Source organism: Paractinoplanes hotanensis (assembly GCF_023717965.1).
Classification (GTDB): Bacteria; Actinomycetota; Actinomycetes; order Mycobacteriales; family Micromonosporaceae; genus Actinoplanes; species Actinoplanes polyasparticus.
Map to the genome: position 1 here is coordinate 1 of NZ_JAMQOL010000054.1, position 57,671 is coordinate 57,671.

General features: G+C 69.5%; 46 protein-coding genes and 4 pseudogenes (1 of these 50 running past the window's edge). 22 read left to right on the plus strand and 28 right to left on the minus strand.

Annotated elements, in window-relative coordinates; genetic code table 11:
* Window positions 1-329: 329 nt before the first annotated feature.
* The 6 genes from LXN57_RS36405 to LXN57_RS36430 all read right to left on the minus strand — a co-directional run bounded on the left by LXN57_RS36405 (window position 330) and on the right by LXN57_RS36430 (window position 5,238).
* On the minus strand, window positions 330-698 hold the full coding sequence (locus LXN57_RS36405) for an ArsR/SmtB family transcription factor (protein ID WP_251802769.1): 369 nt from the start codon (window positions 696-698) through the stop codon (window positions 330-332).
* A 66-nt stretch (window positions 699-764) separates the two neighbouring features.
* Window positions 765-1,499 (minus strand): winged helix-turn-helix transcriptional regulator, encoded by a 735-nt coding sequence (locus LXN57_RS36410; protein ID WP_251802770.1) that lies wholly within the window; start codon window positions 1,497-1,499, stop codon window positions 765-767.
* 31 nt (window positions 1,500-1,530) lie between these two features.
* Window positions 1,531-2,406 carry a phosphate ABC transporter ATP-binding protein PstB gene (gene pstB / locus LXN57_RS36415; RefSeq protein WP_251802771.1) on the minus strand — a complete coding sequence of 292 codons (876 nt, stop codon included), beginning with the start codon at window positions 2,404-2,406 and terminating at the stop codon, window positions 1,531-1,533.
* Between the two features lie 7 nt (window positions 2,407-2,413).
* A complete protein-coding gene (pstA, locus tag LXN57_RS36420) occupies window positions 2,414-3,325 on the minus strand; it encodes a phosphate ABC transporter permease PstA (protein ID WP_251802772.1) in 912 nt (303 codons plus the stop codon).
* Entirely contained in the window at window positions 3,322-4,266 is a 945-nt protein-coding gene (pstC, locus tag LXN57_RS36425) for a phosphate ABC transporter permease subunit PstC (RefSeq protein WP_251802773.1), read from the minus strand. Before pstC ends, pstA begins: the two co-directional genes overlap by 4 nt.
* A gap of 6 nt (window positions 4,267-4,272) precedes the next feature.
* A complete protein-coding gene (locus tag LXN57_RS36430; protein WP_438872962.1) occupies window positions 4,273-5,238 on the minus strand; it encodes a PstS family phosphate ABC transporter substrate-binding protein in 966 nt (321 codons plus the stop codon).
* Between the two features lie 497 nt (window positions 5,239-5,735).
* On the opposite strand from LXN57_RS36430, the gene LXN57_RS36435 reads away from it, so the two are divergent.
* Both LXN57_RS36435 and LXN57_RS36440 read left to right on the plus strand, forming a co-directional pair.
* Window positions 5,736-6,404, plus strand: coding sequence for an arsenate reductase ArsC (locus LXN57_RS36435; RefSeq protein WP_251802775.1), 669 nt, complete (start codon window positions 5,736-5,738; stop codon window positions 6,402-6,404).
* 2 nt (window positions 6,405-6,406) lie between these two features.
* Window positions 6,407-7,753: an FAD-dependent oxidoreductase gene (locus tag LXN57_RS36440; RefSeq protein ID WP_251802776.1), complete on the plus strand. Its 1,347-nt coding sequence runs from the start codon at window positions 6,407-6,409 to the stop codon at window positions 7,751-7,753.
* 364 nt (window positions 7,754-8,117) lie between these two features.
* Here LXN57_RS36440 and LXN57_RS36445 read toward each other — a convergent pair whose 3' ends face one another.
* The gene (locus tag LXN57_RS36445; RefSeq protein ID WP_251802777.1) at window positions 8,118-8,996 is read right to left on the minus strand and encodes a helix-turn-helix domain-containing protein; all 879 of its coding nucleotides are present in this window, start codon (window positions 8,994-8,996) and stop codon (window positions 8,118-8,120) included.
* 122 nt (window positions 8,997-9,118) lie between these two features.
* Here LXN57_RS36445 and LXN57_RS36450 point away from each other — a divergent pair, with 122 nt between their 5' ends.
* Window positions 9,119-10,225 carry a cytochrome P450 family protein gene (locus LXN57_RS36450; RefSeq protein WP_251802778.1) on the plus strand — a complete coding sequence of 369 codons (1,107 nt, stop codon included), beginning with the start codon at window positions 9,119-9,121 and terminating at the stop codon, window positions 10,223-10,225.
* A gap of 418 nt (window positions 10,226-10,643) precedes the next feature.
* On the opposite strand, the gene LXN57_RS36455 is transcribed toward LXN57_RS36450, so the two are convergent.
* The gene (locus LXN57_RS36455) at window positions 10,644-11,432 is read right to left on the minus strand and encodes a helix-turn-helix domain-containing protein (protein WP_251802779.1); all 789 of its coding nucleotides are present in this window, start codon (window positions 11,430-11,432) and stop codon (window positions 10,644-10,646) included.
* A gap of 80 nt (window positions 11,433-11,512) precedes the next feature.
* Between LXN57_RS36455 and LXN57_RS36460 the strand changes: the two genes are divergently transcribed.
* Window positions 11,513-11,902, plus strand: a complete 390-nt coding sequence (locus tag LXN57_RS36460) for a nuclear transport factor 2 family protein (protein ID WP_251802780.1) — start codon at window positions 11,513-11,515, stop codon at window positions 11,900-11,902.
* A gap of 25 nt (window positions 11,903-11,927) precedes the next feature.
* Here LXN57_RS36460 and LXN57_RS36465 read toward each other — a convergent pair whose 3' ends face one another.
* The 4 genes from LXN57_RS36465 to LXN57_RS36480 form a co-directional block, all read right to left on the minus strand.
* The gene (locus tag LXN57_RS36465; protein WP_251802781.1) at window positions 11,928-16,769 is read right to left on the minus strand and encodes a DNA repair ATPase; all 4,842 of its coding nucleotides are present in this window, start codon (window positions 16,767-16,769) and stop codon (window positions 11,928-11,930) included.
* Complete coding sequence (locus tag LXN57_RS36470; RefSeq protein WP_251802782.1) at window positions 16,766-18,763, minus strand: SPFH domain-containing protein; 1,998 nt, start codon at window positions 18,761-18,763, stop codon at window positions 16,766-16,768. The genes LXN57_RS36465 and LXN57_RS36470 overlap by 4 nt, the downstream gene beginning before the upstream one ends.
* Window positions 18,763-19,323, minus strand: a complete 561-nt coding sequence (locus LXN57_RS36475) for a YqiJ family protein (RefSeq protein ID WP_251802783.1) — start codon at window positions 19,321-19,323, stop codon at window positions 18,763-18,765. Before LXN57_RS36475 ends, LXN57_RS36470 begins: the two co-directional genes overlap by 1 nt.
* A 196-nt stretch (window positions 19,324-19,519) precedes the next feature.
* A complete protein-coding gene (locus LXN57_RS36480) occupies window positions 19,520-19,681 on the minus strand; it encodes a DUF4240 domain-containing protein (RefSeq protein ID WP_251802866.1) in 162 nt (53 codons plus the stop codon).
* A 413-nt stretch (window positions 19,682-20,094) separates the two neighbouring features.
* On the opposite strand from LXN57_RS36480, the gene LXN57_RS36490 reads away from it, so the two are divergent.
* Both LXN57_RS36490 and LXN57_RS36495 read left to right on the plus strand, forming a co-directional pair.
* The gene (locus LXN57_RS36490; protein ID WP_251802784.1) at window positions 20,095-21,153 is read left to right on the plus strand and encodes a mannosyltransferase family protein; all 1,059 of its coding nucleotides are present in this window, start codon (window positions 20,095-20,097) and stop codon (window positions 21,151-21,153) included.
* A gap of 5 nt (window positions 21,154-21,158) precedes the next feature.
* Window positions 21,159-21,606 (plus strand): annotated as a pseudogene (locus LXN57_RS36495) (MMPL family transporter); the annotation flags it as partial.
* Window positions 21,607-21,641: 35 nt separating this feature from the next.
* Here LXN57_RS36495 and LXN57_RS36500 read toward each other — a convergent pair.
* The 8 genes and pseudogenes from LXN57_RS36500 to LXN57_RS36535 all read right to left on the minus strand — a co-directional run.
* The gene (locus LXN57_RS36500; protein ID WP_251802785.1) at window positions 21,642-21,872 is read right to left on the minus strand and encodes a hypothetical protein; all 231 of its coding nucleotides are present in this window, start codon (window positions 21,870-21,872) and stop codon (window positions 21,642-21,644) included.
* A 98-nt stretch (window positions 21,873-21,970) separates the two neighbouring features.
* Window positions 21,971-22,114, minus strand: coding sequence for a hypothetical protein (locus LXN57_RS36505; RefSeq protein ID WP_251802786.1), 144 nt, complete (start codon window positions 22,112-22,114; stop codon window positions 21,971-21,973).
* Window positions 22,115-22,344: 230 nt separating this feature from the next.
* A pseudogene (locus tag LXN57_RS48405) lies at window positions 22,345-22,458 on the minus strand (hypothetical protein); the annotation flags it as partial.
* A gap of 32 nt (window positions 22,459-22,490) precedes the next feature.
* Window positions 22,491-22,799: a winged helix-turn-helix domain-containing protein gene (locus LXN57_RS36515; RefSeq protein ID WP_251802788.1), complete on the minus strand. Its 309-nt coding sequence runs from the start codon at window positions 22,797-22,799 to the stop codon at window positions 22,491-22,493.
* Window positions 22,796-23,260: a hypothetical protein gene (locus tag LXN57_RS36520; protein WP_251802789.1), complete on the minus strand. Its 465-nt coding sequence runs from the start codon at window positions 23,258-23,260 to the stop codon at window positions 22,796-22,798. Before LXN57_RS36520 ends, LXN57_RS36515 begins: the two co-directional genes overlap by 4 nt.
* A gap of 652 nt (window positions 23,261-23,912) precedes the next feature.
* Complete coding sequence (locus LXN57_RS36525) at window positions 23,913-25,220, minus strand: hypothetical protein (protein ID WP_251802790.1); 1,308 nt, start codon at window positions 25,218-25,220, stop codon at window positions 23,913-23,915.
* Window positions 25,221-25,254: 34 nt separating this feature from the next.
* Window positions 25,255-30,378, minus strand: coding sequence for a PDDEXK-like endonuclease domain-containing protein (locus LXN57_RS36530; protein ID WP_251802791.1), 5,124 nt, complete (start codon window positions 30,376-30,378; stop codon window positions 25,255-25,257).
* A gap of 260 nt (window positions 30,379-30,638) precedes the next feature.
* Window positions 30,639-31,937, minus strand: a pseudogene (locus LXN57_RS36535) (UvrD-helicase domain-containing protein); the annotation flags it as partial.
* 150 nt (window positions 31,938-32,087) lie between these two features.
* Here LXN57_RS36535 and LXN57_RS36540 point away from each other — a divergent pair.
* The 6 genes from LXN57_RS36540 (at window position 32,088) to LXN57_RS36565 (ending at window position 36,694) form a co-directional block, all read left to right on the plus strand.
* Window positions 32,088-32,408: an effector-associated constant component EACC1 gene (locus LXN57_RS36540; protein ID WP_251802793.1), complete on the plus strand. Its 321-nt coding sequence runs from the start codon at window positions 32,088-32,090 to the stop codon at window positions 32,406-32,408.
* Window positions 32,409-32,443: 35 nt separating this feature from the next.
* Window positions 32,444-33,565, plus strand: coding sequence for a caspase family protein (locus LXN57_RS36545; RefSeq protein WP_251802794.1), 1,122 nt, complete (start codon window positions 32,444-32,446; stop codon window positions 33,563-33,565).
* A 271-nt stretch (window positions 33,566-33,836) separates the two neighbouring features.
* A complete protein-coding gene (locus LXN57_RS36550; RefSeq protein ID WP_251802795.1) occupies window positions 33,837-34,364 on the plus strand; it encodes a hypothetical protein in 528 nt (175 codons plus the stop codon).
* Window positions 34,365-34,372: 8 nt separating this feature from the next.
* A complete protein-coding gene (locus LXN57_RS36555; protein WP_251802796.1) occupies window positions 34,373-35,167 on the plus strand; it encodes a hypothetical protein in 795 nt (264 codons plus the stop codon).
* 22 nt (window positions 35,168-35,189) lie between these two features.
* The gene (locus tag LXN57_RS36560) at window positions 35,190-35,615 is read left to right on the plus strand and encodes a hypothetical protein (protein WP_251802797.1); all 426 of its coding nucleotides are present in this window, start codon (window positions 35,190-35,192) and stop codon (window positions 35,613-35,615) included.
* On the plus strand, window positions 35,615-36,694 hold the full coding sequence (locus LXN57_RS36565) for a hypothetical protein (RefSeq protein ID WP_251802798.1): 1,080 nt from the start codon (window positions 35,615-35,617) through the stop codon (window positions 36,692-36,694). Before LXN57_RS36560 ends, LXN57_RS36565 begins: the two co-directional genes overlap by 1 nt.
* A 30-nt stretch (window positions 36,695-36,724) precedes the next feature.
* Here the strand turns inward: LXN57_RS36565 and LXN57_RS48410 are convergent.
* The 3 genes and pseudogenes from LXN57_RS48410 to LXN57_RS36575 form a co-directional block, all read right to left on the minus strand.
* Window positions 36,725-36,961, minus strand: a pseudogene (locus tag LXN57_RS48410) (lantibiotic dehydratase); the annotation flags it as partial.
* Between the two features lie 289 nt (window positions 36,962-37,250).
* Window positions 37,251-38,453, minus strand: coding sequence for an FAD-dependent monooxygenase (locus LXN57_RS36570; RefSeq protein WP_251802799.1), 1,203 nt, complete (start codon window positions 38,451-38,453; stop codon window positions 37,251-37,253).
* On the minus strand, window positions 38,450-39,844 hold the full coding sequence (locus tag LXN57_RS36575; RefSeq protein ID WP_251802800.1) for an MFS transporter: 1,395 nt from the start codon (window positions 39,842-39,844) through the stop codon (window positions 38,450-38,452). Before LXN57_RS36575 ends, LXN57_RS36570 begins: the two co-directional genes overlap by 4 nt.
* A gap of 264 nt (window positions 39,845-40,108) precedes the next feature.
* Here LXN57_RS36575 and LXN57_RS48235 point away from each other — a divergent pair, with 264 nt between their 5' ends.
* The 4 genes from LXN57_RS48235 to LXN57_RS48665 all read left to right on the plus strand — a co-directional run bounded on the left by LXN57_RS48235 (window position 40,109) and on the right by LXN57_RS48665 (window position 44,595).
* Window positions 40,109-42,055 (plus strand): response regulator, encoded by a 1,947-nt coding sequence (locus tag LXN57_RS48235; RefSeq protein WP_308206680.1) that lies wholly within the window; start codon window positions 40,109-40,111, stop codon window positions 42,053-42,055.
* Between the two features lie 481 nt (window positions 42,056-42,536).
* Window positions 42,537-42,845 (plus strand): hypothetical protein, encoded by a 309-nt coding sequence (locus tag LXN57_RS36595; protein ID WP_251802867.1) that lies wholly within the window; start codon window positions 42,537-42,539, stop codon window positions 42,843-42,845.
* An 83-nt stretch (window positions 42,846-42,928) separates the two neighbouring features.
* A complete protein-coding gene (locus LXN57_RS36600; RefSeq protein ID WP_251802863.1) occupies window positions 42,929-43,912 on the plus strand; it encodes an aldo/keto reductase in 984 nt (327 codons plus the stop codon).
* 503 nt (window positions 43,913-44,415) lie between these two features.
* Window positions 44,416-44,595, plus strand: a complete 180-nt coding sequence (locus tag LXN57_RS48665) for a hypothetical protein (RefSeq protein ID WP_438872961.1) — start codon at window positions 44,416-44,418, stop codon at window positions 44,593-44,595.
* A gap of 144 nt (window positions 44,596-44,739) precedes the next feature.
* Here the strand turns inward: LXN57_RS48665 and LXN57_RS36610 are convergent, their stop codons facing one another.
* Complete coding sequence (locus LXN57_RS36610) at window positions 44,740-45,708, minus strand: helix-turn-helix domain-containing protein (protein WP_251802801.1); 969 nt, start codon at window positions 45,706-45,708, stop codon at window positions 44,740-44,742.
* 70 nt (window positions 45,709-45,778) lie between these two features.
* On the opposite strand from LXN57_RS36610, the gene LXN57_RS36615 reads away from it, so the two are divergent.
* The 3 genes from LXN57_RS36615 to LXN57_RS36625 all read left to right on the plus strand — a co-directional run bounded on the left by LXN57_RS36615 (window position 45,779) and on the right by LXN57_RS36625 (window position 49,972).
* Window positions 45,779-47,089, plus strand: coding sequence for an APC family permease (locus tag LXN57_RS36615; RefSeq protein ID WP_251802802.1), 1,311 nt, complete (start codon window positions 45,779-45,781; stop codon window positions 47,087-47,089).
* A gap of 100 nt (window positions 47,090-47,189) precedes the next feature.
* Entirely contained in the window at window positions 47,190-47,666 is a 477-nt protein-coding gene (locus LXN57_RS36620; protein WP_251802803.1) for a glycine-rich domain-containing protein, read from the plus strand.
* Window positions 47,667-47,740: 74 nt separating this feature from the next.
* Window positions 47,741-49,972 carry an ATP-binding protein gene (locus LXN57_RS36625; RefSeq protein ID WP_251802804.1) on the plus strand — a complete coding sequence of 744 codons (2,232 nt, stop codon included), beginning with the start codon at window positions 47,741-47,743 and terminating at the stop codon, window positions 49,970-49,972.
* On the opposite strand, the gene LXN57_RS36630 is transcribed toward LXN57_RS36625, so the two are convergent.
* The 4 genes from LXN57_RS36630 to LXN57_RS36645 all read right to left on the minus strand — a co-directional run bounded on the left by LXN57_RS36630 (window position 49,969) and on the right by LXN57_RS36645 (window position 56,570).
* On the minus strand, window positions 49,969-51,774 hold the full coding sequence (locus tag LXN57_RS36630; RefSeq protein WP_251802805.1) for a condensation domain-containing protein: 1,806 nt from the start codon (window positions 51,772-51,774) through the stop codon (window positions 49,969-49,971). The genes LXN57_RS36625 and LXN57_RS36630 overlap by 4 nt on opposite strands.
* Before the next feature lie 25 nt (window positions 51,775-51,799).
* Window positions 51,800-53,104 carry a helix-turn-helix domain-containing protein gene (locus LXN57_RS36635; protein ID WP_251802806.1) on the minus strand — a complete coding sequence of 435 codons (1,305 nt, stop codon included), beginning with the start codon at window positions 53,102-53,104 and terminating at the stop codon, window positions 51,800-51,802.
* Window positions 53,105-53,222: 118 nt separating this feature from the next.
* On the minus strand, window positions 53,223-54,293 hold the full coding sequence (locus tag LXN57_RS36640) for a hypothetical protein (RefSeq protein ID WP_251802807.1): 1,071 nt from the start codon (window positions 54,291-54,293) through the stop codon (window positions 53,223-53,225).
* A gap of 6 nt (window positions 54,294-54,299) precedes the next feature.
* Complete coding sequence (locus LXN57_RS36645) at window positions 54,300-56,570, minus strand: AMP-binding protein (RefSeq protein ID WP_251802808.1); 2,271 nt, start codon at window positions 56,568-56,570, stop codon at window positions 54,300-54,302.
* 125 nt (window positions 56,571-56,695) lie between these two features.
* Here LXN57_RS36645 and LXN57_RS36650 point away from each other — a divergent pair, with 125 nt between their 5' ends.
* The 3 genes in view from LXN57_RS36650 to pyrF are tightly spaced (at most 1 nt apart) and all read left to right on the plus strand, a layout consistent with a single transcriptional unit that may run on beyond the window.
* On the plus strand, window positions 56,696-56,920 hold the full coding sequence (locus LXN57_RS36650) for an MbtH family protein (protein ID WP_251802809.1): 225 nt from the start codon (window positions 56,696-56,698) through the stop codon (window positions 56,918-56,920).
* A 1-nt stretch (window position 56,921) separates the two neighbouring features.
* Window positions 56,922-57,650 (plus strand): HAD family hydrolase, encoded by a 729-nt coding sequence (locus tag LXN57_RS36655; protein WP_251802810.1) that lies wholly within the window; start codon window positions 56,922-56,924, stop codon window positions 57,648-57,650.
* Window positions 57,647-57,671, plus strand: the beginning of a protein-coding gene (pyrF, locus tag LXN57_RS36660) for an orotidine-5'-phosphate decarboxylase (protein ID WP_251802811.1). Its footprint extends 827 nt past the window's final position; the window shows 25 of its 852 coding nt (coding positions 1-25); it begins with the start codon at window positions 57,647-57,649; its stop codon lies off the right edge, out of view. Before LXN57_RS36655 ends, pyrF begins: the two co-directional genes overlap by 4 nt.

Below are 57,671 nucleotides of genomic sequence, written 5' to 3' on the forward strand. Positions count from 1 at the left end.
GCCAAGCCATCACCGCCGCCGGCACCGGCACCGCCGCGGCCCTGGACGCCGAGCGTTTCATCGCCTCATTCGTCGAGATCTGACGAATACATCCCGCACGTGCAGGGAGCCGGCTGAGGTGCGCCGCGGCCATCGGTGCCGTGCCGACGGCTCGTGACCACGACCCGGCGCCCTCGCTGGTGCACAGCGGAGTCGCTCAGCAACAACAAGCCCGATGCTGAGTACGTTCGCCGAATGTCATTCGCGGTGTCCGACCAGCACGGCATTCCATTGCGTCTGCCGCCGCCGGGTCCGGGTTCGCGCGCGGACTATCGAGGGGAACCGGATCCTCAGGCCGCGGCACGCTGCGAAGCCGAACCGGGGAGAAGATCCCGTACGAAGGCGACCCGGTCGGGCACGAGGGAGTACCAGGCCCAGCTGCCACGCTTGTCGCGGTTGAGCAGCCCGGCGTCGACGAGGGTGCGCAAGTGGTGGCTGATGGCCGGCTGCGTCATGCTGAACGGCTCGGTCAGGTCGCACACACATGCCTCACCCGTGGTGGAGGCCTCGATCACCGACAGGATCTGCAGACGGGTCGGGTCGGAGAGGGCCTTGAAGAGCCGGGCGAGCTGTTCAGCGTCGACGCGGGCCAGCGGCGGCCCAGCCGGATCGGCGGCACAATCGGCCGGATTCACCGGGCGGGTTCGGGCGGCAGGCATGATCCAAGCTTAGGAAGCGCTCAGGGACCGTCGAATGACGGGAAAGTGAACAACGCGTTGGCCTGGTCACGGCGGATCGAGGCGGTAGCCGAGGCCGCGCACCGACACCAGGATGCTGGGATGCTTGGGGTCGTCGCCGAGGCGGGCGCGAATGCGGCGGACGTGCACGTTGAGGGTGTTCGAGGACTCCTCACCCCGGTGCCAGATGAGCTGATGGATCTGCTGGCGGGTCAGTACACGCCCGGCGTTCTGCATCATCAATTGCAGGAGCTGGAACTCGCGTAACGGCATGGTGATCAAAGCATCGCCCAGACGCACCTCGAAGCGGGACGGATCGAGACGCAGCGCCCCCACCTCGAGCACAGCCTGGAACTCCGTTGCCGTCTCCGGGGAGATCGCCTGCAGTAGCTGCAGAATGTCGAAAGTTCGGTAGGGACGTGAGACGCAGGCCCGTGCGCCGGCGGCCAGGGCCTGAGCGACCTGGTCGCCGTCATTCGGGCCGACGGCGACCAGCGTCGGAATGCAGGCCTTGGTGTAGAGGGCACGGGCGATCGCCGATCCGGTCATCGGGGGGACGTGGGCGGCGGTCAGCACGGCGTCCGGCTGCAATACACCGACTTCCAGGAGCGCTTCGGCGGGATCGGTGATGACGATCGCGTCGATCTGGCGTTCATGCAGGGAGTCGGCGAGTTGCTCGGCACTCTCCCGGTCGGGGTCGAGGATGATCAGCAGGAAGCGGGTGCGGTTGATGCGGGCAGCCGTCGGCCGGCACTCGGGAGGATTGATCGGCTCGGTCGGCATCGTGGCCTTCACCGCGTACGAGGCTTGCATCTCAGCCGAAACGGCCGGTGATGTAGTCCTCGGTCTGCTTGTGGTTGGGGTTGGTGAACAGCTTGTTGGTGGCCTCGTACTCGACCAGCCGGCCATGGCGGACACCGGCCTCGTCGACCTCGGCGGTGAAGAAGGCCGTGCGGTGCGACACCCGGGCCGCCTGTTGCATGTTGTGGGTGACGATCACGATCGTGTAGTCGGCGGCGAGGTTGATCATGAGGTCTTCGATCTTGCCGGTGGCGATCGGGTCGAGCGCTGAGCAGGGCTCGTCCATGAGGATCACCTCGGGGCGCACGGCAATGGTCCGGGCGATGCACAGCCGTTGCTGCTGGCCGCCGGACAGCGCGAGCGCGGACTGTTTGAGTTTGTCCTTGACCTCGTCCCACAGGGCGGCGTCGCGCAGCGCCTGCTCGACGAGGTCGTTCATGTTCGTCACCTTCATGCCGGTGACTCGGGGCCCGTACGCGATGTTGTCGTAGATGGATTTGGGGAACGGATTGGGTTTCTGAAAGACCATGCCGATGCGGCGGCGCAGTTCGATCGGGTCGACCTCGCGGGCGTAGAGGCTCTGGCCGTGGTAGGCGATGGTTCCGGCGACGCGGGCGCCGGGGATGAGGTCGTTCATCCGGTTGAGTGAGCGCAGCACGGTCGACTTGCCGCAGCCGGACGGGCCGATGAGCGCGGTGATCTGGTTGCCGGCCATGGCCATGTCGACGCCGCGGACCGCTTCGTAGTCGCCGTAGAAGACAGAGATGTCCTTGAGCGTCAGCACCGGTTCGTGGGCGACGCCGTCGTCGGCTGACAAACGCACAGCGGTGGTGATCAAGGGCGGGGCCGGGTGGGTCATGGCGGCGTCCTTCGGGTCGGGGGTGGTCATGGCGTGCTCACCAGCGCTTCTGGAACTTGTTGCGGATGACGATGGCGGCGGAGTTCATCAGCAGCAGGATGCCCAGCAGCAGCACGATGGCGGCCGCGGCCAACTCCTGGAACTCGGCCTGTGGTTCCTTGATCAGGTTGTAGATCTGGATCGGCAGGGTGGTGTAGGTCGACAACAGACTGTCGGGGTTGAAGCGGATGAAGGTGACCGCCCCAAGCAGGATCAGCGGCGCGGCCTCGCCGAGCGCCCGTGACAGCGCGAGGATCGCACCGGTGGCCATACCAGGGATCGCGGCCGGGAGCACCTGCCGGGCGGTGGTCTGCCAGCGGGTGGCGCCCAGGGCGTACGAGGCCTGACGGATCGATTGCGGCACGGCGCGCAGGGCTTCGCGGCTGGCGATGATGACGGTCGGCAGCACCAGCAGGGACAGCACGATCGCGGCGGTGATGACCGTGAAACCGAGCCCGATCACCCGGGCGATGAGGCCGAGGCCGAGGATGCCGAACACGATCGACGGCACGCCGGCCAGGTTCTGGATGTTCAGTTCCAGCAGCCGGTTGTACCAGCGGGTGTTGTCGGCGTACTCCTCCATGTAGATCGCCGAGGCGATGCCGGTGGGCAGGCTGATCAGCGCGGTCAGCGCGATGACCCACAGCGTGCCGGTGATGGCGGATTGCACGCCGGCGCTCTCGACGCGCGAGGCCCGGCCGGTAGGCATCTGCTGCCACAACCGGGCGTCGAGCCGATTCCAGCCCTTGTAGACGGCGAAGACGACCAACGCCACGAGAAACGCGAACGCGATCAGCAGGCAGAGCTGCAGGGCGAGCCGGAACAGGATCTCGCCGGGCCGGATCCGTCGCTGGGTGAGCGGTGGCGATGGAGCGGCGACGGCTTCGCGGGCGGCGGCAGCGGCGGTCATTCGTACACCTCGCGGAACTTGCGCACCAGGCGGATGGACAGGACGTTGAGCCCGAACGTGAAGACGAACAGGGTCGCGCCGACCGCGAAGATCGTCAGGTACTCCAGGGAGTCGACCGGCAGGTCGCCCTGGCCGGCGCCGGCGATGTAGCTGGTCATCGTGGCCGCGCCCTGGATGGGTGAGGTCGGCACGTCCGCGGTCTTGAGGCCGGCGGCGATGGTGACGATCAGCGTCTCGCCCAGTGCACGGGAGAAGCCGAGCACGATCGCGGCGACGATGCCGGACAGTGCGGCCGGGACGACGACGCGGGTGGAGACCTGCATCTTCGTCGACGCCAAGGCGTAGGCGCCCTCACGCAGCGATCGTGGGACGGCGCTCATCGCGTCCTCGGACAGGCTGGCCACGGTCGGCACGATCATGATGCCCATGGCGATCCCGGCGACGAGCAGGTTCTGGAACTCCGGCTTGTCCGCGGTCGGCCACCAGTCGATCAGGATCGGGTTGAGGAAGGTCAGGGCGAAGAAGCCGTACACCACCGTCGGGATGCCGGCGAGGATCTCCAGGACGGGCTTGAGGACCTTGCGGGTACCGGTGCGGGCGTACTCCGACAGGTAGATGGCGGCGCCGATGCCCAGCGGCACCGCGATGACGATGGCGATCGCCGTGACCCACAGCGTGGCGACCAGCAGCGGCAGCACGCCGTAGTGCTTGTCGGCGAACAGCGGCGTCCACATCGTCTTGGTGAAGAACTCGACGATGCTCACCTGGCCGAAGAACTCCACGGTGGGGATGAACAGCGACGCCACGATGCCGATCGTGGTCGCGACCGAGACCACTGCCGCCACGATGAGCAGGGTTTCGATGAGGCGCTCGCCCGGGCGGGACCGTCCCCGCCGCACACCGGCGGCGGGGACGTCACTGCGGGAGGTATCCGCAACCACAGCTGATCAGCTCTTCTGCAGCTCGGCGAACTCGGCGGCCAACGTGGTCTTCTGCTCGGCGGTCAGCGGAACATACTTGGCTTCCTTGACGACCTCGTCGATGTTCTGGATGTAGAAGTCGACGAAGTCCTTCACCTGCGGCTTGGCCAGGGATGCACCGGAGACGTAGACGAACAACGGCCGCGACAGCGGCTTGTAGCTGCCGTCCTGGGCGGTGGCGACGCTCGGCTCGACGCAGCCGCCGCCACCGTCGACCTTGACCAGCTTGAGCTTGTCGGCGTTCTCCTCGTAGTAGGTGAAGCCGAAGTAGCCGAGGCCGCCTTTGGAACCGGTGACGCCCTGCACGGTGACGTTGTCGTCCTCGGTCGGGGTGTAGTCGGTGCGGCTGGCGCCCTCTTCACCGTTGATCTCGTCGGTGAAGTAGTCGAACGTGCCCGAGTCGGTGCCCGCACCGAACAGCTTCATCGGCTCGTTGGGGAACGACGGGTCGACCTGGTTCCAGTTCGCGACCTTGGATTTCGGTTCCCAGATCTTCTTGAGCTGGGCGACCGTGAGGCAGTCCGTCCAGGTGTTCTCCTTGTTGACCACCACGGACAGGGCGTCGTTGGCTACGATCAACTCGGCGTACTTGACGCCCTTGGCGTCGCATTCGGCCTTCTCGCTGTCCTTGATCGGCCGGGACGCGTCGGAAACGTCGGTCTCGCCGACGCAGAACTTCTTGAACCCGCCACCGGTGCCGGAGGTGCCGACCGTGACGTTGACCTTGGCCTGTTCCTCCGCGTAGAGGTCGGCTGCGGCCTTGCTCAGCGGGCCGACCGTGCTGGAACCGTCGACCTTGACCTCTCCGGAAAGTTGTTCGGCGGTGTCGCCGCCGGAGTCTGTTGATGGATTGTCGCTGCCGCAGGCGGTGAGGGCCGCCGTCAGGAACAGCGCGGCAGTCAGGGCGGTCAGCCGCCCACGCACCGTCTTGATCACGTTCAGTCCTCTGCGAACAGGCCGGCAACCGGGGCTGCCGGGCGTTGCCATGAAGCCGGCGACGACCGCCGACGCCGCTCATAAAAGACGGCTTATGTGAGCCCGACCCATATGCAAGGTGAACGTGCGGTGAACATAAACGGCTCTTTATTTGCGCAGCTCACTACGCATTTTTCTTCACCTCGCGACGCCACTGGTTCATTCTTAGTTCACTTTTGCGGTTCAACTTGGCGTTGGGTACCACCCCCCTGGCGCACCACCCGCTCCCCATATGCCTCAACGCATGTTGACTCAAGCATTCCTGAATCGCCTTGGGAGGCGCAACCCCCGCCTGGGACCCTGGACGAGCTCCGTCCGGCGCCGAGTCCTCGCAAATCCACGGAGCGAATTCGTGCCGATCGGCAAAGTTCAGTGGAAGTTGACTCAACTAAAGCTGAGGTATCTAATAGCGATGCGGCTGCCGGCCGCCCTACACATCACTACGGAGATCAGCGATGACCGACTTCGTCCTGCCCTACGAGCACCGCGACCTGTCCATCGACCAGCAGGTCGCCCTGCGCACCGCCGCCGGCAACCTCGGCCGCGAGTTCACCGGCCTCTACGGCCCCGAGACCATTGAACGGTTCCTGCACAGCAGTTACGACCAGTTCGCGTCCATCAGCTGCGTGCCGAATTTCCTGCCGCTGCTCGCCGAGCGGTTCGCCCGCCAGCGCCTCCAAGCCCTGGCCCGGGTGGAAGGACACCACCGCGACGGCAAGCCGGTCGTGCTGTTCCTGTGCACCCACAACGCCGGTCGCTCGCAAATGGCCCTCGGCTTCTTCGCTCACTTCGCCGGCGACCAGGCCGTCGCCTGGTCCGGCGGATCCGAACCCGGCCATGAGATCAACGCCGCCGCGATCGCCGCCATGGCCGAACGTGGTATCGACATCACCGGCGAGTACCCCAAGCCGTGGACCGACGAGGTCGTCCGCGCCGCCGACGTCGTCGTCACCATGGGCTGCGGCGACGCCTGCCCGGTCTTCCCCGGCACCCGGTATGAGAACTGGGAGCTCGACGACCCGGCCGGGCTCGACGTGGACGCCGTCCGCCCGATCCGCGACGACCTCGAACGCCGCGTCCGCACCCTGATCGACCAGCTCGGGATTCCCGCCGCGAAAGGCTGACTGTGCGACTGCTCGTCATCGGCGGGAGCGACGCCGGCATCAGCGCCGGACTCGCCGCCCGCGAACAAGACCCCGCCACCGAGGTGACCCTGCTGGTCGCCGACACGTACCCGAACTTCAGCATCTGCGGCATCCCGTATCACGTCTCCGGCGACGTTCCGGACTGGCGCCAGCTTGCCCATCGCACCACCGCCGACCTCGAAGCCGCCGGCCTGAATTTGCGCCTCAACCACCGGGTCACCGCCATCGACCCGCAAGCCCACACCATCACCGCCGCGACGACAACCTTCGAGTACGACAAACTTGTCATCGGCACCGGCGCCGTACCGACCATCCCGCCGATCAACGGTCTGGACGAACTCGGCTGGACCGATGGCGTGCACGTCCTGCACTCCATGGGCGACATGTTCGACGTCCAGAACTCGCTGCAGCAACGTCAAGCCCGCACCGCCGTCATCGTCGGCGCCGGCTACATCGGCCTCGAGATGGCCGAAGCCCTGGCCACCCGCGGCCTTCAGGTCACTGTGCTCGAACAGCTCGACCAGGTCATGCCCACCATCGACGCCGAACTGGCGACCCACCTCGAGCAGCACCTCGGCGAGCGCGGCGTGACCGTCTGCCACAGCACCAAAGTTCACACCGTCCGCACCGGGCCGGCGGGCCTGGTCGTCGAGACCGAGGCCGGCGAACACTCCGCCGACATCGTTCTGATCGTCACCGGTGTCCGGCCCGACACGGCTCTCGCCGCCGCCGCCGGCGTGAACCTCGGGCTGCGTGGAGCCATCGCCGTCGACCGGCAGATGCGCACCAACGTGCCGGACGTCTACGCCGCCGGTGATTGCGTCCACACCTACCACCGGATGCTCGACCAGTACGTGTACCTGCCGCTCGGCAGCACCGCTCACAAGCAGGGCCGGGTGGCTGGTCTGAATGCGGTCGGCGGCCAGGCCAGCTTCGCCGGCTCGCTGGGCACCCAGGCGGTCAAGGTGTTCGATCTGGTCGCCGCCGGCACCGGCCTGCGGGATCAAACCGCTCGCCAGGCGGGCTTCGACCCGGTCACCGTGGAAACCCTTGCCGACGACCACAAGGCCTACTACCCCGGCTCGACGCCCATTCGCATCCGCATCACCGCCGACCGCGTCTCCGGACGGCTGCTGGGCGCCCAGCTGCTGGGACACCGCGGCGCCGAGATCTCCAAACGCGTGGACATCTACGCCACCGCCATCAGCTACGGCGCCTCGGTCGACGACATAGCCGAGCTCGACCTCTCGTACACCCCACCGTTGGCAAGCCCGTGGGACCCGACCCAAATCGCGGCCACCGCCTGGCGACGAACGACCACCAGTTGAAACGCACCCATTGAGGGCCGACACCATTCCGTGACGCATGCCGACGCGGCCGAACGCCAACCGTGGTGACCGGCAGGCCCGCTTCCGCAATGACGAGTCGATCTACTCCATCGAGAGGATGTGGTCGGCGTCAGCACGGCGACAGCGGTGGCGACGGCTTGTGGGTTCGCTTCGACGTAGGCCGTGGCACGATTGAAGATCGCGCGGACCACGGCGATCACGGCGCCGTCTCGCCCATCAAGTGGGACGACACGATCGCGGTGCGCCGCTCGTGGTGTTCGCGAAGGGGACGGCGAGCGTTCCGGCAAGTCTCGCGGCACCGCCCGCAGCCGGACCGAGCGCGCCGACCGACGCCGCGAAGTCGTTACGGCACTCGTGACCGGAGGCTCCGGGAGTACTCGGCCGGGGTCCGGTCGTAGCGTTTACGGAAGGAGCGGACGAAGTGGCTGGTGTCGGCGAACTGCCAGCGGGCCGCGACCTCGGAGACGGTACGCCCGGCGGCCAGATCTCGGCGGGCCTCCTCGAGCCGGCGGCGGCGGATGTAGGCGGCGGCCGGTTCCGCGCTGGTGGCGAAGGCGCGGCTCAGGGTGCGCACGGAAACGTGGAGTTCCCGCGCGAGGAGCCCCGGTGTCAGCTCCGGGTGGGCGAGGCGCTGGTCGGCGAGCTCGCGGGCGGCCCGGACCAGCGCGGGCACCAGGGCCGGCTCACCGGGATCCACGTAGCGGTGCACCACTGCGTGGAACAACTCGAGCAGCGCGTTGCGCGCCGCCTCGATGCCGGTCTCGGTGAGGTCGCGGATCGTGTCCTGCAGCATGCTCGCGTGCGCCAGCAGGAGACGCACCTCAGGGGCGCCGGCGGCGGCGATGAACGGCTCGGCCGCGGCGCCGCCGATTGCCGCCGCCGGCACCCCGATGGTCGCGCCCCACGTGTACGGGAGCATCTCGTAGCCGGTCAGGCCGGTCGAACGGCGCACCATCACGTGCCCCGGGCCGAGAGCGACATCGTCGCGGCCGTACCGCAACGTCCAGGCGCCTCCGCGCACCACGTGCAGCCGGAGCATGCCGCCGGTGTCCGGCAACCGGGGCACCGTCAGCCTGGTCGTGGTTCGGAAGACGGTGACGATCACGTCTCCGGCCACGGTGTCACGAGTGCGCACGCGGGCGTCGGGGCCGGTGTCCGTGGCATACGCCGGTGGTGGGCCGCAGTTGTCGATCTGCTCGCCGTGTGCCCCTTGTGCGGTCATCCGGCCATTGTGGCCGAGACGTTCCACCGCCTGGCCCGCCTGTACCAGCCGAGGACACCGCGCGCTGTTTTCCTGGTTGGAGCACCGAGCACCGACAGGGAGCACTGACAAGGGAGCGTGCCGTGGACGGCATTCAGGAGAGCACCGGGCCGGACGGCACGACCGTCGTGCTGGTCACCGGTCATGGCGCCGCCCAGCGGGCGCTGGCCGAGCGGCGTACGACAAGGGTCCTCAACCTCACGAACCTCGGCATTCCGGCAGACGTGCAGAGCGGGCTGACCCGCCAGATGATGTTCCTTGACCCACCGGACCACACCAGGCTGCGCCAGCTGGTGTCGGCCACCTTCACTGCCCAGCGCATCGAGGGAATGCGCCCGCACATCGAGCGCATCGCCGGCGAGTTGCTCGACGCGATGGCGGGCCGGGAGACGGTCGATCTGCTCGACGCGTACGCATGGCCGCTGGCCACCCGGGTCCTCTGTGACCTGATCGGCTTCCCCGCTGACAACGCCGGGGAGTTCCGTACCTGGACCGAGATCGTGGCCGCCGGCCCGGACCGCATGCCCGATTGGCCCGCGCATCTGACCCGGCTGCTCACGATCATCCGCGACCTGCTCGCCGAGCTGCGCGCGCACCCGGGCGACCACCTGCTCAGTGAGCTGATCGCCGCCCGCGACGGCGAGGACCGGCTCTCCGAGGACGAACTGAGCTCGATGGTGTTCCTGCTGCTGATCGCGGGCCACGAGACCGCGGCAAATCTGATCGGCAACGGGGTGTTCCGGCTCCTGGAAGACCGCAGCCGATGGCACCGCCTTCGCGCCGAGCCGCACCTGCTCCCGGCCGCGATCGAAGAGTTCGTCCGGTACGACCCGCCCGTGGCCGCGACGAGCAATCGGCGAGCCGTCGAGACGTTCGACCTGACCGGCCACACCCTCCGCCCGGACACGCAGGTCAACATCAGCCTGGCCCAGGCGAACCGCGACGAGAGCCGGTTCCCGGGCGCAGACGAACTGCGACTGGACCGCGACCCGAACCCGCATCTCGGCTTCGGGCACGGCATGCACTACTGCCTCGGCGCCCCGCTGGCCCGGCTGGAGGCCCGAGTGGCGTTCACCGCTCTGCTGCAACGGTTCCCCGACCTCCGCCTCGCCCTCCCCGCCGGCGAACTGACCTGGCGGCACGACTTCATGACCGGGCTGGCCCGCCTGCCCGTGACCGGGACCCGATGAGCATCAACGCCCACGCGGCGCCTCCAGCACCGTCAGCAGAGCGGCCGGTCCAGCGGCGACCACCTCGCATACGGCCTGAGCCGCAGCGCTTCCGGGCCGCGGTTGCTCGGCCGTTCACCGCGGTTCCGCTGTGCCGTGACAGCGGCGGGCGATGACCGGCTTGAACGGGTCCAGCTTCGAGGGCCGTGGCGGCAACGGCTTGCGCGGTGCCGGCCACGCAGACGTCAGCGCCGCACGGACTGTGCGGCGGCTGATCTGATACTTGCGGGCCGGACCACGCACGGACAGGCCGGCGCGGGAATCCCGTCGGACCGCCGCGAACAGGTCGACCTTCGATCGGTTGGCGCCGGTCCGGCCTCTCGGCCGACCATGTATGAAAGTTGCGGCGAGCGTGACCTATGTCGGCTCCAGGGCTTCCTCATGGCGGCATGACAGGACGCTGCTCCGTGAAGTAGGCGGCGCTCTCCGCGTCTGCCGGGTAGTAGGACTCGATCGCGATCTCGTCGATCGTGATGTCCATCGGGGTGCCGAATGTGGTGATGGTCGAGAACAGCCGCAGCTCTCGTCCGCCGATGCGAAGGATCATCGGGATCACGACGTCGGGTTCGATCAGTTGACTCGAGGCATTCTCCGGTTCGGGCGCCAGCAGTTCTTCGTAGAGTGCGGTGAGTTCAGGGTCGGGAGCGGTGGCGAGCTGGCGTGAGATCCGGGTGCGGAACACTGCGCGCACGTCGGCCAGGTTGACGACCATGCGAGCGAACCCGCGCGGGTCCAGGCCCAGCCGCACCAGGTTGACCGGCGGCCGCAGCAGATCAGGAGCCACCTGTGCGAAGAACGGGTCGACAGCGCGATTGGTCATCACGATGTTCCACCGGCGATCGAAGACCACTGCCGGATAGGGCTCGTGCGCGCGGAGCACCCTGCTGACCGCGTCGTGGACGGCTGACAGTGCATTGTCGTCGAGCGGACGCTCGGCGTATCGAGGTGCGAAACCGGCGGCGAGCAGCAGCCGGTTGCGATCACGCAGCGGCACGTGGAGCTGATCCGCGAGTCGGAGGATCATGTCGGCGCTCGGCTTGGACTTACCCGTCTCGACCAGGCTGACGTGGCGAGCCGAGACGTCCGCAGCGATCGCGAGATCCAGCTGGCTGAGTCCCCGGCGCTGCCGCCACTGACGCAAGAGTTCCCCGACCGCGTACACGATCATGGAGCGTACTCATCGTTGCGCCGGACGCCATGAAATCCGAGTTCATCGACAATCGGAGCGACCACGGAAACACTGCATCCATGACCACGGAGAACAAGAGCATCGTCCAACGGGCGCTGGCAGGACTGATCGAGACGGGCGACGTCGACGGACTCGCACTGTTCCTGAGTGATGACTTCGTCCACCACAGGCCGGGTACAACCACAATGACCAAGGCCGAATGGCTCGCCGCCGTCCGCGCCGCGCTGGGCCCGATCGCCGGCATGCAGGTCGAGATCCATCAGGTCCTGGCCGACGGCGATCACGTCGTGATGCACTCGCGGCGCTGGCTTCCCGACGCGGGACCGGAGATTGCGGTCGTCGACATCTGGCGGATCGACGACGGGCTGATAGCCGAGGCGTGGGAGATCATCGAGCCGGTGGCCCAGGTGGCCGCCAACCTGGTGTGGTGGGAACCTGCTCAGCACTGACCGTGCGTGACGTCCATGCCGACTTCTACGACGCCGGCTTCTCCGATCGACCTCCGCCGACGTCACGGATGGCGGACTCGATCTCGCGGACCCGGTCGGCCAGCAGACCGACCGCGCCGACCGCCCGCACCAGGGGGTCGTCGTCGGCGCCCCCCAGAGCCTGTTCGCGGCGGTACGCGGCCTTGACGTCCTCCCACCGCGCGGCCTGCTCGCGGGTCAGGCGACCGCGCAGCGACGCCAGCTTGAGCAGGTTGGCCTCGGCCCCGGCGGCCAGCGTCTGGGCCTCGCCCAGGTAGTGGTCGTCGATCACGGTATCGAGCTCGTCGTCGTTCATCGCCGGGACGATGCGTTCGGCCAGCTTGTTCATGTTGCGGTACGAGCCCTGCAGGCGGAACGGCGGCTCGGTGCGCGCCGCATCCGACTGCGCCGCCGACGCGATGTACGCCTGGTTGTTGCGCAGCACCACCCGCTGCGCCCGCTTCATCTTGCGCAGCACCGACAGCACCTGCTCGAGCTCGGCCGCCGAGTACGGGTAGGACAGCCGGTCCGCCCGGACAGAATCGTCGCCGTCGGCCAGCCGCAGCAGCAGCGGCAGGTCGGCCCGGTCACGGCCGGCCAGCGGGGCCAGGGTGGTGTTCGCGGTGAGCGCGTTCTCCAGGTAGGACAGCTCGAACAGATCGTCGCGGCCGGCCAGTACGTCGCCCAGGTTCCACACGTCGGCCCGGTTGGCCAGCATGTCCGGCACCCGGAAACGGCGGCCGGTCTCGGTGTACGGATTGCCCGCCATGCACACCGCGAACCGCTTGCCCCGCAGGTCGTAGGTGCGGGTTCGGCCGTCCCAGACGCCCTCCATCCGGCGCTGGGCGTCGCACAGGGAGATGAACTTCTGCAACAGCTCCGGATTGGTGTGCTGGATGTCGTCCAGGTAGAGCAGCACGTTGTTGCCCATCTGCAGGGCGAACGAGATCTTCTCGACCTCCTGCCGCGAGGTCGCGTCGGGTGCCTCGGCCGGGTCGAGCGAGGTCACGCCGTGGCCGAGCGCCGGGCCGTTGACCTTGACGAAGATCAGGCCGAGCCGGTCGGCGACGTACTCCATCAACGTGGTCTTACCGTAGCCGGGCGGCGAGATCAGCAGCAGCAGGCCGGACTGGTCGGTGCGTTTGCCGTCGCCGGTGGCGCCCAGCTGCCGGGCCAGGTTGTCGCCGATGAGTGGCAGGTACACCTCGTCGAGGAGGCGGTTGCGGACGAACGTGGTCATCACCCGCGGCTTGAACTCGTCCAGGCGCAGCCGGTCGCGCTCGGCGGCGGCCAGCGCGGCGCGCTGTTTCTGGTACGCGCGATAGGCCGGCATCTGTTGCTCCCGGAGCCGCCGGGTCCGGCTCAGCAGATCATCCAGCCGTACGGTCATCGTGCCGCCGCTGATCCGCGGGTGCACGCCGAGCAACCCGGTCACCGTCTCGGTGAGCGACGCCGACACGTCGTAGCGGGTATGGCTGGTCAGCTCGATCGCGACCGCCTCGATCACGTCGGCCGGGTCACCCGCGTCCGGCCGGGCGGCTCGGAAGGCGCTCAGCCAGGCGTGGGCCAACTGCTGCCGCGCCTCCGGGTCGTCCTCGAGCGCGCGCAGGTCGGCCGCGTACTGCCGGCCGGCCGGTGCCTGCGGGCCGCCCAGCTCGCGGTGGAACCGGTCGAGCAGGGTGCGCGCCCCGGCGCTGGTGGCGAATCCGTCCGGGCCGGCGGCCAGCTCCTCGGCCAGGTATTCGCCGCCCGGCGCCAGTTCGGCGCACAGCTCGTCCCAGGCCGGGCCGGCCGAGCCGAACATCTGCCGCACCCGGGCCAGCGACGCGGCCCGCAGCGCCCACGACTCCCGCTGAGCCGAGGTCGCGCCGAAGGCCCAGAACAGCTGCGCCGCCGCCCGCACCTCTGGCTCGTAGCGCAGCAGCCCCGCCCCGGCGTGCAGCCGGATCAGCGCAGCCAGGATCAGCGCGGCATCAGCGTCGTGGACGCCCCGCTCGTACCCTTCGTCGTAGCGGGCCGCGGCCCCGCGCCGCACGAGCTCGCGCAGTGTGTCGTTGATGAGGGCGGCCGCGGCCACCGCCGGGTCGGCCGCGAAGACGGCCGCGGCCAGGTGCTCGCCCCGGTAGACGTGCGCGTCCTCGGAGACCAGCGGCTGGTTCCAGAACGGCTTGGTGGCGAGGAAGGCGTCGTCGCGGATCGGCCCGCGATAGTCGGTTCCGGTGATCGCAAAGGCCAGTTCACCGGCGTGCGGCACCAGGGTGAGGTCGATCGCGGCGGTGTTGACCGCGAACGCATGCCGGCCGAGCCGGATGGTTCGGCCGCCGTCGTCGTACAGGTCCCGCCGGTCGCGCAGTGAGCGCCCGGCGTCCTGCCGCACGGCCTTCAGCTGCCCGTCGAGCTCCTCGGCGCGGACGCTGTCGCCCAGTTCCCTCAGGTCGCCGGTGAGCGCGCGCAGCTTGGCGACCATCGGGTCGGTGGCGAAGTACGTGTTGATCTGGTCGGCATCGGCGAGCGCGCCGATCCGGCGGCGAACGGCGTCGAGGATGCGGCGGGCCGAGTCGGCGAGCCGGTCAGCCCGGCGGGCCTGCTCGTCCAGCAGAGCCTGGCGCCGGCCGGAGATCGCCTCGTACACCTCGGTGCGCTTGGCCCCGAGCTGCTCGGCGAAGTCGGTGAACTCCCCGAACCGCGTCTCCAGCGTCTCGATCTGCGCCATCAGGCGGGCCAGGTGCTCGTCGCAGCGTTCCGGCGTGTCGGCGGCGGCCAGCGCGCCGCTGACTGCCTGCCCGAACAGGGCGAACTCGGCCGCGAACTCGGCCCGGCCCTCGATTGCGGCCAACTCCCGGCGGCGGCCCTCGACGGTGGCCCGGGCCCGGTTCAGCCCGCCCAGCACGGTGCCGAGGCGTTCCAGGATCGCCACCCGCACAGTGGCGTCGGCGATCTCCAAGCCGCCGACCACCTCGGTGATCGCCTGCAAACCGTCGAACTGCTCGCCGATCCGGGCCGTGACCGGCTCCGCCTCGGCCGTGGTGGCGATCGCGCCGGCCGCGGTGACCAGGTCCTCCACGGTGGACTCGTAATCGGCGAACGCATCCGGCCGCTGCAGGTGCTCGACCGCGCGGCGGGCCGTCTCCTCGACGGCGCCGGCCAGGTTCGCTTCCACGGCGTCGATCCGGGCCAGGTCGGCGTAGCGCATCTCATGCAGCCCGGCAAGGCGCCCCTGCTCGTGACGCAGGCCGCCGAGCTGGGCCACCCAACCGCCGGTGGTGGTGGGATTCTCGGCACGGGCCTTACCGATCAGCGAGGCGGCGTTGCTCTCGGCCGCGGTCACCGCGTCGGCTGCCTGTGCGGTCAGCACCTGCACCGATTCGAACTCGTCGAGCACCTGCTCGGCGGTGGCTCGCACCTCGCCCAGTGGCTCGCCCAGGTTCTCCAGCTCCGGGTCGTTGAGCCAGTGATAGCTGTCGGCCACCCGCGAGCAGGCCGCGATGATCGCCTCGAAGACCGGGCCGGACGGGGTCATCTCCTCGACCATGCGGTCCACGGCGAGCGCGTCGGCGATGCCCCGCACCAGGTCGGCGTTGCCGATCCGGTCCAGCGGGCCGGTGCCGGCCGGGCGGCTGGCGGCGTGCGTGTCGGACTCGTACGGGGTCTGCCAGACCTGCATCGGGTGCACGCGGGCGGGCTCTTCGGTGGTCGTGCGGAAGACGACCAGGGTGCCGTCGTCGAACAGCGAGTAGCCGTTGGCGGCGATCGGGGTGGCGACCTCCTTACGGATCACGTTGTACGGCAGCAGCAGGTAGCGGCCGGTGACGCGGGCGTGGAAGACGTACAGCACGTCCTCGCCGTTGACCGAGTGGATGGCGCGCTCGTACTCGAGGTCGGTGGTTTCCGCGTCGAACGTCTTGGCCGCCCCGGTGGCCAGGTAGTAGCCGCCGGGGAAGATGACGCCCTGGTCGTCGGGCAGCCGGCGGCAGGCCTGGCCGATGCCGTCGAGCCGGCACACGTCGCTGGTGCGGGTGTTGAAGACCAGGAATCGAGGAACCGTCTCCTGGTACGGCAGCACACGCAGCAGAATCAGCGGACCGACCCGGGCGTACGAGATCTCGCCGTCGGCCAGGCTCTGCAGCGGCTCGTCGACCGGCTCGGAGAAGATGCCTTCGCCGTCCTCGGTGTTGTTCTCCACCTTGACGGTAAGCCTGCCGCCGACCGTCTCGACGAACACCTCGTCCTCGATCGACACGTGCGGGTGGCGGCCCAGCACGTGCTGCTCGCGGCCGGTGACGGTCCATTCGAAGTCGTGCTGCGGCGGGAACACGTGGTCGCGTTCACCGCGGTTGTCCTGATAGGACACGGAGCCGTCGGTGCGGACCTGCCAGCGCAGCACCTTGAGGTCGTCGCCGCGCGCGCCGGTCTGGAACACGGCCAGCAGCAGGTTCTCGACGCGGCGCAGCTGCAGCAGCTTCGTCTGCTTGTAGTAGCGGTAGAGCTCCGCGAAGTCTCGCTCGAAGACCGGGTCGTCGAGCAGCCCGGGCAGCGTGGCGGACTCGAACGACTGGCCGGTGAACCGGTGCACCGCGAAGACGTCGGAGATCGCGGTCTCGGCCTTGAGCCCGATGAACACGTTGTAGCCGAACAGCATGACGCCGCCGGCCTGCGCGATGTCCCGCGGCACGCAGATGTTCTCGGTCCGCACTCGATCGGTGTGCAGCAACCGGGTCTGCTGCCCGCCGAACGTCTCGATCCGGCGGGCGTTCAGCTTCTCGGCGCGGCCGGCCAGTTCGCGCGCACGCGCCCCCAGCCGGCCCCGCAGCACCTCGTAGGTGCCGGCGTCGATGGTCTCCGCGGTCACCGGGGCGCCGGCACCTTGCCGTCGGCGATGCCCATCTTCTGGGCGGCGGCCAGCAGCTCCCGCAGCTTGCCGGCGTCCTGGCCGCCGTTCTTGATCTGCTGGGTCAGGAACGCGGCCAGGCTCACGTTGGCCGCGTCGGCCGTGGACACCGAGCCGACCACGCGGCCCAGGTCGTCGGCGAGGTTGGCCGACCCGTCCAGGTAGCGCGCGCCGATGCCCTGGGCCACCGACGAGTGCTCGACGAAACCGTCGACGCTCTTGCCCAGCGTGATCGAGCCGATCAGCTTGTCGAAGAACATCGAGTCGCCGCCGACGATGTCGATGTCGGCCTTCTCGAGGCCGGCCGACAGCACCATGGCCTGAGCCTCGGCGATCTCGCGGTGGACGTTGATGCCGGCCAGGCGGATCTCCTTCTCCATCTCGAGCCGCAGGCGGTACTCCTCATGCTCGCGGGTGGCGTCGTCCAGCGCGGCCATCGCGCCCGCCTTCTCCTGCAGACCCTCGGCCTCGCCCTTGAGCTTCTCGCGGATCGCCTCGGCGACGACCAGCGCCTTCTCCCGCTCCACGGCGGCCTCGGCGCGGCCCGTCTTCTCGATCACCTCAGCGTTGCGCTCGCGCACCTGCACGTCGGCCAGGCCGGACGCGGCCGCCTCGGCCTGCGTGCCCTCGGCCAGCCGGATCTTCGACCGGGTGTCAAGCTCGGCCGCCTGCTGACGGGCCTCGGCCAGCAGCACTTCCTCGCGAGCCTTGAACTTGGCCGCCGCTTCGGCCGCCTCGGCCGCCTTGATGTCCTTGACCAGGGACTCCTGAGCCTCGGCCTCGGCCTGGATGACGACAGCCTGGCGAGTGCGTTCGGCCTCCTCGACCGTACGCAAGCGCTTGATGTTCTCTTCCTGCTCCGCCACCGTCTTCTCGACCGCGATCCGCTCCCGGATCACCTCGGCCATCAGCCGCTTCTCCCCCTCGACCTCCTTGTCCTTCGAAATCGTGGACAGCTCGGTCTCGCGGTCGCGGCCGATCACCTCGAGCATCCGGTCCTTCTCGATGCGCTCGGTCTCGATCGCGATGACCCGCTCACGGTTCTTCTCGGCCACCGCGATCTCGCGGCGCTTGTTCTCTTCCTGTACGCCGAGCTGCTGGTCGGTCTTGAGCCGGGCGCCCTCGGCCCGCAGTCGCTCCTCGGCGTGGGCCAGGGCAATCTCGGCCTCCTCGCGGGCCCGCATCGTCTCGATCTCGCGGCGCTGCTTGATCTCGGCGTCGGTCTGCCGGCGTTCCAGCTCGAGGATGGCCTCCCGCGCATCGACGTTCTGGCGGGTGATTTCCTTTTCCTCGTTGCGCCGGAAGTCGTTCGTCCGGATCGCCTCGATCGCGGTCAGCTCGGTGATCTTGCGGATGCCCTGGGCGTCCAGGATGTTCTTGGGGTCGAGCGAGGCCATCGGCGTCTGCTCGAGGAAGTCGATCGCCGCGTCCTCCAGGCTGTAGCCGTTGAGGTCGGTGCCGATCACCTCGATGATCTGGTCGCGGAAGTCATTGCGCCGGGTGTAGAGGTCGACGAAGTCCAGCTGCTTGCCGACCGTCTTGAGCGCCTCCGAGAACTTGGCGCTGAACAGTTCCTGCAGCGTCGACTCGTTGCTGGCGCGGTCGGTGCCGATGGCCTGGGCCACCTTGATGACGTCCTCGGTGGTCTTGTTGACCCGCACGAAGAACGTGATCCGGATGTCGGCGCGGATGTTGTCCTTGCAGATGAGGCCCTCGTGCCCGGTTCGTGTGATCTCGATGGTCTTGACCGAGATGTCCATCATCTCGGCCTTGTGCAGCACGGGCAGCACCACCGCGCCGGTGAACGTCACATCGACCCGGCGCACCTTCGACACGATGAGCGCCTTGCCCTGCTCGACCTTGCGGAACATGCGGCTGACGAAGAACAGCACACCGATCGCCACGAGCAGCACCACGGCTGCGAGCACACCGAACCCGGTGGAGACAACGTCCATCAATGACCCCTCGTTGCGATATCGGTAGGAACGACCCAGAAAAACTCCCCGTCCGGGTCGAAGCCGTAGAGCAGCGCCTCAGACCCGGAATGCAGATCGTCGGCGCCGGCCTGGCGCACCTGGACGACCGCCGACGAGCCGTCCGCAGCGTGCACCTCAGCCTGGCCGAAAGTGCTGGTCACCCGCCCGGTACGGATGATGCAGGTGAGCCCGACGAAGTCGGCCCGCGACACGTCCGGCCCGTCGGGCAGCAGTCTACGGATGGGGATGATCAGGAGGCGGGCGAGCAGCCAGCTCAGACCGAGCGCGGCGATCAGCACGGCCCACAGCGGGATCGGCCCGTGGAACTCGCCGCCGGCCAGACTCGCGAACCAGGCGAACACGATGACCAGCGACAGCGAGATCGGAACCGGCACCCCACCCAGCCCGGCGAAATGCAGCGGGCCGTGGTCGCCCGCGTCGGAGCCCGCATCCGGGTCGGCGCCCCCGGCGATGACCACCAGCCAGTAGCCGACGACCACGACGAGCAACGGAGTGAACAGGACAGTCGGAAAACTCAACGCAGCATCGACGAAACTGCCCACGCCCAGACGCCCCCGTCCTGTCACCGTGACCTCATGGTGACAACCGGCGTCCACCCATGATCGCCGCACATTCTGACCGACGAACTCCCCGGACGGCCACCCCTGCCTGCACCTTCTACGTCAAACGGTCATACGGCGGCGGGGCGGGCGGGGCGGCGCAGCCTCCGAAAGGTCACCCCGCTCGCGTACGTCGTCCCGCCGCGACCAGCACACACCGGACGTAGATGAACACATCGCTGCTGACCGTGTGAGCGGCGGTGAGATGCGCCGGGATGTCCAGCGTCCCGAGCATCAAGGCAAGTTGATCGGCGAAGCCGGTGATTGGCGTGATCACCGGCAGGTGATCAATGGAATGTTGTGGCGGATCGACAACGGCGCGAAATGGGATCAGCTCCGGGGCCGATTCGGGCCGACGAAACCTGCTGCGACCGGTTCGCCCAAGCCCTGGGCAAGCGTACCGGCGCGTGTGCAACCTCGGGGAGCAGGCATACGTCACGACGGTATGAGATCTATCGGAATCGAACCGGTCGGAGCGGCGCCCTCCCCCACCTCGGGGGTCGCAGATCCTCCGGCGCCGCCGCAGCCAGCCGACCCGGGGAAGCCGTTGTGACGGGCCTTCTCGCACCTCCCGCCGCAGTCCTCGCACCGTCCCGTTCTTCTGAAGGATCAGGCCCCGGCTGGCGCGGGGCGCTGCTGACAGCCGGAGCGGTGTGGTCGGTCGTCACCGTCGCTCACCTGGCTGTTCAGATGTTGGCCTGGCTGCCCCGCGATCACGGCGGATCGACACCCGCGACGGCCGAACTCTTGACCGGCTTGAACAGGTGGGACACCGAGCACTACTTGCGCATCGCCGAGTCGGGTTATAGCACTGATCCCGGATCTCCCGCCTTCTTCCCGCTGTATCCACTGCTGATCCGGGCTACGGACGTGATCGTCCCCGGCGGCGCCCTGGTTGCCGCTCTGCTGGTCGCCAACGTCGCGGCGTTCGGCGCACTGGCCATGGTGTACCGGCTGGCCGACGGTGAGTTCGGCCCTCGGGTGGCGCAGCGGGCTACGTGGTACCTGGCCATCTTCCCGACCGGCTTCTTCCTGTTCATCGGCTACAACGAGTCGCTGTTCATCTTGCTCATGGCGGGTGCCTTGTATGCCGGACGGCGTGGGTGCTGGTGGTGGGCCGGCTGTTTCGGCGCGCTGTCCTCGGCCACCCGGTTGTTCGGTGTCCTGCTGGTGCTGCCGCTCGCCGTCGAATACTTCCGCCAGGTTGGCTGGCCGTTACGCCGCCTGCGCCTCGATGTGCTGAGCCTGGCGCTGATCCCGCTGGGAGCCGCGCTCTACAGCCTGTACTGCCTGTTCGCGCTGAACGACCCGTTGGCGTTCAGCGCCGCCCAGGATCGGTGGGGACGGCAATACACCGCGCCGGGAGCCGCCTGGGCGAGCGCTGTGGAACGGGCACAGGGTGGGCTGCTGAGTGCGGACACTCTGGGCGCCATCATCGATGCCGGCACTTTTCTTCTCGCGGTGGCCTTGCTGGTGCTGTCGGTGGTCGGGCCGTTCAGGTTCCGCCGTGACCAGATGTACCTGACGGCGCACGGGGCGCTCAGTCTCGTCCTGCTGATGTCCACCACGTCATGGTTCCGGCCGATGATGTCGTCCGCCCGCTACGTACTCGAAGTCCTGGCGATCTTCCTCGTCCTGGGCCGGCTGGGCGCTCACCCGGTGGCGGACCGGGCGATCCTGGTGGTCGGCGCAACGCTCCACGCGACGTTTCTGCTGATTTTCACGGCCGGGACCTTCTTCGTGGGGTGACGGTGGTGACCGGTGTCGTGGTAGCCGCCATGGTCCTGGTGATCACGTTCGGTTCCCTGGTGGCCGCCGGTCTGCCACTGCTGACCGCGCTGCTTGGCATCGGCGTTGGCGTCGGCGCGGTCACCGCCGCCACCGGCTTCGTCGATCTGTCTCCGACCACGCCGATCCTCGCGCTCATGCTCGGCCTCGCTGTCGCCATCGACTACGCCCTGTTCATCGTCTCCCGCTATCGCCAAGAACTCGGCCAAGGCCGCGACACACTGGACGCCGTCGGCCGGGCCACCGGCACCGCCGGCTCAGCGGTCGTGTTCGCCGGGCTGACCGTCGTGATCGCGCTGGCCGCCGTCTCCGTAGTCGGCATGGCGCTCCTGACCCAGATGGGCCTGGCTGCCGCATTTGCCGTGGGCGGTCGCTGTGGTCACCGCATTGACGTTGCTGCCCGCGATGCTCGGCTTTACAAGCTCGAACCGACCAAACACCACAGGCGGCTAGTCCTCGGACATGTTCGCCCCGGCGCCGACGCAGGCTTTGCGCATGCGGCGCCCAGGCTGGTTGACCAGCGCACGAGGAACGGGGTGGCGAACGACGCGATGCCGCTCCACACCGCAGTCCAATGCGGCGTGCACGGTCGCGACAGCTTGCTGTGTGGTGACGTCCTTGAACGCCAATGGCGCGGTGCCCAGCCCGATCCTCTTCATGGGCTGATTTCGGTCGGTCATGGTGAGATGTGTACGGCGGCCGGTGATCGGGCCGGTTGCGAGTCGGGAACCGGCCTCTGTGTATGGGGCAACGCGATGCTGCCCCATACACACTCCGGTCAGGCCCGGTTGTTCCAGAAGAGCCTCTCGCTGCGATCGGGGTCCTCGACGATCCTGCTGTCGGCGTCGATCCACATCGTGGCTCGGTCCTTCGGGCTGTACGCGGGCCGGCGCGGCACGCCCGGCGCGGGTCGGCCGGCCATGACGGGCGAAGCCCGACCACAGCGCGCTCATGTGCCGCGCGGTTGCCCGCTGGCCCCGGCCGGCCTCGCGGTCCTCGCCGGGCAGGGAGATCGCCCGCAGGTTCGACACGTCGGCGTTGACAGGCACGAGGTAGTCGGCGAGGTTGGCGTTGGCGATGCGGCCGTCGCGCGGGGTCGGTGACGCTGTGTTCCAACAGGGCCGTGCCGATGCCGCCGACCATGCCGCCGAAGGCCTGACTGTCGGCGAGCACCGGGTTCACGATCCGGCCGGCGTCGTAGAGCCCGAGCAGCCGGCGGACCCGGACGATGCCGAACCGCGCGTCGACGGCGGGCTCACGGCCCACTGAGCGATCCCCAGCATCGCAGCGGCGGCGCGTCAGGGCTGAGGGTCGGCCGCCGCACGGGTCGCGATCTCCTGCAACGCCGCGACGTGCCCGCTCAGAGCGGCACGGCCGGCCGGGGCCAGGTTGATCCAGGTACGCGGGCGCTTGCCCACGTAACCCTTGCGCACCTCGACATAGCCGCCGTCGGCCAGCGAGGACACTCGCTTGGACAGGGCCGAGTCGCTCAACTGGACGGCGTCGCGGACGAACGCGAACTCGGCCCACTCGGTCCCGGCCAGCAGCGCCACGATGGACAGCCGGGTCGGGTCGAGCAGAACCGGGTCCAGTTTCGCTCCGGTCAACGCATCGCTCCCCGGGCGAGCACCCGGCGCTGCCACCACGGACCCACCCCGGCAACCAGAAGACCACCCGCCACCCCGGCCCACACCGTGGCGTGCGGCACCTCGAGCCGGACCAACAGCCAGGCTCCCACGGCCATCAGCACGATCACCACACCGTTCCACACCATGCTCCGCGCATCCCGGGGAACGCGCGGCCGCACCGGACGGCGCAGAAGACTGCCACCGAACCTGGTGTTGGCCAGAAGCGACAGCGCCAGCAGCATGAGGACGATCGTGGTGCCCCAGTCACGCATGAACTGTGGCTGCTGATCAACCAGCACGCCCCACACCACCAGCAGGGCCCCGGAGGCGATCCAGGCCCAGCGGGAATGCGTCGCGGCCTCAGCGGTCTGGGTTTGACGCCGGCCGACGTCGTCGAGCGCTTGCTGGGCCTGCTCCGGCGTGGGCGTGGGCGTGGTCATGACGCACCTCCATCAACGTTCACGGAACTACTTTCTCTAAGAGAAAGTAGTTTCTCGAGCTGGCGAAGTCAACCGGACGGAGTCTCCCGCGCGACTGGGAATTCGGGGCTGAATGGCCTCTGAGGCAGAGGTAGCGGGTGCGCCCAGAAGGATCAGACCAAAAGTCGCCCGAAGGCAGAGATCCGGATAGTCTTCCGTCAGATGGGCGGGATGCCCACGGGCACGGCAAAGGCGGAGAGTGCGCGGCCGAAGGCTCTGTGTTGATGTCCAGAGTGGATTTGACGGGGCGGGCACGGCTACGGTGATCTTGAGGTTCCTACGCCTTAAGTTCACCTCGTGGAGTACCGTGCCCGCGCCCGCGTCATTGCTGATCAACACTGTTCAAGACCAGCCAGTCAGCATGACACGACCAGTCCTGTTGGGTCGTAACGGGCAGGAAAGCCTAGTCGCGGCTCTGTCGGATGTTCCCGATCCGCGGGACGCTGGTCATTGTGATTCGGCAAGAGAGCGCGGAACCATCGAACGCCGGTGAGGCTCGGTCACATCATTCACCGGCATCCCCCCTTCAAGGACATCCAGACCACGGCCATCGACACCACGCCAGGTCGAGGAAGACACCGAGCCCGGGGCTCCGACGAGCTCATGGTTTCGATCAGGATTCCTCCTTGCTTCCGAGCTGCCGCTGCGTCCGCTCGGTGATCTCACCGGAGACCTTGCCCATCATCGATTTGGCCCGGCCGAAGGCCCCTACACCGAAACGGCTGGCGGCACCCACGCCCTCTGCGCCGGTCTCCAGGGCCTTGTCCTTCACGTCGGCCCCGGTGTCGAGGACCTTGTCGCGCACCTCGGCCCCCGTTTCGAGGACCTTGTCGCGGGCCTCCGCGGCCGCGTCCAGCCATCGCCTGGCATGCCAGGATCGGCGATCGCGTTCGATGCCGAGCCGACCGTTGAACTCGACGACGGTGGTCGAGACGTGGTTGGTCGAATGCACCACGGCCCGGGAGGTGGTCGGGTTCAGCAGCACCTTCGCGTTGGCCGTGCCGGCGGCCGCGTCCATTCGGGCCATCAGGCGCTCGGTGGCGCGAGAGATGAGGTCGAGGCGGTTCCGCCGGGCGATCCGGATGGCGACGCGATGCTCTTCCAGCTCTTCCGGAGACGCGTCCAGCACCCGGTCGAGTTCGAGCACGGCGACCGCGTCCTGGAGTTGGAAGCAGCGAGCCAGGACGGCGAGCCACTCCTGAACCCTGATCTCGGCTTCCTTGGACGTCTGGGCCAGGTCAGCGACCTTGGTCTGGGTCTCCAGTTTCTCGGCGATGGCGTCGAGCTGCCGTAGCGCGTAAGCCTGGGTCCGGGCCAGCGGCACCGGCGTGGCCTGCACCTTCGACCAGGTGATCTCGGAGACCCGGCCCACCTGTTCCCGGATCGTCATGGCCTCGTCGATGACGAGATCCACCCCGATCATGTCCGCCACCACGGCGTCGGTCTGGCCGCGGAGCACGGCGTCGACCTTCGCGTCGATCACGGCGAGGTAGTCGGTGATCTCCTCCATGCTCTGTTTCATGGCAAGCTGCGCCATGAGCCCGGCGGCACCGGTCAGGATCGCCGGGTTGGCCAGCAGGCTGGTTGGGGTGGTCTGCACAATTTCGAGCAAGCCGGTGATCTTGCCGTGGTCGGTCAGGACGGCGCGCTTGACGTCGCCGCTCGATCCGGTCATCAGGTTGTACTTCTTCATCGCCTGGGCGGACTCCGCGGTCAGCTGGACCCATCGGCCGGAGTGTTCGGCGGCCTCGGCGCCGGCCTTGGCGATCTTGGATCCGGTGCCGAGGGCGGAGCTGAGCCGTCGCAGTCCGAGGTCTTTCGACGGCAGCCGCTCGGATGTGAGAAAACGATCGATAGCTGCCGGATGCCCGATGACCGCCAGGCCATCACCGTCACTGATCAGCTGGATCTCGTTCTCCACCGTCAACTCCTCGAGATGGGGGTACAAAGTGGTTTCACGCTCTGTCACTGTTCTCGGTGAAGTCGCGGGCCAAGGCGGTGGCTTTCACCAGGGGTGCGGCTGCGGTTGCGGTCAGGGCCTTGCGGCCGTACGTCTGCAAGGTCGCCCGGTAGACCGCTTCCGGCGTCTCCCAGCCCAGATCACGGGCATGCGCGGCCATCACGGCGGCCAATTCGGCAGGGGGCACCTCGCCGAGATCCCGTGGACCCAGGACACGTAGCACCGTCGCCGGCTGCCCTGGCAGCCGGTAGGTGCGCGGCAGGACGCCCCGCTCCCCCAGCGGGTTGTCCTCCAGCAGCAGGCCGCGGCGCACCGCAGCGCTGATCACCTTGTTCACCGCGCTGGCCACGCCGCGGGTGACACGCTGACCACCGGCAGCCCGGGTGTAAGCGGTCTGCAGCCGCTCACCAAGGACCGGCCCCTCCCGGTCGACGATGGCGAGCAGCGCTTCGCGCATGCCCGGCGGCGCTGGTTCGGCGGGGCGCGGGGCAGGGCCTTCATAGATTTCGTACGCCTGGAGCACCGGCTCGCCCCAGTCGGAGGTCGACGCCGGTTCCGGCGAATCGACAGGCTCGGGCTCTCGCTCGGCCACGATCACTGGCTCGGATTCAGGCACTGCGACAACCACGGGCTCCGGCTCGATCACCGCTGGCGCAGGCTCGGCAACAGGTTCCGCCTCCCGCTCGGTCCAGCCTGCCGGGCGGATGCCTCGTTCCTCCAGCGCCGTCCACAGATCGATCAGCACGGCTTCTTCGTCCACGACGAACGTCGACTCCGAGATCCGGAAGAACGCCCACCCGCACCGCTCGAGCTCCCGCTGCCGGCCCATGTCCGTCTCATACCGGTCCGGTCCCTGCCAGGTGTCGCCGTCGCACTCGATCGCCAGCCGTCCACGCGGCCCGACCACCACCAGGTCGATCACATACCCGAGCGCCTCGAACTTCGGTAGCACCGTGAAGCCGCGCGCCGCGATCCGGTTGTGGACTCGCTGCTCGAACAGCGACTCGAATGGCAGCACCGGCTCGTCCTCGGCGACGAGCCCACCGGCCTCGAACGGGTCGGCAGCCCGCTCTGCCACGCCGTAGCAGTACTCCAACAGGTGGTACCGCATGTCCTCAGCGTTGCCGAGGTCGCTGGTACGGACCGAGTGGAAGACCCACATCTGGTCCTTGGCCCGGGACGCCGCGACGTTGTAGCGCTGGACGTACATCTCGGAGGTGGCCGCACCGATCCGCACGCCCGGTTCCGGTGCCGTCACCATGCTCAGGAACATCACGTCGCGTTCCGAGCCCTGGAAGTCCGCCGAGTCGCCACAACGCAGGTCACGCCGCTCCCACTCGGCCGGGTCGAGACGGTCCAGCAGCCGACGCTGAATCAGTTTCGCCTGGTGCGGCCCCTGCAGCGAGATCACGCCGAAGGTGAGGCCGTCGTAGCGGGGATCCTCGGTGCATGCCAGGATCTGCTCGGCGATCGCGTCCGCCTCGGCCGGATTGGTCTTCCCGGAGCTGCCGCCGCGGACATAGCCGTTCTCGACGAACACCGGCTTGATCGGGTCGAGCCGATCGGCACCGTACTGACGCACCGGGACGAGACGGATGCCCTCCGGCTCGTAGGCGATCCGGTTGGAGAATTCGATGATCTCCGGTACGCAGCGGCGGTGCTCGGTGAGCGGGATGAGGCCGCTGAACCGCATTTTGGCCTCGTCGAAGAGGCTGCGCTTCGGATCCTGCCAGGACGCCCGGTACGGGTCGTCGTACAGGTACTGGGCAGCGAGGTCGCGCAGGTCTTGCTGGTCGACACCGACCGCGGCCGGGGAGACCTGCTTGTCATCCCCGATCACCACGATTTTCGGGGCCAGGTACTGCAGGAACGTGGCGGCGAGACCGGCCTGGGAGGCCTCGTCGACCACCACGACGTCGAACATGTCCGGCTGCACGTGCAACTGTTCGGCGATCCGGTAGATCGGCATGATCCAGACCGGTACGGACGGGCGGCACCTGTCCATCGCCTGACGGATCTCGGCACGGCGCAGGTGGGCGTACTTTCCGGAGCCCTTGCCGAGGCCGCGGACCAGCTGGCCGTACTGCTGCAGGTTGGCCCGAGCGGAGCCGCTGATCCGGTCCGGTGACGCCGCGTGCCGCCAGGCACGCGCGGCCGCGAGTTCCTCGACGTGCCGACGGATGTCTTGGTCGATCTCGCTGACCCGGGACTGCAACCGGTTGAGGTCGGCGACCTCTCGGGCGGCCAGCCAGACTCTGGCGACGGCCCAGTCCCAGGCGCCCGCCCAGCCTGTCAGACGGTCGTCCCATTGTGGGTGGCCGCAGGTGCTGAGCATGGCCTCGTGCAGCTGCGGAACCTCCTTGCGGAGGCGAGCCTCGAGCTCGTCACGACGGCCGACGACGGTACGAACCTCGACGAGCCGTGCGATCCGATGCACTGCGACGGCATAACCCTCGACGTCCCGGTCGCCGATCGCCTTGGCCAGGGCATGCAGGACCGGCGAGGCGGACGGATCATGCAGTTGGGCGGTGATCGGCTCCCCGGCAGCATCGGCCGCAGCCCGGGCCAGCAGCAGACCGTCGTCGGCGGAGGCCGCGTCCACCACAGCGGCGTAGGCGCGCACGGCGGACAGGTCGGTCCACTGTGGGCGGGGCATCCGCCGGCTGGCGAGGCGCTGCTCCTGTTCGGTGAGGGCGGCACCGAGAGCAAGGACTTGGTGCAGCTGCTGCAGTTCGGTCACATGCCAGGTGAGCCGTTCCTGGAAGGTGTCTTCCGGCGGGACGGTCACGGTTGCTGGCCAGGACCGGTCGAGCGCGGCCAGCAGGCGGCTCGCCTCGTGCCAGGCCAAGAAGGCGTCGACGGCCTCCATCGAGGCGGGTGGGCGGCCGTCGATACGGACGTGGACGAATAGGTCCCGAGCTGCCTTCACTGGTTTGGGAGTGAGCATGCCCATCGCCGGGGTGCCGTCCGCCGCTAGTTTGATCTTGCCGCCGGCCGTGAGATGCTCGCGCAGATGCCGGGCGAGCGACACGAGCTGGCCCAGGTCCGGGCCGGTCGCGGTGACCTCGGTGATGCCGAGCGACCGGACCGGCGTTTGGGCGTGGTCCACGAGTTGCCGCAGCTGGGCGGCCCGGTCCTGCCAGACCTGCCCCCGGCCGCAGACGACGTCGGCCAGCGCCTCGGACATCCAGGTCTCCCGGCGGCGGGCCAAGTCGTCTGCGGTGTCGGCGAGGCGATGCAGCTCGTGCTGCAGGGCGGCCCGGTCCGCCGGCGGCAGGGCACGGACCGCGGCGAACGCCGGGTGCTCGCGGCCGGCCCGGTGCGACTCGTGCACCGCGCGAGCCCGGTCCTCGGCGGCCACGGCCGCGGCGAAATCGGCTGGCGGCAGCAGGGCTGCCGGATCGGCCAGGGTGTCCCGGGCGGATGGCTCATCGGCGATCAGGCGCTGGTCGCGCAGGTAGCCGAGCCATTCGGTGATCTCGGCGGTGCTGAGCGGCGGCCTGGCCGACGGGGCGGCGGGCGTGTACGGGCGGATCCAGCCGTATCGTTGCTCGTCGGCCCGGTGGGCGGCGGCGATAGCGGCCAGGGTTCCCCGGTAGGGGCCTTGCTCGTGCCGGGCGACCTCGGCGGCGCGTACGTCGACGATTCTCTGGTGCAGGTGGGCGCGCTGTCTGCGCAGCCGGTCGATGGTCTCAAGGTGCCGCTCGATCGTCCGTGCGGACTCGGCCGGCTCGAAGTCGATGGCGCGCTGCGAGATGGTGTTGACGGCCACCTTCAGATCAGCCATGTCCTCCCGCGAGGCGCCGACGACGGCTACCGACAGCGGCCGGATCGCCTGCGGCAGTTTCGCCCGGACCTCTTTGAGCGCGCGGTCCGTCTGCGCGGTGACCAGGACCCGCTTGCCCTGCGCGAGCAGGTGGCTGAGCAGCGCGGCGGCGGTGTGGGTCTTGCCGGTTCCGGGTGGGCCCTGCACCAGGGTCTGTGCGTGCCGGTCGACCTGCTGAAGGATCCGCAGCTGATTCTCGTTCACCGGCAGCGGCAGGTAGACCTCGTCGTCCACCTCGACCAGCGCGCCCGGCGTCGGATCGGCCTGCACGGGCGGCCGGTGGTCCGGGTCGACCAGAGGCAGGATGCCCTCCGGCACGGTCTCCGACTCGATCAGCTGCTCCCGGATCCGTTGCAGCACCTCGACCAGGCCGAGGTTGCGGCGGCGCAGCACGACGGCGGGTGCGAGCGTCACCTCGGGCACCGTCGGCGCCCCGGCGCCGGGTTTCTCGGTCTCGTGATACTCGGCGTCCGGGTCGAGGCTGTGCGCGACTCGTTGCAGCAGTTCGCCGACCGCGGCCAGGTGCAACGGGTGGTGCGCGTAGCCACGGGCGGTCTCCCGGACCTCGCTGATGTGCCGAGACTTGGTCAGACGCGAGTCCAGCATGTCGAGTTCAAGGCGGACCGGATCGACCGACTCGGCCGCGGTGATGTGCAACGTGCCACCGACCGGGTCGAGGTCGATCCGGACCGGCACGGTGAGCAGATGACGTCGTACCGGAAGGTGGTCCGCGGGCTGCCAGGTGAGACAGCCGACCGCGAGGACGAGTTCCAGCTCTTCCGGGTTGCTGGCCTCGTCCGTGTGCATGGCGAAGAACTGGCCGTACGCCTCTCGGACGGGCCTCTCAAGGCGTTCACGTTCCGCCCAGGATTCCCAGCCGTGCAGCCACCTGCGGTAGGTGTCCTCGATGCCGGGGTGGTCGAAAAGGCGGAAGACCGCGGGGTTGCCGTCGTCGTCCGGCTCGCCGTCCGGGTCGGGGATCTCGGCGGACAGCCGTGGGACGACGTTCGGATCGTCGAACTCGCCGTCGAGCCAGCGATGCAGGCTGGGGCTAGGCCGCGGCGGGCGGATCCGGTCCAGCCGGTCGATATGGCCGAGCTCAGCGTCCGGCTCGGGCTCCACATCCCAGTGCGCGAAGTGCACGGCGGGGTGCCGTGGCAGGTTCCGCGTCCAGACGACCTCGTCGTACCGTTCGAGCGTGCGCGGCGCCGTGACGGCCGACTGCTGAGCTCGGGCGAGGAACTCGAACAGCCGTACAGCCCGATCCAGAGAGCTCGCTGGAGTGGGGGTCAAGACACGGTTCCCTTCGGTGCGGTGAGTGGTGCGGGCGCGCTTGAACTCACCAACGATGGAGGCGGCCGGCTGGACCCCGGCCTTACAACCGGGTCTTGCACAAGAATGTCATCGATCATCGGAACCGGATCGAACCTAAACGTCAGACCAGGTGGCTCGCATCCCGCTGATCGGCGGGCATCTTCGAACCGTATGGATGACCGCGTCCGACCAGTCGGTTCACCCTGCGGCAGGCTGTACGTGGTGTTCGGCGAGGAACGCACGCCGTCAGGCCGCTTCGGCCCGTCCGGGCCGATCTCGACCGGCTCGATCCCGGCCGCTTGCAGATGGGCCACCACCTCGATGGCCAGCTCCCGGGTCGGTACACAGATTGCCACCGAGCCGTCGGTGGGCGTACCCCAGTCAGCGAGTTGCCCGGCGATCAGCTCTCGCTCCTGCGCCCAGGTGGCCGCCCCGTGGAAGCGGGGGGCGGCGCCGCGCAGCAGCGACCGGTAGCCGTCCAGATCTTCTTGGCCGCCGTCGAGGTCGTCGTAGGCCTCCCCGCTCATGATCTCCAGGGCGGCGGCGAGGATCTGCCGGGTCGTGCGATAGCTGAGGGTAAGCCGGGAGGACCGGCCACGAATGTTGATGCCCAGGCTGCCCAGCGTCACCCGGTTGTCGTAGATGCGCTGGTGCGTGTCGCCGGCGAGGAACATGTCATCGGGTCCGGCCGACACCATGGCGCGCAACATGCGCCAGTGGGCGGCGCTGAGGTCCTGTGCCTCGTCGACCACGACGTGCTGGTAGCGAGGGCCGGCCAGGGCAGCGGCGCGGACCGCGACCTGGCGCCAGGTGATGAGGCCCTGGGCGGCGAGCCACCGGGCGAACCGTTCGGCCAGGTCCCACACCTGCTCCCGTTCGGGTCGGGTGATGTTGCGTCCTCGAGGCGGCCGGCGGTCCTTGAAGCAGGCGGCGCGCGACGCGAGCGCCTGGCCGAGGATCACTTGTTCCCATTCGGCGGCCAGGAAGTCGGCGTCCCAGACGCTGTCGCCGATCTCGTCGGCCAGGAACTTGCGCCACAGCTGCGGCATCTGACTGTCGTCGATCTTGCGCTGGGGTGCCCGTTCGCCGTTCTCCGCTACGACCTGGGCGGCCAGCCTGTCGATGTTGACCACCTCGACCCGGGCCAGTGCCTCCTCACCACCGAGTGCCAGCAGACGGGTCCGCAGGTCGGCGGCCAGGTTGCGGTTGAACGTCGTCAGCAGGATCGGCTTGCCGGCCCCCGGTGGCAACTGCCGGGCCAGGTGGGTCACCCGGTGCAGCGCCACGATCGTCTTTCCGGTGCCCGGCCCGCCACCGACCCGGGCCGGGCCGCTGTAGCCGCGTTCGACCAGCCGCCGCTGTGTCGGGTGCAGGAAGATCTGCCAGGCTTGGAACGACTCGGACAGCATGAACTTCAGCGCCTCGTCGTCGGTGGCCACCTGGCTGGCGGGCCGTCGCACCGCCGCTTCGAAGTCCTCGACGTCGACCGGCTCGCCCGCCTGGACCGGCGTGGTCGCTGCGGCTGCCGTTCCCCGGTAAGGCAGTGCACCGGATCATGGAGGTGGGCTACCCGAAGCCGGCGGCGTTGGCCGGGCCGGTCGTCAAGCCGACACCATCGATGTCTGGTGTTACCGCAGCGGAACGAGGATTATCGCCGCGTGCATGCGAGGATCGCGGTTGGTGACAACGTGACGCACGAGCTGGCGTCTCTCTACTCGTGGCTTCAACGCGACGACGAGTTCCGCGGCCGGGTCAAGACCGTGACGGCCGACCTGAGACCCGGTGACATGGGCGGTGTCGCGGAGATACTGACCGTGGCACTCAGCAGCGGCGGTGCGGTAGCGGCGCTCGGCGGCACCCTGAATGCCTGGATCGCTGCGCGGCGCACCAAGGTCAGCGTCGAAGTCACGGACGGCGACCGGACCTGCCGCGTCGAGATCGATGCCGCCAACGCCGCCAACGCCGCTGAACTGCTGCAAACGGCGCTCGCGTCTACCGGCGAACCGTGATGGCCACGCGCCTGCCGGATCCCCACAGCTCCAATGTGCTGATCATCGGAGCCGCTCAGTTCGCCAGCGACGCGATCGCCGACCTGCCGTCGGTGGCCAACAACGTCTCCGCTCTGGCCGAAGCACTCACCGATCCCGCCGCAGGGGTGGTCGATTCCGCCCGCTGCCGCCAGCTCATCAACCCGCGCACCCCGGCCGAGGTCGGTGCTGCGCTCGACGAGACCGTCCATGCGGCCGGTGACACCGCGATCGTCTACTACGCCGGGCACGGCCTGCTCACCCCGCGCGGAGCACTGCATCTCGCCGTCGCCGGCACCGACCCGAATCGCGTCGCCTACTCTGCTGTGCCGATCGAATGGCTACGCATGGCCCTGGCCGAAAGCCCGGCGAAGAATCGGATCCTGATACTCGACTGCTGCTTCTCGGGCCACGCGGCAACCGCGATGACGTCGGTTTCCTCGGCATTGACCGCAGCCATCGATATCAGCGGCACCTACACCGTGGCCTCGGCGCCGGCCAACTCGACCTCGATCGCCCCACCCGGCGACCGTCATACAGCATTCACCGGCGAGCTGTTGCGGGTACTCCGCGACGGCATCCCCGGTGCCGGCGATCTGCTCTCGATGCGCGACATCTACACCGCGCTCGTCCGTGGCCTGCACGCCCGCAGCATGCCCCGTCCGCAACACCTCGGCACCGGTCTCGCCGACCACATCTCGCTCGGCCTCAACGCAGCCGACAGCCCCAGACGACCGGCCGCACAGCCCTCGGCGACTTCGCCGGAACAGGCCGCCGCCCGAACGAAGGAACAGAGCAGCACGCCTCCGGCCGACACCGCCGCGCTCGAAAAACAATTCCATCAGGCGCTCGTCGACGGCTACCGCGCCATGAAACGCGACATCAACTACAACGCCACCATCTACATCCGAATGATCTCCACCTCGGGCGGGCTCGGCGCGGCCCGCCAGCTCCTGCACGCCTCGTCGGTCTCCAGCGGATTCACCACCCTCTGGGAGAAGAAACGGCTCGACCTCACCGTCGAAGCGTTTGTCCTGCAAGAGCGCTGGTCAGCGCTGTTCACCGACGAAGAGCTCCAGATCGCCCGTGACCGGCTCGCCGAGTACGGCTATCAGCCCACCGCACAGCCAGGCCGCTGAGACGGCGAAGCCGATGCTCCGGCCGGGTCGTCCTCGCGGAGCACCTCTGGGTGCGCTCTCCAGTAGTTGCTGACCAGTACCGCCAGGGCGGGGACGGCTTCGTCGTATTGTTCCGGCGTCATCTCCACGGTCTCGATCCGCGCGATCCGTACTGGCGTTGTACCCGGCGTCGCGGCGCTCGTGGGTGTGCGTCAGCGTGCAACGGCTGGTCATCGTTGCTCAATTGACCGCTACCGATAGTATCGGCCTGCTTGCGGGGAGGTAGATACTCATGGGGGAACTGGCGGAGCGGCTGAGCCTGCTGGTCGTCGAGGCGGCTTCTCCGGACGGCGATATCTCGGCGACCGCTCGCGGCCCGGGCGATGTACGGATCGGCTTCGCGCCGGGCGCCTACCGGCGTTATCGAGCCGCTGTTCTTGCGCGTCAGGTGGAGGCGTTGGCGACGGCGCTCTGGGTGCGCTACCGCAGGCGTTACCTGGAGATCGTGTCGTCGTGGACGTACCGGGACGAAGAGCCCGAGCCGACCGATGAGGACCGTGACTTCCAACGGCAGCTCGCGGATCTGCAGGTAACCGGCGTGTCGGCGCGCGGCCGGGTGATCGTGCGTAGCCGCGCTCTGGTGTCGTGGCACGTCGAGATCGCCGGGGAGCCGGTAGGGTCGCTGACCGAATCGGAGTTTCTGGCCGAGCTGGGCAGCGCGGTCGCGGCGTTGCTGGCCGACCATCGGGCGAAGGTGACCCTGTTGACGGACGCGGTCTACGACATCGGCCTGCCTCGTGCGATGCGGACTGCTGGATAGGGAGTGTCATGACCGACGACCGGCGCGGGCTGCGCCGCCTGCAGGCAGTCCATTGGCTGCTGATCGGCCTCGTGGTCGTCCTCGTCGCGGCCGGCATCGCCGTCGTCGTCACTCGCGACGACGCGGACCCGGTCGTTGCGGACCCCACCGGCGCACCGGTCGCGAGCGCGTCGGTGGCACCGCGGCTGGACTGTGCACCGCAAATCACGGCGACCTGGGCGGACGCGGGCAAGGCGAAGTACGGGTTCGTGTATCGCAGCCGATGCGACCAGGTCGTCCGGGAACTGCGTTTCCGCGTGACGGTGCTCGACTCGGCGGGCGCGCAGGCACCGGACGGCGAGGAGACCGCGTACGGAGGTGTGCTCTTCCCCGGCGGGGAATTGGCTGCCGCCGGCGGCCTGCACGTCAGCAAGGACCAGAAGATCGGCAGCCTTCGGGTTCAGGTGACCAGCTTCGAGGCCGACCCGTCGGGGGCCTTCTCGGCGTGGGCGCAGACTCAGGTCACCGACCTGACCCGCGGCGCGCCCGACTCGTTCGGACGGTTCGACGTCGGCGGCACCGTCGTGGCGCAGCCGCCGTCCGCCCAGGTCTGCGTCGCCGAGTTCGTGCTCGTCATGCGCGGCGAGAACGGCGAGATCGTCTATGCCGACGTGGATCCGACGACCGGGCAGACGCTGCTGAAGCCGGAGTTCTCCGTCGGTGCGCTGCCGAGCCTCGACTTCGCGCGCACCAAGATCTATGCGCCGCAGACGCCGCGCACCGAGCGGCCGCCACGCGCGGGGATGCCCTGCAACGGCTCGTGACACCGCCGTACGAGGAAGGGGGATGGCGATGGAGGGATGGGAGTTCGCGGCCGAGTTGTCGCAGCTACGGATCGTCGGCCGGGTCGATCTGCCGGCGCTGAGTTCGACCTTCGCCGCGATGAACCGGGCGGTCGCCGGCACTGCCGCCGGTGAGACCGCAGCCTTCCAGGCACCCGGCGGTGGGACCGCGGCGAGTCACGCGGTGTGGGCGGCGTTGCGCGACGACTTCCAGAATGTTCTCGGCACCACGTCCCTGAACATCCTGGATGCCGGTGTCACGGTCGAACACGTGGTGGAGGCCTACCTCGCCACCGACGAGGCCGCCCGCACGAGCCTGGAAGCGGCATGGGCGAACGGGCAGACCCCGAGTCTGCAGGAGGCCGAGGAGAAGTTCGTCCAGAACCCGCCACCCACCGTGGTGATCAAGGACGATGACGGGGCGTATTGATGGCCTTCTCCTATCACAGCCCCGCCGAGCTGCAACAGCTCGGCGAGAAGATCCGCGACAAGGCTGTCCGAGTGACGATGGACCAGGCCGCGTCCTATGCCGCCGCACAGCAGGCGGCGAACAACGACGCGACACGCTCGGACACCGGGCAACTGCCTCAAGTGCAGGGTTACACGACACCGGCGCAGGGCCGTCCGGACGACGAGGGCAACCTCCGGGCGTACGTCGGGCAGGCGTACGCCGAAATCCCGGCGATGTTCGCCGTGTTCGGCCTACCCAACCCCGACGACAGCCGGCCGATGCTCGACGCGCTCTACTCGGTCGCCGCCACCGTCGAGGTCGACCTTCAGCTCACCAGCCGGGACAACAAGATTGCCGCGCCGAGCGCGGTCTCCCCGATCAGCGGCACAGCCTCAGTGGGCGAGGTGGTCGACCTCATCGGCGGGCACATGAAGGAATGGACCGGCGACGCCGCCCTCGCGTTCGAGCTGTATCTCAAGAACAACGTCCGGGCCGCGGCCCTCCACCGGGAGATCGCCCTCTCGCTCGCGCTCAGCTTGGAGGCGCAGCTGGAGATCAACCGCCGGATCAACACCGACATCTGGGAGATCGGCCAGAAGACGTACAAGGCTCTGGACGGTCTGGACGCGTGGTGCCCCGGCGCGAACGCCTCCAAGTCGGTGGCGCTGCTGACCATCTCGGGTGCCATCGCAGCAGTGATCTTCACCGGCGCGACAGCCGGTGCCGGCGGAGCCGCCTTCGCCGCAGCCGTCGGCGTCGAAGGTCTGCAAAGCCTGGCCACGACGCTGTCCAACACCGGCCCCTTGCAGAACAAGAAGGTGGACATCGGCGGCCTCACGGTGCCGCCGATCATCACCGGCATGCAGAACGCCATGACCGAGCTGACCAAGTCGATCGACGCCCAGCAGCAGGAACTGGCGAGCGGCCTCACCACGTTCACGCAGGACGTCCACGCCAACTGGAACCGAATCCTCGTCCCGGGTCCACGCGAGATGAACGACGTCCGCAATGCCGACGGCGCCTCGTTGAAGACGTCGGACAGCTTCCGCGTTCGATGACCTCCGCCAGTCCGAATCTGTGTCCTCGTGAGGCAGACGGTCCAGGACGTCCAGCAGAGCGACGAGTGGGTCGGTGCAAGTCGTCGAGGGCCGCAGTTCGATGACGAGCAGCTGCTGCCGGACAAACTGGACGAGCATCCGGTCAACGGCTGCGGGCCTCGCGCCGCACGCAGCAACGACCGTGACTGCCCGCTCCCCCGCAAGTAATCGGTGCGCTGGCCGCGGCGAGAGCAGCGGTGACGCGGCGACGACGAGACCGACCTCCACGGTGAGCAACCCGGGATGCGGTGGTGGCGGCTCGTCCCCGTCCGCCCCGGCCGGCGCTCAGACACGAGCCGGGCAACTGTGAGAACAACGACGACCACCTGAGCGATCAGCTCGGCTGTGGTTCATGATCGACGCTTCTTCCACATCCGGTAGCCGCCGATAAGTGCGACACGAGGTCGCACGCCTTGAGTAGTCCGTCGATGGGAGGTTTCGACTCGATGTCGAAGACGTGACTTCGGTCAGTGTCCTGGACCGATCCCCGCCTCTGGCGTGCGTGGCTGGTAACGAGTTAGAAATCGGGCAGGATGAGGGTCGAATGGGCCGGTCGTCCTCTCGCGGGTGGCATGGAGTTGAGCGCGCGCAGCCTGTGGTTGCGCTGCTCCAGTTCCTGGGCCGTGGCGGGAAAGAGCGTGGCGCCGCCCTTGCCGGCGAGCCCCTGGTTCGCCGTCACGAAGTTGCGGGTGTCGCGTTCGTAGGCCGCGAAACCGGCGGCGTGGTCCCTGCCGGCCAGGGAACCGGCGAGCATGTACGCGCCGGCCAGCGCCAGACTGGTGCCCTGTCCGGTGAGGAACGACGGCGCGTACGCGGCGTCGCCCACGAGGGCGACCCGACCGCTGGACCAGCGGGGTAGGTGTATCTGGGTGACCCCGTCGAAGTACACGTCGTCCGCGTCGCGCATGGCAGCCAGCATGCCCGGGACCTCCCATCGCGCGTCGGCGAAGGTCGTGGCGATCAGGTCCTGTTGGGCCGCCGGGTTCGTGAACGCGCCGAACGGCGGTTCCGGCTGCGCGAAGGTCAGGAAGGCGTGCACGTCGTCGTTGTCCCCCGCGGCGTACAGTGCCGCGGCCCGGCCCGGGCTGTTCCACATGACGGTCTCCCGGGCGAGCCCGAAGGTGTTGCGCATGGTGAACACGGCGAAGCAATAGCCGAGGTACCGGTGGAACTGCTGTTCGGAGCCGAGGATCAATTCCCGGGTATGCGAGCGCACACCGTCCGCACCGAACACCAAGTCGAACGTACGCCGGTCGCCCCCGCGGAACGTGACGCCGACCTCGGGGCCGGACTGGTCGAGGGTGTCGATGGAGTCGTCGAACAGGAACTCCACGTCGTCGCGGACGGCCGCGTACAGGGCGTCGGTCAGATCCCCTCGCCGCACCTCCAGGTCCCGTCCCTCGACACCGCCGGTGACGGCGTGCGGGTTGAGCGACACCACCTCGCTGCCGTCCCCGTCCAGGAAGGTCAGCCGGCGCAGGTCGATGTGCACGTCCCGCAGCCGGGAGAGGATCCCCATCCGTCGGACGACCTCGAGCGCGGTGCCGCGTACGTCGATGGGATAACCACCGCTGCGAACGGTGCCCGCCTTCTCCACCACCGTCACCGCGTATCCGCACCGGTTCAGCCAGAACGCGAGGGCGGGACCGGCGACGCTGGCCCCCGAGATCAGAACCCGGCGCTTCGGTGTGGCACGGACATTTCTCGTCGCGCGGGTCATGCCTTGGCTCCTTTGTTCATGGTGCGGATGGCGAGCAGGGACAGCGCCGTGACGACGCTCGCGATGACCAGGGCGGTGACGTAGGCCGATTCGGCCGGGACGTCCGATCCGGCCGGGGTGCCGGCGGTGAGGACGGCGCCGCCGATCTGCGCTCCGGTGGCGAAGCCGAGTACCCGGATCACCAGGACCAGGCTCGTGGCGGTGCCGGTGGTGCCCTGATCGATAGAGGTGGCGGTCTTGATGACGAGCGCCGTGATGCAGGCGCCGTTGGCCAGGCTGATCAGCGCCTTGCCGACGATGAGGTGCCAGACCTCGGTGTGCACGAACGCCATGCCGATCAGCGAGGCCGTCATGAGACCGATTCCGGCGGCCACCACGGCGGTCGAGCCGAAGCGCCGCGTTCCGAGCCCGCCCAGCGGCCCGCTGATCGCCGCCATCGCGGCGGCGGGCAACAGATACCGACCGATGTCGGTGGAACTGGCCCCGAAGCCGTATCCGTCGCCGGACTCCGCGAACAACTGCGGGACCAGGTAGATCGACAGCGCGGCGCCCACACAGACCGCGAAGGTGACCACATAGGACCGCCAGATCGCGGGCTTCGCCAGCAACCGCAAATCGAACATCGGCGAAGCGGCACGACGCTCGACGGCTATCCATCCCGTCACGAAGACGGCCAGGAGGGCGACGACGCCGACGAGCAGCAGTGGCTGGGAGCCCATGTCGGGCGCCGTCGCGAGCCCGGCCATGAACGTCAGCACGATGCCACTCAGGAGCGCGACACCCGGCCAGTCGATCCTGGCGTCCGACCGGCGCGGTTGATCGTCCGGCACCGACCGGTGCACAAAGACGGTCGCCACGACGATTCCGAGAGTGGGAATCGCGAACATCCAGTGCCACGACAGCCCTTCCGCGATGGGCCCGGCGATCAGCGTCCCCACCATGCCGCCGCCCACGAAGAACCCGCTGACCATCCCGATGGCCACCGGGGACCGGTCCGCCGGAAGGAGCTTGCGCATCAGGATGAAGGCGAGGGGCATCGCGCCGACCATCGCGCCCTCGAGCACCTGCCCGAGGAGCAGCACCGGCAGGTTCGGCGCCAGCGAGGACACGAGGCCGCCGGCCGAGACCACCACCATCAACCAGATCATGACCCGTTTCCCGCCGTAGCGGTCACCGAGGACGCCGGCGATGGGCGCGGTGAGGGCGCCGGTGATGAGCATCGCGATGCTCAGCAAAGCCCCTTGGGCGGGATCGATCGACAACTCCCGCTGCAGCAGCGGAAGCGTCGGTGACACCACCGATTCCAGGACGCCGGTGGCGCCGGCCAGGATGCTGACGGACCCGACGGCGAACTTCCCGATGCGAATCGGAGGAGCCGGAGGTGCGGTCATGCAGGTAGGAGGAACGAGGCCCATGAGACGTATCTCCTATCAGGGGCGTGCGGCGTCGTCGGCGAAACGCGACACCTGGATGGTTCGCCAGCACGACCGTCGCCGTCATCGGCCTGCCGCGGTGACCTCACCCGCCGCGATCACGGTGGCCCGAGGCGCCTCCTACTGCGCGCGCAGGTGCTGCCCTGGCCGGGCACGCCGTCGCCTACCGCGCCCGCAGTAGATCGTTTGTCGCCCGGCCGCCGGGCTGACTACTGTCGCCTCGTGGGAACTGAAGCGCTGGCCAGCGGCCTTTTCGACGCCGGCAGACATCGTGCCGCCGCCTACTTGAGACGGGTGGCCGACCGGCTGCGCCGGCTCGCCGCCGTGCATCGCACCGCCACCCGCCTGGCCGGAGCCGGCGTCCTCCTTCTCCTCACTGTCCTGATCACCGCAACGCCCAGCCGATCCGCGTTCACAGCCACCGCGATCGTCACCGCTCTCGTGGTCACGGCGAGCTTCGTCGTCATTCTCGCCCTGCGCTGGCCGGCTTGGCTCATCCCCGCCATCGCAACCGCGGGGGTGATCGCCGCAATGCCGTCCGCGGCGACGGACTCCCCCGCTCGCAGCGCCCTGATCGTGGCGATGTTCCTGTACTCGCTGCGCAGCGAGAAGGTCGCGGTCGTCGTCGCCACCACCGCCGTGAGCGTGGCCTCGGTGCTGGCCGGCAGCGTGCTGGCCACTGTGTACGGCCGAATCGAGTTCAACGACGTCGAGGTCGTGCCATGGGTCGTGGCCTCCGCCGCGCTCGGGCAAGCTATTCGGGCCAACCGGGCGCGGCGCACCATGCTCGTGGAACGGGCCCTGCGCGCGGAGGTGGGCCGCGAGAACGAGGCACGCCAACGGGTCCAGGCGGAACGACTCCGCATCGCGCGCGAGTTGCACGACGCGGTCGGCCACCAGGTAGCGCTCATCAACGTGCAGGCAGGCGCCATGACCCTGCTGTTGGACAGACACGACCTCGTCCGGGCCCGCCAGTCCCTGGATCACATTCAGAACGCCAGCGAGGCCGCGCTGGCCGAGCTCAAGCTCACCGTCGGCCTGCTGCGCCAGCCCGGCGAGCACGAGCCCGTCCACCCAGCCGGACGGCTCAGCCGGCTCGACGAGCTGATCACTTCCTTCACCGCCACCGGACTACGGGTCAACTGCGACGTCACCGGCCCAGCCAGGCCCCTGCCCGACGCCGTCGACCTCACCGCCTACCGGCTGATCCAGGAATCCCTTACCAACACCGCCAAACACGCCGCAGGCACCTCCGCATCCATCCGGCTCGAGTTCCCGGCCGGAGGCCCTGGCGCTGACCGTCGAGGACGACGGACCGCCGGCCCGCGCCGCCGCGCAGACGGTGACCGGCCGCGCGGGCGGCCCGATGGGGCACGGCATCATCGGCATGCGGGAGCGGGCCGCCGCACTCGGCGGCCGGCTCTCCGCCGGCCCGCGTCCCGGAGGCGGCTTCCGGGTCACGGCCGAACTGCCCACTCTCGCCGGTGCCACGGCGTGACCGCCGTACGCGTCCTGCTCGCCGACGACCAGGACATCGTCCGCGCCGGCCTACGCCTCATGGTCGACAACGCCCCCGACCTGACGGTCGTCGGCGAAGCCGCAACCGGCGCCCAGGCCGTGCGCATGGCCCGCCAGACCCGCGCCGACGTCGTCCTCATGGACATCCGCATGCCCGAGCTCGATGGGCTCGCCGCCACCCGCTGGATCGCGACCGACCCCGACCTCGCCGGCGTGAAGGTACTGATCCTGACCACCTTCGAGGTCGACGAGTACGTCTTCGAAGCGCTACGCGCCGGCGCCAGCGGATTCCTCGGCAAGAGCGCACGCCCGGAAGCGTTGATCGAGGCGATCCGTACCGTCGCCCGCGGAGAGGCCCTGCTCTCCCCCGCGGCCACCCGCGGGCTCATCGCCCGCTACCTCGCCACGGACGATCGCCGCCCTCCTCCGGCCACGGCCTCCAGGGCTCTCGACGGCCTCACCGAACGGGAACGCGAAATCGTCGGCCTGGTGGCCACCGGCATGTCGAACGCCGAAATCGCCGATCACCTCACGCTCAGCCCGTTCACCGTCAAGACACACGTCAATCACGCCATGACCAAACTCGATGCCCGCGACCGCGCCCAACTCGTCGTCATCGCCTACCAGGCCGGGCTTCCCGGCCCCGCCTGACGCACCCAGCCGGTGTCCGGTAGGCACGTCCGTCGCGCCTGCCTGCCCACTGCCCATGCAGTAATAAAACCGGTTCCCAGGGACGAAGCCGGGCGCGCCTCCGTTCCGGCACTCTTCTCCCGGCAGGCAACAGCAAAGCCAGGAGAGGGCGGAAAATGAGGCTTCGCAGGAGCAATCGGCAAAGGACAGCCGTCCGTCCGGTGACTCCGGTCGGCGACACCGGTCTTGCGGTCGAGCTGCGCGGTGTCCGGCGGCGGTACGGCCGCGGCACCGGCACGGTGCACGCACTCGCGGGGATCGACCTGGCCCTGCCGCGCGCAACGTTCACGGCGGTCATGGGTCCGTCGGGGTCCGGCAAGTCCACTTTCCTTGCAGTGCGCCGCGGGGCTGGACCGGCCGTCGGAGGGTTCCGTGCGCCTCGGTGGTACAGAGATCACGGGGATGAACGAGAACGACCTGACTCGGCCGGCAGCAGTTGCGGGTGACTACCGTGGCCGGCTACCTCCTCCCGCTGTCCCGGATCGGGTTCTTGATCGCAGCGGTCACCGGTATCCTGATGTTCCTGCCCGGCGCGAGCCTCCTGGCGGAACGTGGCAGCGCGCCGTGGAAGCTCGGCCTGTTGGTGGTCGCGGGTCTGAACGTCCTGATCTTCCACCGGCGCACCTACCGCACGGTGTCCGACTGGGACCTGGGCCGACCAGCGCCTGCGCCCGCCCGAACCGCCGCGGTCATCTCCCTGACGGCGTGGACGGGTGTCACAGTCGCGGGCAGCCTCCTGGCCTACACCTGACCCTGGCTCACGCCGGGCCCAACGCCCCGGTTCCTCGCCAAGATGCACCTGCTCGCTCCACCGTCCGCATTGAAGGAGACATCATGCACACACGAACCCTCGGCCAAGGCCTCCAGGTCTCGGCCATCGGCCTGGGCGCCATGGGCATGTCCCAGAGCTACGGACCCAACCCGGGCGACCGCGATGCCATGATCGCCGTCCTGCGCGGGGCGGTCGACCAGGGCGTCACCTTCTTCGACACCGCCGAGGTCTACGGCCCGTACGTCAACGAAGAACTCGTCGGGGAGGCCCTCGCCCCGCTACGCGAGCGGGTCGTGATCGCCACCAAATTCGGGTGGCGCATCGAAGACGGCAAGTCAGTCGGGCTCGACAGCCGGCCCGAGCAGATCAAGCGGGTCGCCGACGCATCGCTGCGCCGGCTGAGGGTGGACACGCTCGACCTGTTCTACCAGCACCGCGTCGACCCCGACGTGCCGATCGAAGACGTCGCCGGCACCGTCGGCGAACTCGTCAAGGCCGGCAAGGTTCGCCACTTCGGCCTCTCGGAAGCCGCGGCCGCCACGATCCGCCGCGCCCACGCCGTGCACCCGGTGACCGCAGTGCAGAGCGAGTACTCGCTGTGGACCCGCGACCCCGAGCCCGAAGTCCTGCCCAGCTGCGCCGAGCTCGGCATCGGGTTCGTGCCGTTCAGCCCGCTCGGCAAGGGATTCCTGACCGGCGCCGTCACCACCACCGACTTCCCCGCCAGCGACATCCGCGCAAGCATTCCACGGTTCGCCGCTGACAACCGCGCCGCCAACCAGGCCCTGGTCGACCACATCACCGGCCTGGCCCGCGCCAAGGACGCCACGAGCGGGCAGGTCGCCCTCGCCTGGCTGCTCGCCCAGTCTCCGGCAATCGTGCCCATCCCCGGCACCCGGCGCCTGGAAAGAATCCAGGAAAACGCCGCCGCGACCCAGGTGCCGCTGTCCGCCGACGACCTCGCCGACCTCAACGCCCTAGCCGACCGCGTCGGGGTGCAGGGCAACCGCTACAACGAACACCACATGTCCCTCGTCGACCGATAAGCACGATCACGGGAGGCCGTGGGCGCGGCTTTCACTGTGCCCCGCCCGTACGCCTTCATCGGTGCCTATCCGATCTACCGGGAAATCGGTGACCGCTCGTATGACCTGCGCGGCCACGCCCATCCGCCGGCCTCGCAGGCATCGCCGTGTTCCCTGTCCGAAACACGGGGTCAGCCGTTACGAGCATCTCGTTCCGTGGTTGGAAGTCTCACCACCTCGAACATCGCGAGCACGTTGGACCTCGACCCGGACCAGTATCGCCGCTGACCGCGTCGTCGGCGAGACCGTTGACCGCGTCGGACGGACCGATTCTCGGCGAAAGGCCGACCCGACATCTCACTGCTATCAAATCATCCTGCTAGTACGGCAGCCGCCATTCGTGATCATGGCTGAAGCCGGCGGGAACGGGGCGGCCACCGCGTGATCCTGAGTCTGTTGTGGACAAACAGTCAAACCTTGCGATGGCCGCTGGTCACAGCCTAAACGCCGCCCGGTGGCGGCAGGTGTCAGCCCCGGTACTCGATCGTTTCGCGGGCCGGTTGTCCCGGGTCGAGACCCGGCGCACTGCGGCCGAGTTCGTCACCGGTCTGCTCGCCGACCTTGAGATAAAGACGAGCTGGCAGCTGGCCGAATATGCCGGGCATGACCGCCCGGACACGATGCACGACTGCTGTACCGGGTGACATGGGACGCCGACGCCGTCCGTGACGACGTCCGGCAGGTCGTGATCGACAAAGGCGTAGCCCGTTAGGGGCCCGCGACACCAGCCCGTCCGAGATAGCTGCCAGGACCCGGCGCCGGGCGGGCGCGGCAACCAACCCGGTTGGTCATCTCTGCTGCCGGTTGGTCCGGAAAACGTGCCGGTAGGTCTGCGGGGAGACCGCCAGGCGCCGCTGGAAGTGCATTCGTAACGCGGCGGACGACCCGAACCCCACCCGCTGGGCGATCGACTCGATCGGAACGTCCGTGGTCTCCAGCAGTTCCTGGGCGCTGCGGATGCGCTCCTGCAGCAGCCAGCGCAGCGGGGTGACCCCGGTCGCCTCCTGGAAGCGGCGGGCGAAGGTGCGCTGGCTCATCGTCGCCTGCCGGGCCAGGTCGGCCACGGTGAGCTGCTGGCCGAGGTGCTGCCGGGCCCAGTCCTGCACCGGGGTGAGGTCGGAGCGCCGGGCAAGACCGGCCGGCGGCTCGACGCGCTGTGCCTGCGCGCCGTCGCGCTGCGGGGGCACGACCATGCGGCGGGCGACCGCGTCGGCCACCCGTACGCCGTGGTCGGCGGCGACCAGGTGCAGGCAGATGTCCACCGCGGCGCCGGTGCCCGCGGACGTGAGCACGTCGCCCTCGTCGACGAAGAGCACCCCACCGTCGACCCGGACCTGTGGGAAGCGGTGCGCGAAGTCGATCACGTTCATCCAGTGTGTGGTGGCCCGCCGGCCGTCGAGCAGGCCGGCCGCTGCCAGCAGGTAGGCGCCGGTGCAGATGGAGACCATCCGCGCGCCGCGCTTGTGTGCCAGGCGGAGAACTTCCAGCAGATGCCCCGGCGGGTCCAGCTGCAGCTGCCGCGCGCAGGCCGGGATGATCACCGTGTCGGCCGCCTCCACCGCGTCCAGGCTCCACGGCACGTCGATGCCCATGCCGGCCGAGCTGCGCAGGCGGCCCGGTGCGGCCGCGCAGAGGCGCAGGTCGTACCACGGGTCGACGAGGTCGGAGCGGTTGATGCCGAAGACTTCGCAGGGCACGGCCAGTTCGAAGATGGGCACCTGGTCGGTCACCGGAATCGCCACGATGTGCGCGGACATGGCGAAAACTTAGCTCTCTTTGGCAGTCGGGCGGCTGTCGGCGACTCGGTCGACCGGAGAAGGTGATCCCATGGCACGAAGCGCGCCCGCCCTCGACGAGGCCGTCCTGGCTTCCCCGGCACGAGGGCTCACTTTCCCGCAGGGCACCGCTCTGTACGTGGGCGCCGTGCTGGGCAGCGGTGCGATCGCGCTGCCGGCCCTGGCCGCCCGGGCCGCCGGCCCGGCGTCGCTGCTCGCCTGGCTCATCCTGGTGATCATGTCGATTCCGCTGGCCGCGACGTTCGCCGCGCTCGGCTCCCGCTTCCCGGACTCCGGCGGCGTCTCGTCCTATGTGCGGCGGGCCTTCGGGGCGAATTGGGCCGGTCTCGTGGGGTGGTGCTTCTACCTGACGGTTCCGCCCGCGATGGCCGCCGCGGCCGTCTTCGGCGGTTCCTATGTGGCCGCCGCGTCGGGTGGCGGCACCACCACCGTCCTGCTCACCGCGGCCGGCCTGATCGCCACCGTGACCGTAGCCAACGTGTTCGGGCTGCGGGTCTCCGGCCGGCTCGCCCTGTTTCTCACTGCGATCCTGGTGTTCCTGCTGCTGACCGCGACGCTGGCCGCCCTGCCCCACGCCGACGCCGGCAACCTGCGCCCGTTCGCCCCGCACGGCTGGACCGCCGTGGCGTCCGCGGCCGCGCTGCTGGTGTGGAGCTTCTCGGGATGGGAGGCGATGACGCACCTGTCCGCCGACTTCCGGCGGCCCGAACGCGACATCGCCCGCACCACCAGCGCCGCGGTGGTCATCGTCGGCGCGCTCTACCTTGCGGTGGCCACGGTCAGCATCCTGGTGCTCGGGCAGGCCGCGGGCGAGTCCGCGGCTCCCCTGGCCGACCTGCTCGCCCTGGGGATCGGCGGCTCGGGCAACGTCCTCGGCGCGGGTCTCGCCCTGCTGCTCACCCTGGGCGTCATGAACACCTACCAGGCCAGCGCCGCCAAGCTCGGGGCTGCCCTCGGCCGCGACTCCGCCCTGCCCCGGTGGCTCGCCCCCGGCAGCGAGTCGGGCGACGTCCCGGTACGCAGTGTGCTTGTCGTGGCAACGCTGGCCGGTCTCGCCCTGCTGGGCGTGGCGGTTCTGCACCACGGCGACCCGGTGCCGCTCGTGCTGCTCACCACGGGCGCGTTCACCACGGTGTACGTTCTCGGCTCGGCCGCCGCGGTGCGGTTGCTGCCGCGCCGGTCGCCCGGCGGGTACGCGGCGGTCGTGTCGCTGGTCGCGTCACTGGCCCTGCTGACCACGACCGGCCGCTATCTGTTGTGGCCGGTGCTGCTCGCGGCGGCCTGCCTGCTCTATCTGCGCCGGACCGGCCGGCGAGCGGCGGAGCGCCCCGACCGCGAGTGACCGGACTGCCGGTCAACTGCCGGTGGAGTGCCTGGAGGCGACTCCGGGCGGGCAATACTGTCGTTGACACCGACACGGGCAGAAGATCTCGGTGGTGAACATGACAGACATCGTCCTCACCCCGGTTGCTGGCCTGACCAGGGGAACTCCGACGGAGATTTCGACGAACCGGATCGCCGAACTCCCGGCCGTCCGCCGGTACATCGAGGCGATCGATTTCACCGCCCTCAAGCACCGTCTGGTCCAGAAACGCGACATCCTGGGCAGCGAGTGGAGCCCGGCGCGGGCGGTGCACGCCGAGCGGTGCTACAAGAACTGGCTGTACCTGCGACGCCGGCACGAGAGTGAGATGCTTCCCGGGCCGGTCGACATCGAGCATTTCTGGCACGGGCACATCCTCGATACCCGGGCGTACTTCGAGCACTGTGACCGGATCTTCGGCTACTACCTGCACCATTTCCCGTACTTCGGCGGACGGGGCAGGCTGGATCGGAGCGAGCTGGCCGCCGCCTGGCGGCGGACCCAGGCGCGCTACCACGCCGAGTTCGGGGAGCACCTTCACGACTTCAGGGAGTGAGCTGCCGCTGGCGCAGGCCACCACGATCGAGTAAAACAGGTCACCGGAGGAAGTCCCGGTGACGAATGGTGGCTATGGTCCAGTTCGGGCAGCTGGTGGCGGCGAATCGCCGGCGGATGGGGCTGACCCAGGAGGACGTCGCGGCGGCCACCGGCCTGAGTGTTCGCAGCATCCGCGACATGGAGAGCGGCCGCGTCTCCCGTCCTCGCCGGTCTACGGTCCGGTTGCTGGCGGAGGCGTTCGAGCTGTCCGCCGTCGACCGGCTGCGGTTCGTCCGCGCGGCCGACCCGGACGCGCCCGAGCCGCTGCGCGAGCGTCCGCATCAGCTGCCGCTCGCCGTTCCGGGCTTCGTCGGCCGCTGTCCCGAGATCGCCCTGCTCGACGCGGACGTGGCCGAGCAGGTGGTTGGGCCCACGGTGACCGTCTTCGCGATCTCCGGGATGCCCGGGGTCGGCAAGACGGCGCTGGCACTGCACTGGGCGCACCGCGTGCGGAACAGGTTCCCCGACGGGCAGCTCTACGTGAACCTGCGCGGTTACGACGAGGGTGACGCCGTCGACCCGGCCGATGCCCTGCGCGGCTTCCTCGAGGCTCTCGGCGTGCCTGACGGCGCGGTGCCGGCCAGCGCCGAGGCCCGGATCGGCCTCTACCGCAGCCTGCTGACCGACCGCCGGATGCTGATCGTGCTGGACAACGCCCGCGATTCGGCGCAGGTGCGGTCGCTGCTGCCCGGCGGCGGCTGCTGCGTGGTCGTGGTGACGAGCCGGGACGAGCTCTCCGGGCTGGTCGCGGCCGAGGGTGCCCAGCCGGTGCGCCTCGACGTCCTCAGCTCCGACGAGTCGGCCCGGCTGTTGGGCAGCCGGCTGGGCGGGGAACGGCTGGCCGCGGAACCCGCCGCGGTCGCCGACATCATCGCGGCGACCGGGCGGCTCCCGCTGGCGTTGTCGATCGTCGCGGCCCGGGCCGCGCTCAACCCGACCTTCCCGCTCGGCACGTTCGCCGCCGGGCTGCGCTCCGACGGGGTGATGCCGGAGGTGCTGACCGACGGCGAGGTCCGCGCCGCGTTCACCTGGTCCTACCTGGCGCTGAGCCCGCCCGCGGCCCGCCTGTTCTGCCTCCTGGGGCTGCATCCAGGGCCGGACCTGACCGCGGACGCGGCCGCGGCGCTGGTAGGTTGCTCGGTCCGCGCGATCACCCCTCGGTTGCGCGAGCTCACCCGCCTGCATCTGCTGCGCGAGCACCTTCCCGGGCGCTACGGCTTCCACGATCTGCTGCGGGCGTACGCGGCCGAGTTGGCCCGCTCCGCTGGGCAGCGGGCGGCGCGGCGACGTCTGTTCGACCACTACCTGCACAGCGCCTTCCCCGCCGCCGTGCTGCTGCAACCGCAATGGCCCGCGATCCACCCGGTACCGCCGTTGCCCTCCGCGGTGCGGCCGGTGGCCGACGATCACGACACGGCCCTCGCCTGGTTCTCGGCGGAACACCGGGTGCTGATCCGGGCGGTGCGGCAGGCCGCGGAGACCGGCTTCGAGGCGTACGCCTGGCAGCTCGCCTGGGCGCTCACCACCTATTTCGCCCCGCGCGGCCTGTGGCAGGACCAGCTGACCGTGCAGCGTGTCGCCCTGGCCGCGACCGAGCGCGCCGGCGAGGTGACCGGGCAGGCGGTGGCGAATCGGCTGCTGGCCCGGGCCGAGACTCGCCTCGGCAACCTCGACGCCGCAGAGGTCTGCACGCGCCGGGCCATCGAGCTGTACGGGCAGCTCGACGACCCGATCGGGCAGGCACAGACGCTGCACAACTACGTCGAACTCTGCTACATGCGCAACCGGATCGACGAAGGTCTGCGGCACGGCCTGGAGGCGATACGGCTGTATCGCCGGGCGGGCAACCGGGCCGGCGAGGCGCGCACGTTGAACGCCATGGGCTGGCTCTACGCCACCAGCGGCGACTATCGCAAGGCGATCGAGAGCTGCACCGAGGCGCTCGCGCAGCAGCGTGTGACCGGCGACGAGAACGGCCAGGCCGCGACGTTGGACAGTCTGGGTTTCGCGTACGGGCGGCTGGGCGAGCACGAGCGTGCGGCCGAGTCGTTCGAACAGGCCGTCGCGCTGTTCCGGGGCTCGGCGGACCGCTACCACGAGGCGGAGACGCTGCTGCGGCTCGGCGAGACCCGCATGGCGACCGGTGATCGAGCCGCCGCCACTGTCGCGTGGCGGCGGGCGGCGCAGATCTTCGACGATCTCGGTGATCCGGCTGCGGAGCAGGCCCGTCGGCAGCTGAAGGAGGCCGAGGAGAAGGCCGGCTAGCCGGCTTCGAGGATCTGATCGAGGTCGGCGTCGCTGAGCGTGGCGGCCCCGCCGAGGAGCAACGTTTCGAGCATGCGTGCCTGCGCAGCCACGGTCTGGTTCTCGAAGAGATCGGGGGCGGCCACCGCGACGCCGAAGGTCTCCGAGAGCCGGAACGACAGCTGCGCGATGGTCAGCGAGTGTCCGCCAAGGTCGAAGATGACGTCCTCGGCGCCTGGCGACGTGCCGAGCAGTTCCCGCCAGAGCTCGGCGACAGCCTCCTGCAGGAAGCCGGCGGGTTCCACCCTGCTCGTCGCGCCCGACCAGGCGAGCACCTCGACGAGAGGCTGGGACGGCGTGTCGCGTGGGGTGGCCGGGACTTCGCGCAGCAGGCCGATCTGGCGTACCGGTCGCTGCGGGTCGGTCAGCACCTCGGCGAGCAGTGCCCAGTAGTCGGCCGCCCACCGCTCGACGGTCGCGCGGTCGGTGATCGCGTCGTCGTAGTCCCACCGGGCGGTGAGGCCGTCACCGTCACGGATCACCTTCACCATCAGGTCGTACTGGGCGTAGCCGCCGGGCAGCGACAGCTGCTCGGCCCGCAGGCCGAGGTAGTCGGTGGCGGTGACCGGCTGGCCGTCCACCGAGAACATCGCCTGCACCAGCGGGGTGGAGCCGGCCTGCCGGGCGGGGCGCAGGTGCGCGACGAGGTGCTCGAACGGCAGGTCCTGGTGGGCGTACGCCGCCACAGTGGACGCGTGCTCGCGGGCGATCAGTTCGGCCGGGCTGCGGTCGGCGTCGACAGCGCCGCGGAGCACGACCATGTTGAGGAAGTAGCCGAGCATCTCCTGCGTCTCCGACCGGGTCCGCCCGCTGAGCGGCGTGCCGACGAGGAAGTCCGCGCTGCCGGTGAGTTTCCAGAGCACCAGCCGGTATACGGTCAGCAGCACCACGAACGGCGTGGTGCGCATCGACCGCGCGGTGGTCTCGAGCGGCCCGGCGAGCCCGGGCGGCGCGACCGAGTCGAGGAAGGCGCCGCCGCGACGGTTCGGGCGTGGATGGTCGAGCGGCAACGACAGCAGGTAGGGCGCCCCGGCCAGGCGTTCGGTCCAGTAGTCGAGCAGGACCTCCCGGCGGGAGCCGTCGAGTACGCCGCGCTGCCAGATCGCCCAGTCCGCGTACTGCACGGTGGGGCGGGGCAACTCGGCCGGCTCACCCTCGGTCACGGCGGCCAGGTAGCGGGCCTCCAGCTCGCGCAGGAAAAGGTCCTGCGACACTCCGTCGGTGATGAGGTGGTGCATGCCGAAGACCACCACGTGGTCGTCCTCGTCGAGACGGTAGACACGGGTGCGCAGCAGGGGCGCCTCGGTGAGCGAGAAGGGCTGGGCCAGGTCGCGGGCGGCCGTCTCCAGACAGGCACCGACCTGCCCGCGGGGGACATCGACGACAAGCAGGTCGGGGGTGACCTCGGCCTCGACCGTCTGCAGCGCGACGCCGTGCTGCAACACCAGACGGGTACGCAGGACGTCGTGCCGGCGGATCAGTCCGGTCACGCCGGTGCGCAGCGCGGTGAGGTCGAGCCGGCCGCGCAGGCGCAGGGCGATGTGGTCGGTCAGGCTGCCGGGTTGGCCGGTCATCAGGTCGGTGAGCCAGATCTGTTCCTGCCCGCTGGAGAGGCGGCTGGGCATGGCCGGGTCGGGCCGGGGGCGGATCCGGTCCGCCCCGGCGCGTTCCAGCAGGCGGCGCGCGGCTTCCCGGCGCCGGTCGGACAGCCCGTCGAGCGGGTTGCGCAACCCGGTGTCCCGGGGGTGCTCTGGCTCGGTCATGCCGCCTCCGTAGGGCTCCTCGGCGTCAGCCGCCGACGTTCTTCAATTCGTCTATCTGGCGCCAGACCTGGGACGCCAGCTGGTACAACCCGCTGCGCTCGCACACGTCGACCGCGCGGCGCAGCACCTCGATCGCCCGGGTGTTGTCACCCGCCTGGCGCAGCGCGTTGCCGTGCCCGAGATAGCCGGACATCAAGTCCAGCCCCACGAGCGGGCTGTCCTCGACGGTCAGCTCCGCATAGCGCCTCAGCGCCGAGTCCAGGTCGCCGACCGCGACCTCGTAGCGGGCACGCAGCAGGGCGACGGTGGCGCTCTCGGCGGGAATGTTGAGCATCCGCGAGGTGGTCTCGGCGTCCTGCAGCCACTGGTTCGCGGTCTCCAGGTCGTCGCCGATGTCCAGCAGCACCGAGGCGGCGGACCGGCAGAACCTCAGCCAGTCGATCAGCGGCATGGTCGGGAAGGCCAGCACGCTGCGCGCCTGGGCGAAGTGCTCGTAGGCCTGCGCGGGCCGGCCCATTTGGGCGTACGCCATGCTGGCCACCCAGTGGGCCCGGCCCACGAAGCCCGGCCAGTTGAGCCGTTGCGCCACGTCGAGCATCTCGGTGATCAGCGGGTCGACCTGCTCGAACTCGCCCGCCTCGCACAGCACCGAGATGATCACACCGAGCAGGCGGACGTGCTCGCTCGTGCCGGTGATGCCCGGGTGGCTGAGCTGGTTGAGCGCGAGGTGCGCAGTGCGCCGGGCGTCGCGTAGCTGGCCGACGTCGCGCTGCACGGCGGCGAGGTCGGTGCGGATCACCACCTGCAGCTCCGGGGTGGTCTGCGTGAGCGGCAGGTCGACCAGTTCCTCGAGCAGCGCGAGCCGCCCGTCGTGGTCGCCCAGGGCGCGCAGCACGTCCTGAAGCTCCAGCCCGATCTCGAGGATCCGCTCCTGGGATCCGTCGGCCTTGGCCGCATCGAGTGCCTGCTGCAGGAATTGCCGCGCCTGCTGATGGTCGCCGACGTCACTGGCGCTGCGCGCGAGCACCTGCGCGAACAGTTGCGTCTTGCGGGGCTCTTCCGGCACGGTCAGTTTCAGGACCTCCTCGCCGAGAAGTTCCTCCAAAGGAGTGTCCATCGTCCGGGCGAGATAGACGACCACGTCCAGTGTCGGCACGCGGGCGCCCGCCTCGAGCAGCGAAATGTAGCTGGGGGTCACGAAATTGCCCGCCAGCTGTCGTTGCGACATGCGCAGCGCGGTACGCCGTGCCTTGAGCCGCTGCCCGAACTCCGGCTGATTCACGGCGCTGTCACCGTGGGCCGGCCACCCGGTTGCCCTCTCAGTCGCCATCTGACAACTCCTGTAATGCGCTTCGCGGTAACTTGAGTCGCGAATCTTCTCACAAGATAGCTGACGATTGTCGGGCCGCGCCGAATTGAATTTGGCAAAATCTGACGCCTGGTCGCGTTCATCCGGCCGTTTCCTCTCGATCGGACGACGTCATTAGCACACGTGTTCTATCACCGAGTTTTGCGGCAATATCGCGAACCTCGCGGCAGGCCGAAAGGATGGCGCCCAGCGAACCCGGGGCGATCATCTGATCCGCGTCGCCGGGCCGGTACATCGCAGCGGGCCGGACGTGCGTCTCGATCAGCAGGCCGTCCACGCCGTAGGCGGCCGCGGCGAGCGCGGCGGCCGGCACCGCCGCGGCATCCCCGGTGCTGTGGCTCGGGTCGAAGATCACCGGTAGGTCGGTGTGCCGCCGCACCGCAGCGATCGCGCCGTAGTCGGGCTGGAAGGCCAGCGACCGGTCGAAGGACACGACACCGCGGGCACAGAGGATAACGTCCGGGTTCCCGCGGCTGACCACGTGCTCCGCGGCTCGCAGCCACTCCGCGACGGTCGCCCGGCTGCCGCGCATGAGCAGCACTGGCCGCCCCGCGCCGCCCAGTTCGGCCAGCAGCGCGGTGTTGGTCATGTGCCGTGGGTCGACGTGCAGGCAGTCGGCGACCGCGGCGACCGGCTCGACATCCCGGGGGTCGGTCACCTCGGTGATCACCGGCAGTCCGCTACGACGACGTAGCTCGGCCAGCTGGGTCAGCCCACGGCGTCGGCGGCCGGGGAAGTGATAGGGGCTGGACCGGGTCTTGAACAGGCTGGCCCGGATCGCGTCGCCGCCCTGCTCGGCGACGAGCCAGCCGGTCGCGACCGCGTCGTCCGGCGACTCCAGCGCGCATGGGCCGGCCGCGCACCACAGCGGCTCGCCGGGGCCGACCCGCGACGCGCCGACCGCGACCGGGCCGCCGACCAGCCGGCTCGTCCGGTCCACCAGCCAGTGGCCGCGGTCGGCGGTGCGGTGCCAGGCCAGGATCAGCGGCGAGTCGACCCGGGTGGCCAGCGCCTCGTCGCCGGCCAGCACCAGGAACGCCCGGCCGGCCAGGCGTACCGGCCAGACCGCCACGTCGTCGTGCACGGCGATCCGCGCCGCCAGCCGGGCGACGGCAGGCGGTGCGGCGGAGGGCGTGATCTCGACAAGCACGGCGGTCTACCGCACCGGGACCCGGTGGGGCACGCGGTCGCGGATGTGCGCGGCCAGCCCCTCGACCGTCGGGTGCTCGAGCGTCGCCCGCAGCGTGACACGGGCTCCCAGACGGCGCAAAAGCCGCTTGGTCAGCCGGTTCGCGGTCAGCGAGTCGCCGCCGAGATGGAAGAAGTTGTCGTCCCGGCCGATCGGGTCGATCTGCAGCAGCTCGGTCCAGATCTCGGCGACCGCACGCTCCAACTCGTCTTGGGGTTCGCGGTAGTCGGGGCGCAGCGCGGTGAAGTCGGGCGCCGGCAGCGCCCGCCGATCGATCTTGCCGTTCGTGGTGACCGGCATGGCGTCCAGCGGGGTGAACGAGGCGGGCACCGCATGGGCGGGCAGGGTGGCCGCCAGGCTCTCGCGCAGGCGCAGCAGGTCGGCACCCGTGGCGACCAGGTAGGCGCACAGCCGGTTCTCGCCGCTCTCGTCGGGCGCCGCGACCACCACCGCCTCGCGCACCCCCGGCAGGGCCAGGAGCGCGGACTCGACCTCGCCGGGGTCCACCCGGAAGCCGCGGATCTTCATCTCGCGGTCCACCCGCCCGCAGTGGTGCAGCCGCCCGGCCGGATCGAAGAAGGCGAGGTCGCCGGTGCGGTAGAGGCGGGCGCCGGCGGACCGGAAAGGGTCCGGGCGGAACCGGTCGGCGGTCTGCCCGCTGTCGCCGAGGTAGCCGCGGGCGAGTTCCGGACCGCCGACGTACATCTCGCCGGTCGTGCCGGGCAACAGCCGCCGCATCGCGCTGTCCAGCACCTCGACGCGGACGCCCGGCCAGACCCGGCCAACCGGCGGCGGGGCGGCCCGTTCCTGCTCGTTCGCGGTCCAGCTGGTCAGCCGGTCGGTCCAGGGCAGCAGGCAGCTGCTGATGCCGTTGGCCTCGGAGGAACCGCAGGCAACGGCGACCTCGAAGGGCCGGTCCGCGGGTGCCCAGCGGCGCACCTTGTCGCTGCCGACGGTGAGCAGGCGCAACGCGGCCCCGGCCGGCCAGCCGGCGAGGTAGAGCTGCTCGGCCATCGGCATGCTGACGAACGACTTGGTGATGCGCTCGGCCACCAGCCAGTCGCGCAGCCGCTCGGGCGAGCCGACGGTCTCCGGCTCGGCGATGTGCACGCTGGCCCCGGTGGACAGATAAGGCCACAGTTCGCCCACCGACACCGACGAGCCGGGCGGTGCCAGCCAGGACGCGCGGTCTGCCGGCTCGATGCAGTGCCCCAGCTGGTGGGTGCCGATCGAGTGGGCCACCGACCGGTGCACGACCGCGACCCGCTTGGGCCGGCCGGTGGACCCGGAAGTGTGCACGACGTACGCGATGTCGTCGGGGTGGATCGGCAGGTCCAGGTCGGCCGGGTCGAGGCGGTGGATCCGCGGCCATTCGGTGTCCACGCCGATCACCGTTGCCGAGGTCGGCGGAACCGCCAGGCCGAGCCGGGCCAGGTTGAGCACGGCGACCGGGCGTACGTCGGCAAGGGTGCCGGCCAACCGGGTCGGCGGATGCGCCGGATCCAGCAGGATCGCCGCGGCCCCGCTCTTGAAGACCGCGAGGAACGAGATCAGCATCTCCGGGCTCCGTTCCAGCAGCAGGGCGACCGTGCGATCCCGGCCCGCGCCGCACTCGCGCAGCGCCCGGGCCAGCTGGTTGGCCCGGGCGTTCAGCTCGCCGTAGGTGAGCCGCTCGCTCGCCCGCCCGCACGCCAGGGCCTGCGGGTGCTGCCGGGCCTGCGCCTCTACCCGCTGGTGCACCAGGGCGGGGTCGTCCGGCCCCGGCGTCGGGGCGCCCACCGCCCGAAGGAAGCCCTCCTCCGCCTCGCCGAGCACGGGGGCCTCCGCGACGGTCCGGGCGGGATCGTCGCGCAGCGCGGCCAGCACCCGACGGAGCGCTCCGGGCAGGTGGTCGAGCAGCGAGGGATGCGCCCAGGACCCGGACAGCGACCAGGTCGCGGCGCGGCCGTCGACGTGCAGCCAGAGCTGCCGGGTGTCGGCGACGAGGTGTCGGCCGAAGCTGATGCCGGCCACTGCCGGGACGTCACCGGGCCCGGCCGCGCGCACCCGGTCGACGACGTCACCGAGGGGGTCGCCGGGGCGAGGGCGGGCCACCACCGCGCGACGACCGTCCGGCGCGTGCACCTCGACCGTTTCCGGGGCATGCGGGCCGCAACGCGCGATCAGCGCGAGCCACGCGGCAGTGATTTCCGTCCAGGCACCCTCGTTCACGGTGCCCGTGCGATTCCATCCAGCCATACATCGCTCCTCAGCTCCGCCGCCTTCACCTCAATATAACTGTAGTCATCACGACTGCGTCAGGTGTTGAGACTGTAGTTATCGATCGTTATGCTTCCCTAGCCGAATGAGGAGAGGTGGAGCAGATGAGCGACGCGGAGATCGACGACGACACGCAGTACACCGTCGTCCGCAACGACGAGGAGCAGTATTCGTTGTGGTGGACCGGGCGGTCTGTTCCGGCGGGCTGGCACGAGGTGGGGTACGTCGGCACGCGCGAGCAGTGTCTGCAGTACATCGAGCAGGTCTGGACCGACATGCGCCCGCGCAGCCTGCGTGAGTACGTCGCCCAGCCGGCCAACCAGGCGTGACGTGACGCTCGGCCGCCACGTCGACGGCGTGCTGTTCGACGTCGACGACACCCTGGTCGACTTCTCCGACGCGACGGCACGCGCCCTGCTGGCACACGTGGGCGCCCTCGGCGCGGGCCAGACGGCGACGGCGGCCGAGCTCATCGCCTGCTGGCGAGCACTGGAGCGCGAGCACTTCCCACGCTTCCTGCGCGGCGAGTGCAGCTTCACCGAGCAGCGCCGCAGCCGGGCCCGCGCCTTCTGCGCCACGTTCGGCCTCACCCTCGGCGCTTCCGACGAGGAGACCGACGCCTGGGTCGGCGCCTACCTCGAGCACTGCGACGCCGCCTTCCGGGCGTATGACGACGCTCGCCCGGCCCTGGACGATCTGCGCCGCGCCGGATACCGGGTCGGCGCGATGAGCAACAGCAACCACCGCTACCAGGATGCGAAGCTGCGTCGCACCGGCCTGCGCGACGCGTTGGAGGTGCTGGTCTGCTGCGACGACGCGGGTGGGCGGGCGAAACCCGACCCGGAGATCTTCCGGACCGCCTGCGCCGCCCTCGGCACGGCCCCGCAGCGGACCCTCTACGTCGGCGACCACGTCGACAACGATGCCCGGGCCGCGGTGCGGGCCGGGCTGCACGGCGTATGGCTGGCCCGGGGCGACGACACCGCGGCGCCGGCCGACGTACCGGTGATCCATGACCTGCGGCTGCTCGCAGGCCTCGTGGAAGGAACATCCCGATGACCGTCACCACCCCGGTTGCCT

Coding starts and splice junctions, on each gene's coding strand:
- LXN57_RS36575 (WP_251802800.1), bottom strand. CDS start 39,844: ATGACCGCACCTCCGGCTCCTCCGATTCGCATCGGGAAGTTCGCCGTC.
- LXN57_RS36520 (WP_251802789.1), bottom strand. CDS start 23,260: ATGACCACGCCCACGCCCACGCCGGAGCAGGCCCAGCAAGCGCTCGAC.
- LXN57_RS36445 (WP_251802777.1), bottom strand. CDS start 8,996: ATGACCGCACAAGGGGCACACGGCGAGCAGATCGACAACTGCGGCCCA.
- LXN57_RS36550 (WP_251802795.1), top strand. CDS start 33,837: ATGGGGGAACTGGCGGAGCGGCTGAGCCTGCTGGTCGTCGAGGCGGCT.
- LXN57_RS36630 (WP_251802805.1), bottom strand. CDS start 51,774: ATGACCGAGCCAGAGCACCCCCGGGACACCGGGTTGCGCAACCCGCTC.
- LXN57_RS36645 (WP_251802808.1), bottom strand. CDS start 56,570: ATGGCTGGATGGAATCGCACGGGCACCGTGAACGAGGGTGCCTGGACG.
- LXN57_RS36620 (WP_251802803.1), top strand. CDS start 47,190: ATGACAGACATCGTCCTCACCCCGGTTGCTGGCCTGACCAGGGGAACT.
- pstB (WP_251802771.1), bottom strand. CDS start 2,406: ATGACCACCCCCGACCCGAAGGACGCCGCCATGACCCACCCGGCCCCG.
- LXN57_RS36435 (WP_251802775.1), top strand. CDS start 5,736: ATGACCGACTTCGTCCTGCCCTACGAGCACCGCGACCTGTCCATCGAC.
- LXN57_RS36610 (WP_251802801.1), bottom strand. CDS start 45,708: ATGTCCGCGCACATCGTGGCGATTCCGGTGACCGACCAGGTGCCCATC.
- LXN57_RS36505 (WP_251802786.1), bottom strand. CDS start 22,114: ATGGCCGGCCGACCCGCGCCGGGCGTGCCGCGCCGGCCCGCGTACAGC.
- LXN57_RS36635 (WP_251802806.1), bottom strand. CDS start 53,104: ATGGCGACTGAGAGGGCAACCGGGTGGCCGGCCCACGGTGACAGCGCC.
- LXN57_RS36460 (WP_251802780.1), top strand. CDS start 11,513: ATGACCACGGAGAACAAGAGCATCGTCCAACGGGCGCTGGCAGGACTG.
- LXN57_RS36570 (WP_251802799.1), bottom strand. CDS start 38,453: ATGACCCGCGCGACGAGAAATGTCCGTGCCACACCGAAGCGCCGGGTT.
- LXN57_RS36560 (WP_251802797.1), top strand. CDS start 35,190: ATGGCGATGGAGGGATGGGAGTTCGCGGCCGAGTTGTCGCAGCTACGG.
- LXN57_RS36650 (WP_251802809.1), top strand. CDS start 56,696: ATGAGCGACGCGGAGATCGACGACGACACGCAGTACACCGTCGTCCGC.
- LXN57_RS36405 (WP_251802769.1), bottom strand. CDS start 698: ATGCCTGCCGCCCGAACCCGCCCGGTGAATCCGGCCGATTGTGCCGCC.
- LXN57_RS36555 (WP_251802796.1), top strand. CDS start 34,373: ATGACCGACGACCGGCGCGGGCTGCGCCGCCTGCAGGCAGTCCATTGG.
- LXN57_RS36455 (WP_251802779.1), bottom strand. CDS start 11,432: ATGATCGTGTACGCGGTCGGGGAACTCTTGCGTCAGTGGCGGCAGCGC.
- LXN57_RS36470 (WP_251802782.1), bottom strand. CDS start 18,763: ATGGACGTTGTCTCCACCGGGTTCGGTGTGCTCGCAGCCGTGGTGCTG.
- LXN57_RS36625 (WP_251802804.1), top strand. CDS start 47,741: ATGGTCCAGTTCGGGCAGCTGGTGGCGGCGAATCGCCGGCGGATGGGG.
- LXN57_RS36410 (WP_251802770.1), bottom strand. CDS start 1,499: ATGCCGACCGAGCCGATCAATCCTCCCGAGTGCCGGCCGACGGCTGCC.
- LXN57_RS36490 (WP_251802784.1), top strand. CDS start 20,095: ATGTTGGCCTGGCTGCCCCGCGATCACGGCGGATCGACACCCGCGACG.
- LXN57_RS36615 (WP_251802802.1), top strand. CDS start 45,779: ATGGCACGAAGCGCGCCCGCCCTCGACGAGGCCGTCCTGGCTTCCCCG.
- LXN57_RS36565 (WP_251802798.1), top strand. CDS start 35,615: ATGGCCTTCTCCTATCACAGCCCCGCCGAGCTGCAACAGCTCGGCGAG.
- LXN57_RS36600 (WP_251802863.1), top strand. CDS start 42,929: ATGCACACACGAACCCTCGGCCAAGGCCTCCAGGTCTCGGCCATCGGC.
- pstA (WP_251802772.1), bottom strand. CDS start 3,325: ATGACCGCCGCTGCCGCCGCCCGCGAAGCCGTCGCCGCTCCATCGCCA.
- LXN57_RS36500 (WP_251802785.1), bottom strand. CDS start 21,872: ATGACCGACCGAAATCAGCCCATGAAGAGGATCGGGCTGGGCACCGCG.